Origin of the sequence: Rhodococcus sp. 077-4 (genome assembly GCF_047782425.1) — a bacterium.
Lineage (GTDB): Bacteria > Actinomycetota > Actinomycetes > Mycobacteriales > Mycobacteriaceae > Rhodococcoides.
Window position 1 is genome coordinate 1,750,948 of the sequence record NZ_JAJPWC010000001.1, and the last position, 54,497, is coordinate 1,805,444.

Sequence of the window (54,497 nt, forward strand, 5' to 3'; positions counted from 1 at the left end):
TCCGGCCGGTTGCTGAGGGTCGGACACCAGTCCCGCACCGACGATGCGGGCACCGTCGATGGTTCCGTCGTGGACGAGACCGAGGACCTCGCGCACGACGGTCGCTCCCTGGGAGTATCCGATCAGCGCGATCGGCCCTGCAGTGTCCTCGATCGCGCGGCGCAGGCGTCGGACACCGACATCTGCGCTGTGTCGGAAACACAGTCCGCCGAGCGCGACCGGACCGTAGGACGCCGGATAGCCGACCCACCGCCCGGCGAAGCGGTCGTCGAGTTCACCGACGACGCAGGCAAGTAGGCCCGTCACCCGCGTCCGATGGTCGGACGGGTGTGATTCCCCGGTACCTCCGACGGCGAGTACGGTGATCTTCTTCTCGAGCATGGTCGTCAGTCTGGTGCGAGAACCTGAGCTCGACGCCCGATAAATGCTGAGAACTGTCTGGCAGTTCGATCCGAAGTCCGATTCAAGCCAGGGCGGCACGGACTTCGGCGAGGGCGTCACGGAGGAGAGCTTCGTAGAGATCGGGATCGGGCACGGCCGCGCTGTTGGACGTGATGCTGACGGTGACGGTCTCGCCGATGCCGTGGACGCCGTGCGTCAGGCTCATGGCGGGGGACAGGGCTGGGAAGCCGGCGGTGAATCGGACGCTGCCGCCGCCGAGAGTCAAGTCTGCCGCACCGCGCGAGACACTGGATACGACGGTGTTGCCGGTGACCGTCGACGGGACGGCAGTCGGATCGAACTGCGCGACGCCCCATTCGGCCAGAAATGCCGGCACATGTGCCTCGACGTCGTCCTGCGATGCGCGGGCAGCCTCCGACAGTGGATGGTTCGCGCGGGCGCGGCGCGTTGCCAGCTCTGCCGAAACGAGCCGGCTGCGGGTGGCGATGTCCGGTTCGGCGGGGAACAATCCGACGCCGACGTTGCCGAAATTGTTGCGCGCGTCGGCCCGCGCTGTCCTTGCCAGGGTGACCTCGGCGGCCAGATCCGGTGGATTGTGGAGAAACCGTTGCAGTGCAACGGATATGGAGGTCAGGACGAAGGTGGTGATGGTGGCGCTGTCGGACTGCAGATCGGCTTTCGGGAGCACGATGGCCCGAATGGACGTTCGGCCCGTGGGTGCGACATCGAGGGCCGTGAGAGCACGCGAGTGCGCGGGCGGCGGGATCGATCCAGAGTCGGTGCCGCGTTGGAGGCTCAGGGCATCGCGTCGGGCACGGATGCCGCCGCGAACCATCTGTGCCACGCGCAACGGAAGAGTTGCGGCGGCGAGTGTTGCCGACGCGGACTCCAACAACGCAGGAGGCTTCGTGAGGACGGGCACCGACGGTAGCGGATGCGAACCGAGGAGGTCGCGGGCAGTCTGCGTCGCCAGTGCGCCGTCAGCGGCCGCGTGCGAAAGCTGCAGTACGGCAACGAGAGCCGGTCCGCTACCGCCGGGCGCGGCGGCGACGTTGGGATACAGGTGCAGGTGCCATACGGATACTCGGGGGTCGACCTGATGTCCGAACGAGGTCGCGACCGCATCGAGACATTGCTGCCAGGTGCGAGGCTCTCGGTGAACGGTGATCGCGTCGTTCTGCGAACCCGTCGCCGTCCATCGGGGATAGTCCAGGCCCAGCGGCGTTTCCGTGATGCGTCGGCGGAGTACGTCGATGCGATCGCAGCGTTGATACAGCCGTCTCACCTCGGTAGCCATGTCCGCGGACCCGCGGTCGAAGCAATACAGCAGAAACTGGTCGCTCGGAATCTTCGACGCCATCCAGTACGCGCGAGCATCGGCCGGGTGCAGGCGCGTCGATCCGAGGCGGATGCTGTCGACTCGAACGCTGGGCACCGGATGAGCCTAGGCGGTTCCAGCGGCACGGCGAAGTGCATACCGACCAGTTCTGTTCTGTGAACTATCATCACGATAGCCCGAGGACTTCTGCACTGTCCTCGACGGTTCCGGCAGTCTTCGACGCTAGCCTGGGGCAATGCATCATCGCGCTCCGAGTCCTCGAAGCCATTACGCCTCGCGGACGGCGTCGTGACCCCCAGAGTCGCCTCGGGGTATCGGGCAGGACTGCGTGTCTCGACCACCGCGGCCGCATCGGCCGACTTCGTCACCGACATCTCCTACACCGAGTACGGCTCCGCGGCCTGCACCCTCGGGGTCGCGGCCGACAACACCGTGTTCGTCGCGCCCGCCTTCACCGTCGACGGTATCGGTGTGCTGCGCTCCTCCGACTTCGGAAAGTCATGGCGCGCATCGGTTCCGGAGGGAGTTCAGCAGAGCCGGACTCGGCCGTACCTGTACTTCGACGACGTCGCCGAGCGACTGTATCTGCACGCCGGTCGATTCGACGCGGTACCGCCCCGGCCACTGCGAACCGGCTTCACGCTCGGTGTGAGCGACGACCGCGGCGAAACCTGGCGCACCCGAAAAGTGGCATCGAAAGCCCGGATGGACGCCAAAGTATTTGCCGGAACAAGCAATTCACGTGATGGGAGGGTTACGTACCTCTCGGCACCGACGCCGTTCGCGGTGCGAGTGCGGCCGCTGATCAACGCCACCCGTCAGGTGATCTGGCGGTCGTACGACGGCGGTGTGAAGTGGGAGGTGGCCGGCGGTTTCGACATCGACCCGAAGAACATCCCTGGTCTGCCGAGTCGGGAGTACGTCGCGTTCGGCAAGGGTGTCGTCGGTCCGGACGGCACGGTCTACATCGGTGGTCGCTACGGTCGACGGTTCGCCATTGCAGTCAGTCACGACGAGGGCATGACCTGGGACGTTCGGATGCTCCCCGGGTCGGCGCTTGCGAAGTACCACAACCCGCTGCATTTTCTGCTGCTCGGTTCGCGGTACCTGCTGCCGGAGTCGATGGCCGTCGACGACGACGGAAACGTGTACGCGGTGTGGCCCGATCGCGACGGGTTGCTGCACGCAGCCTGGTCCTCCGACGGTGCCGTGAGCTGGTCGAGACCGGTTGTTGTGTCTGCACCCGGAGTTCGCGATGCCCGTTTCGGTGCGATCACTGCCACCGGGGCGGGGCGGGTGGGTATCTCATACTACGGACGCGAGAAGGGCCGTGCTTTCCACGGCTTCATCGCGCAGTGCCGTGACTTCCGTACTTGCGGCCCGGTGTTCGTCGGCGGCAAGTACAACGAACCCGATGCGCCGTTGTTTCCGTACGGATTCTGCAGTGGCTTCCCGGGTTTCGCGTTGGGGCGCTCTCTGAACGAGATAGTTCGCGTGCATTTCGCCCCCAACGGTGATCTTCTGACGGGGGCCGCGATGCAGATGCGGGGCAGGAACAAGCAGCGCCCCTGGGCGGCACGCTCGGAACGCACTGCAATGCAGGCGGTACTCGGACGGCTGGGTCGCGTCGGTCGAGCATAGAATGCGAAAGGCCCTGCAGCATTGCGCTGCAGGGCCTTTCGCAGTTCTGGTCTTCAGGCGACGTTGATCATGCCGACGGTGGGGAAGAAGAAGCAGCTCTTGTCCGAGCCGTCGAGTGCCTTGTGATTCACGGTACCGAACACCGCGGCGAGAACGGTTCCCGATCCGGTTTGGACGGGCACGGCGCGGGCACCGGCAGCGGGCAGCGAATCGATCGCTCCGATGACGAACGGCCGAACGATGTCTTTTGCAGCATCCGGAACGCCGGAGTTGGTGAGGATCGAGTCTGCGAGAGTGGTTGCCAGACCGCCGAAGTCCGCAAATCCACCCTTGAGGGTGTTCACGTTGAACCAGGCCACCTGCATCCCGGACTTGTCGGCCGAGTCGTTGACGATACCGGCGGGGACGAACGCGAACATCGTCTCGCCCTTGTCGACGGCATTGAGCTCAGGAATCTGTATGGACGGCAGTCCCGGGAAGGTGGGGATAGACGGCACGGACAGTCGAGGCCACGGGCCTGCTGCTCCGCCTGCGACTCCCGGGACGATGCCGAGCGGCGAGCCCGCCGTGGCCGCGCAGTTGATCGCTGCCGTCGGGTAGAAGAACGGGGTGATGCCGAAGTCGGTCAAAGCCTTGTTGGCGGCGTTCAGCGCGGCGAACGGGTCCGTGTTCGCGTTCTCGGCCACCGGGGTGCGCGAGTCGGCAATGGCGGTCGCGGCGTCGAGTGAGGCACCGCCTTGGCCCTGCAGTGCGGCGATGGCTCGCGCCAACGGATCGGCGGGTGCCGGATCCGCTGCCGCAGTGGCGGGAACAGCGAGCAATGCCGCGCAGGACAGCGCGAGCGCGCCCGCCAGACGGCTGAGGCGACGAGACATGTGTGACTCCTGTGACTGATGTGGCTTATGTTGCGTGTGGGCTGATACCACCACACATCATCTCGGTGCCACAAGTTCTGCCGCAGACCGTTGTCCAATCGAGACGAGCCTGGAGAACTGGTGTCGATCGGAAGAAATCACCCGACCTGGATACCGAAGTCCCGAACGATTCCCTCCAGCCCCGAGGCGTAGCCCTGACCGATGGCGCGGAATTTCCATTCGGTGCCGCGGCGGTACAGCTCGCCGAACACCATGGCGGTTTCGGTCGAGGCGTCCTCGCTGAGGTCGAAGCGAGCGAGTTCGCGTCCATCCGACTTGTCCACCACGCGAATGAAGGCGTTGACGACCTGTCCGAAGTTCTGGCCAAGGGCGTCGGCGTTGTGAATGGACACAGGGAAGACGATGGAGTCGACGTCCGGGGACAGGGCGACCAGGTCGATGTCGATGCTCTCGTCGTCGCCCTCGCCCTCGCCGGTCCGATTGTCACCGGTGTGCTCGATGGCACCGTCGGGGGAGCGGAGGTTGTTGTAGAAGACGAAATAGAGGTCGCTCAGTGACTTCTTGGTGGTTCCGAGGCCGATGGCGCTGGCGTCGAGATCGAAGTCACCGCCGGTGGTGGCGCGGACGTCCCAGCCGAGTCCCACGGTGACCGCGGTCAGATTCGGTGCTTCCTTCGTCAGCGAGACATTCCCACCCTTGGCAAGCGTTACGCCCATGTCCAACCACTCCTTCGCGCGTTCGTCCGTGCATCGTCCTGTCCACCATATTCATCCACGTGATCTCGGTGCCCGAGTTGCCGATGTGAACGCGGAGGGAAACGTGGTGCGTGTGAACAGTGGGGCTGGCGGTACCGATGTGTTTGTGGTGGGATACGACGAAACGATGGAAGCTAGCAGTGGTTGTGCATTTTTACCAGTAGGCGCGCCGCGGCGATCGAACGACAATGGAGATTTCTGTGCAGGTTTCGCGACGTGAACTGTTCAAGTACGCCGCCGCAGGGTCCGCGGCCGCCGTCGGATTGGTGGCGTTGGGTACAGCGACCGCGCACGCCGACGCGGGACTCGGAACACTCGTCGACTATGCCGGTGGGGTGCCCTCGGCAGCGGCGATCAAGAGTGCCGGTCACGTCGGGGCCGTCCGGTACGTCTCCGACCGCAGACCCGATGCGGAGTGGATGGTCGGCAAGCCGATGCGCAAGTCCGAAGCCGACTCGCTCACTTCCGCAGGCCTGGAAGTGGTCTCGAACTATCAGTTCGGCAAGGGGGCGACTTCCGACTGGCGCGGCGGTTACGCGGCGGGCGTGAAGCATGCACAGCGGGGCCTCGAGCTCCACCTGGCGGCCGGAGGTCCCGAGGATCGCCCCATCTATGCCTCGATCGACGACAACCCGACCGCGGTGGAGTTCGCAACGATGATCGCGCCGTACATCCTCGGCTGGCAATCGGTGATCGGAGCCGAGAACACAGGCATATACGCCAACTCTCCGACCATCGAATTGGCCTCGGTGGCCGGACTCGGCCAGTGGTATTGGCAGCACAATTGGGGAACGCCGAAGGGCTTCGTTCATCCCGCGGCGCACATTCATCAGATTCGAATCGACAAAGACTTCGTGGGTGGCGTCAAAGTCGACATCAACAACATTTTGAAAGCCGATTACGGGCAGTGGTCGAAATCGGCCGCCGACATTATCTGAAATACCATCGATGTAATTCATTCCGTGCGCGATGAACGAATTGCGGCAGCGACTGCGCACTTCCCCTGATGTCGCCTGAACAAACAGTTCGCCCCCGGCCTTCGATGAAAGCCGGGGGCGAACTGTGTTCTGTTGTGACGCTACGGGACGTAGACCGTACCGATGGTGGGCAGGAAGGAGCAGCTGCGCGGAGCTGCCGCCGGGTCTTGCTTCGACTGCGTGGTGATCGAACCGGAGACGACCGACAACACGCGTCCGGGGCCGGTGTCGGCGATGGCGGACAGCGTTGCCGGACCGTCGGTGTTGATCATTGCGGCGCCGGTCAGATCCTGCGTTCCCGAGCGACGGTTGTCGATGTTGAGCCAGGTCACCGTGAGTGGAGCCGCCTGCTGAGCGGCAATCGGCGCGGTGCCGAGGGCAGTGAAGACGAATCCGGCCTGGCCGGCACCCGGTCCGGGAGGAGGCAGGATGGCGGGGCCGGGTACGGCCAGTGCAGTTCCGACGGAATCTGCGGTGTCGGAGATGCAACCCTTGCCAAGCGTCGGGTAGAGGAACTGAGCGATGACGGGTCCGTCGGCAGGCAGTTCCGGTCCGCCTCCGCCGGAGCCGTCCAGGAAGGTGATGACCCGCTCGAGCAGTGCCTTGACCTGCGCGGGCAGCTGCGCCGTCTCGAGCAGTGCGCGAGCCTGGCTCAGCAGGTCGGCGGCCGGAGCGGCACCGACATCGGCGGGTCCGGCTGCGGCACCGACAATGGCCGGGGCGAACGAGGCGAGTGCCTCGACCTCGGACAAGTTGGGCATCGGCTCACCGGGGGCAGGGAGGAACTGAGCGATCAGAGCAGCGGGATCGGCCGGTGCCGCGGGCAGATCTGCCGGAGCCATCGGCACCAGTGGCTGTGCGGATGCGCCGGTCGGCACGACTAGTGCGGCGGCTGCAGCTACGGCCAAAGCTGTAACTGCACGACGCGTTCCGCGGGTACGAAGCACGGTGATATTCCCCATTCTGATCATGACGCGGGCCCTCGGCGACAGCCGGTGCTCGAGGGGCCACTCTATGTAGCGCAATCCCCGATGTACAGCTGTAGTCGAGCGAGCCCTCCCCCGTCGCATCGATACCAGGGCAGTCTCTTGGTCACACGCTGCGAATTGTCCGCAGACGCTCACGATAACCTGTTACTGAAGTTATCAGTGTGAAAGGTGATGCAAATGTTACTCGCTCGCGTCTGCGGTTAGGGCGGGTGTACAGCGCCCTATAAGCTCGACGATCGATACACGGCATCGATACCGAACGGAACCGCACGCACAGTGAACCGACTTGTTCGGCTGGCCCCCGTTCTGCTCGCGGTCTCGGTGATCAGCCGATTCGTCTGGGCCTTCGCGACGCCCAACGGAATGAACCTCGTCGATCTGCACGTCTACGTCGACGGATCCGCGGCCCTGCTCGGCGGCAACCTGTACGACTACACGTACTCGGTGCAGACCCCGGACTTCCCGCTCCCGTTCACCTACCCGCCGTTTGCTGCGCTCGTGTTCTTCCCCTTGCACTTCCTGCCGTTCACGCTCGTCGGCGTCCTCTGGCAGGCGGCGACGATGATCGCGTTGTTCGCCGTGGTGCGGCTGACGCTGTCGATGGTTCTCGGCGACGTTCGCGCAGCCGAACCGCGGTGGGTGCGCACCGCGATGCTGTGGACCGCGCTGGGGCTGTGGTCCGAACCCGTTCGCACCACACTCGATTACGGCCAGGTCAACGTCTTCCTGGTGCTGCTGGCAATCCTGGCGGTGCGGAGCTCGCGGTGGTGGGTTGCGGGTGGAATCGTCGGATTCGCCGCGGGAATCAAGCTGACCCCGGCCATCACGGGTCTGTACTTCCTGGCGACGCGCCGGTGGAAAGCGGCAGTGTTCTCGGCGGTGGCCTTCGCGCTGACCGTCGTCGTCAGCTACGCGGCGTTGGGGCATCAGGCGGCCACGTACTTCACGACGCTTCTCGGCGACGCCGACCGTATCGGCCCCGTCGGCTCGGTCTGGAATCAATCCCTGCGCGGGGCGCTGAGCCGGATCGTCGGCCAGGACGTCGGTCAGGGACCGCTGTGGATCGCGGCAGCCGTCGTGGCGACAGCCCTGGCGGTGGCTGCATGGCGCACCCTCGATCGCGACGACTATCTGGGCACCCTCGTCATCGTCCAACTCCTCGGACTGCTGATCTCGCCCATCTCGTGGTCGCACCACTGGATCTGGGTGATTCCGATGGTGATCTGGCTGGTGCACGGCCCACTACGCGACGTCGTCGGAGCGAAGATCGTCGCCGGCTACTGGTTGGTGACCGTCACGGTGGGAGTGCCGTGGCTGCTGAGCTTCTTCCAGGAATCGATCTGGACCATTCCTCGACCCGGGTTCGAGGCCTGGGCAGGTGCAGTCGACGTGATCGGGTCTGCTCTGTTCCTCGGCTGGGTTGTTTACGCCGGACGCATCAGTTCGCGATCAGCTCGTCGATCCGACGCGCCACATCCACATCCTTCCGAGTGAGCCCACCGGCTGAATGTGTGGAGAGCGTGAACGTCAGCGTCCGCCACCTGATGTCGATGTCCGGATGATGGTCCGCCTCTTCCGCGGCATCGGCCACGCGGTTCACCACCTCGATCGCCGCTCGGAACGAGGCCAGTTCGACGGTTCGCGTCAGGGATTTCTCCACCACCGTCCAGTCGGCGAGTTGGGCGTCCTCGATGTCGCGGTCGGTCAGCAGTTCGGTCATAGAATGATGGTGGCATGTCCGGTACCCCTACGGCTGTGGTTGTCGCAGCGGCGTTGATCGAGGACGGCCGTCTTCTGTTGGCGCAACGAACCCGTCCGCCCGAGCTGGCAGGCCGCTGGGAACTGCCCGGCGGCAAGGTCGAGCCGGGGGAGTCGGAGGACGAGGCCCTGGCACGCGAGCTACGTGAGGAGCTGGGTGTCGAGTGCTCGATCGGAGCGGCGCTGCGCGGCGACGTGGACCTCCCCGGTGGTCTGGTGCTACGCGCCTACCGCGCCGCCCTTGTCTCGGGAGTGCCTGCAGCACTGGAACATTCGGCTCTGCGGTGGGTGGATGCGGCGACGCTGCCGACGATGGATCTGGTCGACGCGGACCGACTCTGGTTGCCCGAACTTCAGGAGATGCTGCTCACTTCGCCCTGGCGGTCTTGAGGCCCTTCTTCAGGTCCTTCTTGGTCGCGCCTGCCGATTCGAGCTTCTTCATTCGCATGATGACCACCGGGCATTTGATGCACCGAACGCTTTTGCGACAGCATTTTTTCTTGGGCTTCATCCCCGAGACATCTGCAGCCTTTATCTTGCCCATGAGCACCAAGACTAATGGGTGGCGCAGGTCACAGACCTGAGGGTGGCGCGGCGCACCGCCGGACTACGGGTAAACTCGATCAGTCGCGAGAACCTCGCGGTGTAGCGCGCTTCTCTAGCGACATAAGCCCGCTAGCGAACAAGAGCCCGCATTCGACTCCAGGAGTATTTTTCGCGTGAGCGCCCCAAGCAGTGCAGACAACATCGACAGCACCACCACTTTTCGCAACGTCGCCATCGTTGCACACGTCGACCATGGCAAGACCACCCTGGTCGACGCCATGCTTCGGCAGTCAGGCGCGTTCGAGGAACGTGCCGAAGCGATCGACCGCGTCATGGACTCGGGTGACCTCGAGAAAGAAAAAGGCATCACGATCCTGGCCAAGAACACGGCCGTTCACAAGCGCAATGCCGACGGCACCATCACCGTCATCAATGTGATCGACACCCCCGGCCACGCCGACTTCGGCGGAGAGGTCGAGCGCGGCCTGTCCATGGTCGACGGCGTCGTCCTCCTCGTGGACGCATCCGAGGGCCCGCTTCCGCAGACCCGCTTCGTGCTGCGCAAGGCGCTCGCCGCCTCGCTGCCGGTGATCCTGGTCGTGAACAAGACCGACCGTCCCGACGCGCGTATCGAAGAGGTCGTCTCGGAGAGCCACGACCTGCTTCTCGATCTCGCGTCCGACCTCGACGACGAAGCGTCCGAGGCAGCCGAGCTCGCACTCGATCTCCCCGTTCTCTACGCCTCCGGCCGTGAGGGCAAGGCGTCGCGCAAGCAGCCCGAAAACGGCAATGCGCCCGACGCCGAGAACCTCGACGAGCTGTTCGAGGTGCTGCTCAGCTACGTCCCCGCGCCCAAGGGCAACGTCGACGCACCGCTGCAGGCCCACGTCACCAACCTCGACGCGTCGGCCTTCCTCGGCCGGCTCGCTCTGGTTCGTATCCACAACGGTCAGCTCTCCAAGGGCCAGACCGTGAGCTGGATGCGTGAGGTCGACGGCGAGCCCGTCGTCCAGAAGGCCAAGATCACCGAGCTGCTCAACACCATCGGTGTGGAGCGCGTTCCCGGCGAGAAGGGTGTCGCAGGAGACATCGTCGCCGTCGCCGGCTTCCCCGACATCATGATCGGTGACACGCTCGCAGATCTGGAGAACCCGGTCGCTCTGCCGCGCATCACCGTCGACCAGCCTGCGATCTCGGTCACGATCGGCACCAACACGAGCCCGCTCGTCGGACGCGTCAGCGGCCACAAGCTCACCTCGCGCATGGTCAAGAGCCGTCTGGACCAAGAGCTCATCGGTAACGTCTCGCTCAAGGTCCTCGACATCGGTCGCCCCGATGCCTGGGAAGTACAGGGTCGTGGCGAGCTGGCGCTGGCCATCCTCGTCGAGCAGATGCGTCGCGAAGGCTTCGAGCTCACCGTCGGCAAGCCCCAGGTGGTCACCCAGCAGATCGACGGCAAGCTGCACGAGCCCTTCGAAGAGCTCATGGTCGACACACCGGAGGAATACCTCGGTGCCGTCACTCAGTTGCTCGCTGCACGCAAGGGCAAGATGGTCCAGATGACGAACCACGGCGCAGGCTGGGTTCGCATGGAATTCATCGTTCCCTCGCGTGGGCTGATCGGTTTCCGCACAGAGTTCCTCACGGACACCCGCGGTACGGGTATCGCCAACGCCGTCTTCCACGGCTACGCGCCGTGGGCAGGCGAGATCCGCGCTCGCCACACCGGCTCGCTCGTTTCGGACCGTAACGGCACCGTCACCCCGTTCGCGATGATTCAGCTGGCCGACCGCGGCACGTTCTTCGTCGAGCCGGGCGCAGACACCTACGAGGGCATGGTCGTGGGCATCAACCCGCGTCAGGAAGACCTCGACATCAACGTCACCCGCGAGAAGAAGCTGACCAATATGCGTCAGTCCTCCGCAGACGTCATGGAAACCCTGGCCAAGCCCAAGAAGCTGGACCTGGAAATGGCCATGGAGTTCTGTGCAGGCGACGAGTGTGTCGAGGTGACCCCCGAGGTCGTTCGCGTCCGCAAGGTGCACCTCGATTCCAACGAGCGCGCCCGCGAGCGTTCGCGTAGCAAGACTCGCGACAAGGCTGCTCTGTAAGACTCACCTCGTGCGAGAGAAGCGACGTGTCACCTTCGTGGGGCGCGTCGCTTCTTCTCGCACAAGGTAGCCGACCACGAAGGAGATCCTCGTTGCGCAAGGTGCTGACGCCGGCGGTGCTGTTTTCTGCCATTGCTCTGGTACTCACCGCGTGCACCGCGGATCCGCCGCCACCGATCGAGAGTGTCGAGACTCCGGTCAGCACGACGATGGTTCCGGCCAAGACCGGCGATCCGGTCGTCGTTGCGATCGACGACGTCGGTATCGGCTTCAACCCGCACCTTCTGGCAGACCAATCGCCCGCGACTGCTGCGGTGAGTTCACTGGTGCTGCCCAGCCCGTTCCGCCCCGTTCGCAACCCAGACCCCGGCAAGACCACCTGGGAACCGGATCTGTCGCTGCTGATCTCGGCCGAGGTGACGTCGCAGTCGCCGTTCACCATTCGCTATCAGCTGCGCAACGAGGCCCAGTGGTCCGACAGTGCGCCGATCGCGGCCGAGGACTTCCGTTACCTGTGGCAGCAGATGATCACCCAGCCTGGCGTCGTCGATCCCGCGGGGTACGCCCTGATCAGCAACGTCGCATCCTCGGGCGGCGGCAAGACGGTCGACGTGACGCTCGCATCGCCGTATCCGGCCTGGCAGCGGTTGTTCGCCGACCTGGTGCCCTCGCACCTGCTCAAGGACTCGCCCGGCGGCTTTCAAGGCGGTCTGACGGACAACGTGCCGGTCTCCGGTTCCCGGTTCAACATCAAGACCGTCGACAAGGGGCGGGACGAGATTCTGCTCGAGCGCAACGACCGATTCTGGGATCAGCCCGCTTCACCCGATCAGATCCTCATCCGCCGGGGCGGTACGCCCGCTCAGCTGGCAGATTCGCTGCGGTCGAGTGACGCGCAGATCGCCCAGGTTCGTGGGGGCTCGGCCCTGCGGGCTCAGCTCTCGGCGATACCCGGAGTGCGGACCGACACCATCAGGCAGTCACGCGTGCTTTCGATGACGGTCAACGGGCGCGCCCGGAACATGTCCAATTCCCTTGTGAGACAGGGGATTTTCGGTCTGCTCGATCCCGGCCTCCTGGCCACGGTCGGCGCGGGTGGTGGTGCGACGGACCGCAGAGCGGCCGCGCAACTGTCCGCGCCGTCGGACCCCGGCTACTCCTCGACCGAGCCTGCCCCCATCGGCACGCAGGCGGCTCTGAGTCTGCTGGAGCGGGCCGGCTTCGTGCCGACGCCCGATGCAGTGGTGACCTCGACACCGAACCCGAGCACACCCACTACCGCGGCTCCGACGACCACGAGCGTTCCCGAGCCGGGAGTGGCTCGCCTCGCGGACGCGAGCGGTACCGCGCTGCGATTCGTCATCGGTGCCGTCGAGAACGACGAGATCGCGCTCGCGGTCGCCGGAACTGCCGCCGACGAACTCGTCGGCGCGGGCATCGATGCGACCGTCACCCCACTGCCTGCCGACGAGCTGTACTCGACTGCGTTGACCGACGGAACGGTCGACGCGATCGTCGGGTGGTCGAGCGCAGGAGTCGACCCTGCGACGGCCCTCGCCTCCCGATTCGGCTGCGTCACCGAACCTGCCGAAGGCGGCGGCGACCGCGTGGATGCCCCGCGCAACCTGTCCGGTCTGTGCGTTCCAGAGCTGCAGCCGACGATCGACAGGGCGCTGGTGAGCGGTCTCGATCCCGAGGTGACCACGAACGACGTCGAGCCCAAGCTGTGGTCGCTCGCGTCGACGCTGCCGATCATGCAGGACTCGTCCGTGGTCGCGGCGGTACCCGGCATCACCGGCGTCTCGCTGACCGGCCCGGTGGAGGTAGGCATATTCGCCGACGCCGCGCAGTGGATGCGGACGCTCCGGTGACCGAGGTCCTCGGCACGAACAGCAACGACAGAACGAGCGGCGGAGCAATGACCGAGAAGTCGACGACAGTGCAGGCGATGACGGAGCCGCAGAGATTGCTTCTGGTGCACGCGCACCCGGACGACGAAACCATCACCACCGGCGGCACCATTGCCCACTACGTCCGCGCCGGAGCCGATGTGACGGTGTTGACCTGCTCGCTCGGCGAGGAGGGAGAAGTGATCGGCGAAACGTGGGCGGATCTGGTCGTCGACCGCGCAGATCAGCTCGGCGGCTACCGAATTCTGGAACTGCATCGCGCTCTCGCCGCACTGGGCGCCAACCCGCCCCGGTTCCTCGGTGGGGCCGGTCGCTGGCGGGATTCGGGCATGGCCGGGACGTCGGCATCGGAAAAGCCGAGGGCGTTCGTCAATGCCGATCGCGACGAGGCCCTCGGGGCACTGGTGGCGGTCATTCGCGAGCTGCGACCTCAGGTCGTCGTCGGCTACGACCCCGAGGGCGGATACGGCCACCCCGATCACCAGCAGGTGCATTCGTTGGTGACCGAGGCCGTGGAGGTCTGCGGGACGGACTCGTACCCCGAGGCCGGGTCTGGATGGGCGGTGTCGAAGTACTACTGGACCGTCACCGGCCACGATCAATTGCAGTCGGGGCTCGCGGCCATCGACGACATTCCGGCGCACTGGCGGATGCCGGAGAACGGTGAGCTACCGAGCGTCCCCGAGAACACGATCACCACGAGCATCGACATCCGTGGGGTGCTCGATGCCAAGAGGGATGCGCTCCGCGCACACGCGACTCAGGTGACCGTCGCGCCGTCGGGTAGCGAGTACGCACTGTCCAACGACATTGCCCAGCCGATACTGCTCGACGAGCAGTACGTACTCGTCCGGGGCGAACTCGGTGCCGATGAGACGGGCAGAGAGAACGATCTGTTCGCCGGCGTACTAGACTGTGGTTCGCATCACTAATACCATCACAGCAGGGGCGGAACACACATGTACAACTGGGTAGTGCAGGACGCAATCGTCGCGTTCGTCGATTCTCTCAAGCCGCAGTTCGGCGCACAGGCAGATCTGTACCAGTACGTACTGGGACAGATCGCCATGGGTGCGAGCAACTTGCTCACCTCGCTGGGCTATCCGCCGGTTTCCTGAGTGCCGGTGCCCGGTTTCTCGAATGCGATGCACTGAAACATCCCGGGTCAAGGCAGTATTGGACGCATGATCTCGAAGGCCGCATCCAATACTGTCGCCCTGGTGTCGTGGGCAACCGTTGCAGTACTGGTGTTCGACGGCTTCCTGTCCGGGATTCTGTCGGTCTTCTTTCTTCCGACCTATCTCGGGTCGGTGCAGTTCCCCATCAGCGCAGTGCTGGGCGGGATCGCGAACGTCGCCTTGATTCTGGCCGCACGCAAGGTCTCGGATCGGCCGGTCTGGGTGGCGTCACCCCTGGTCGGATGGTTTGTCGCTGTGTTGGCGTGCATGCTCGGCGGACCGGGCGGCGACGTACTGCTGCTCGCCGATTGGCGCACGATGCTGCTCATCATCGCCGGTGCAGGCCCGGCCGGAGTGCTGCTGTTCATGTTCCGAATGAAGGCGATCACAGCACACGTGCATGCCGACCCGCATCCCGCAGCACGTCCTCGATCATCGTCGGAGTCAACAGTCCGGTGAAGGTGTTGCGCTGGCTGACGTGGTAGCTGGCGAACAGGGTGACCGAGCCGAGGTCCAACCGAACTCCGTGGCCGAATTTCGGTGCAGGCCTGGGTATTTCCCATCCGTTGGCGGCCAGTATCGGCAACAGGGACTGCCAGCCGAATGCCCCGAGCACGAGGATGGACTTCAGGGTGGGCCGCAGTAGCCGCAGTTCGTCGTCCAGCCATGGCCTGCATGTGTCGCGCTCGGCGGGAGTGGGCTTGTTCTGCGGTGGAGCGCAATGGACCGGCGCGGTGATGCGAACTCCGTTGAGCGTCAACCCGTCTCCGATATGTGTGGCGGTGGGCTGGCTGGCCAGTCCGACGGCATGCATCGCGCGGTACAGAACGTCGCCGCTTCTGTCGCCGGTGAACATCCGACCGGTGCGGTTTCCGCCGTGCGCCGCCGGAGCCAGCCCGACGATCAACATCGCCGCGTCGGCCGGGCCGAACCCGGGAACGGCTTTGCCCCAATATTTCTGGTCTGCAAACGAGGCCCTTTTCTCGGTGGCGACTTGCTCGCGCCACTGCACCAGGCGCGGGCAGGCACGGCACTCGGACACTGCTGCGTCGAGTTCGGCGATGGTCTGCGGGCGCACCACCATCTCAGTGTCGCTGCAGCCAGACGTCCCCGGCGCCCGGAGTGACGGCGTCGATCATCGCCCACGCGTTCTCGATGGGGATGTCGATCACCTCGTAGTGTCCGACGCCGGCAGGCGTCGCAGCGACAATGGTGGCCACCCCGGCGCGGCGTTGAAAGAAGGTCTGCCGCACGGTCCAACCGATGATGCCCGCAGCCTCGAGGCTGTGCCGAGTCCTGTCGAGCGAACCGTGCTGGGTGACGAGCCAACCCGGCAGGACTGCGTGGCCGAGTCCGCGAAAGCGATCGTGAGCGAGCCCGACTGCCGCAACGAACAACACCGCGATTGCGATCCACGCGAGGATCGGGACCGGTGCGCCGAGATATTCGGCGATGCCCAGTCCTGCTCCGAGAACCAGCACGGGCACAGCGGCACGCGTGTAGCGGCGACGACGTGCGGCAGGGCCGTGGCGCAGCAGTGGCAGGTCGGAACCACCGTGCAGACCGGCGTCGCCGAGCACGGTGGTCATCATCCGCAGTGCCTCGGCACGTGGAGCCTGGGGGAGTAGCAGGGACGATTCCTTCTTCTCGGCGCTGACACCGGTCATGATGGCGTCGAGCCTGGCACCGCCGACCGCACGCAGCAGCAACGGTTCCGAGAGCGACGTGCCGCGCAGTCGCTTGCGATCGAGAGTCGACTGCCGCGTGCGCAGCAAGCCGTGACTGACGTGCATGGTGCGACCCTGATCGGTCACCGTCAGATTGGCGTAGTTGAGCAGATAGCGGACACACGCGAAGACGCTCGATACGACGAGCAGCGCCATCAGTGCCACCGCTACGAAGACCGCGATACCGAGTTGCTCTGCCGAGTCGATGCTGTTGGACACCAGCGACGACTCGGCCAGAGCCTGCCCGAGCCCGTACTGGAACAACACGCCGACGGCCGCGGCGATGGTGACGATGCCGGTGATGGAGAACGGCGCGAACCGCACCCAGGATAACTGCCAGTGCGCGATCTCCACGCCGGAATCGACTGCTGCGCTTGGCGTTCCGTCGGTCGCCTGGGTCGGCCCCGACACCCTCTGCAGCAGATCGCCGCGCAGCGTGGGGACCAGTGAGGTGTCGAGCGCGTTGAGTTCGAAGGCCTCGCCCTTGCCTGCCTGTTGCCCGGTGCCGATGCGCAGGATGGACAGGCCGAGCATGCGGTGCAGAACGTTCGCTTCCACGTCCACCGACCGAATCCTCGTGCGCGGAATCGACAGCACCTTCTTCTGCAACACCCCACTGCGCAGTTGCACGTGCACCGGACCAATCCGGTAGCTCGTGGTGAACCATCGCAGAATCGCGAACACCACGACCACCGCGAGAAGGCCGAGACTCCAGAAGTGATTACCGCTCTGACTGCCGACGAAGAACGAGATCAGCAATACCGGCAGGATCTTGATGCCCTCGTTCACCGGATGCACCAACAACATTCGCTTGTCCAGGCGCAGCCACGGCTGCTCCTCCTCGACGGCGAGAAGCTGTTCCTGATCGGTCATGTCGCATCTCCGACGGTGCGGCCGGCGATATCGGTGAGCCGAGCAACCGTCTTGTCTGCAACATCCTGATCCAGCGCTGTGATCTTCACCGCGCCCGCCGACGAGGCCGTCGTTACGGTGACGGTGGCCAATCCGAGCAGCCGATCGAGGGGGCCGCGCTCGGTGTCGACGGTCTGTACCCGCGAAATCGGTGCGATGCGTCGCTCCTGGCTCAGCCAGCCGGTGCGGGTGTAGACCGCGGTGTCGCTGATCTCCCAGCGATGTACGCGGTACCGCCACTGGGGCACGATCGCGATGTGCAGGGCCGCGAACAGGATCGAGGCGACAAGCACGGCGACATGCGGCCATGTCGTCGCGTCGGAGTCGACGACCGCCCAGACGATCTGGGCGACGAAGATCGGTAGCCACAGCAGGCCGGCGCTCAGAGCCCAGAGCAGACGTGCACGCGGGGACGGTTGCCACTGTGGATCGCTCATCGTTGTCACGGGTACAAACCTAGCCCCGACCCCTCGTGCGCGTTTTGCGTCCTTCCAGCTACGCAAAACGCGCACGAGGGTGACAGCACTACCCGCGGGTGGCACGTGCGTACCAGGAAGCGCATGATCGACTGGTGACTTCGACGCCTGACACCGTTCCAGCTGCTTCTGCAATGCGCCGCGTTCTGCGTCGTGCCCGGGACGGCGTCTCGTTGAATGTGGACGAGGCGACGGTTCTGCTGCATGCGCGCGGGGACGATCTGGTGGATCTGATGGCGTCGGCTGCGCGGGTCCGCGACGCCGGGCTCGAATCTGCAGGCCGGCCGAAGACGGTGTCGTACTCCCGCAAGGTGTTCGTACCCATCACGCGGTTGTGCCGCGACAAGTGCCACTACTGCACATTCGTCACGGTGCCGGGCAAGCTCAACGCCGCTGGGCACGGGATGTTCATGGATCCCGACGAGATTCTCGACGTCGCCCGCAAGGGTGCAGCGCTGGGCTGCAAGGAAGCGCTGTTCACCCTCGGTGACCGGCCGGAGGAGCGGTGGCCCGAGGCCAAGGCGTGGCTCGACTCCCGTGGCTACGACTCGACTCTGGACTACGTGCGCGCCATGTCGATCCGGGTGCTCGAGGAGACCGGATTGCTCCCGCACCTCAATCCCGGAGTGATGTCGTGGCAGGAGCTTTCGCGCCTCAAGCCGGTGGCCCCGTCGATGGGGATGATGCTCGAGACCACCTCGCGCCGGTTGTTCGAGGAAAAGGGGCAGGCGCACTACGGCAGCCCCGACAAGGACCCCGAGGTTCGACTGCGGACCTTGACCGATGCGGGTCGCCTCAACATTCCGTTCACGACGGGCATTCTGGTCGGCATCGGCGAGACGCTGCGTGACCGCGCCGAGTCGATCATGGCAATTCGCAAGGTGCACAAGTCTTTCGGCCATGTGCAAGAAATCATCGTGCAGAATTTTCTGGCCAAGTCCGATACCGCGATGCGGTCCGTACCCGATGCCGGTCTCGAAGAATTCCTCGCAACGATCGCGGTGACGCGCATGGTGGTCGGACCGTCCATGCGGATTCAGGCTCCGCCGAACCTGGTCGCGCCGGAGGAGACTGCGGCGCTGCTCGGCGCGGGCGTCGACGATTGGGGCGGGGTCTCGCCGCTGACCCCCGACCACGTCAACCCCGAGCGGCCGTGGCCGAACCTCGACACCCTCGCGGAGCTGTCCGACAAGGCGGGATATCGATTGGTGGAACGTGTTGCCGCGCAGCCGCAGTACGTGCTGGCCGGTGCTCCGTGGATCGATCCGCGGATCTCGGCACACGTGCGTGCGCTCGCCGATCCCCAGACGGGGATGGCCCGCGAGGACGTGATCCCGACGGGTCTGCCGTGGCAGGAGCCGGACGAGGAGTGGGAGTCCTCGGGTCGCGTGGATCTGAACACCGAGATCGACACCCAGGGCCGCAATACCGAGACCCGCTCGGATCTGGCGAATGCATTCGGCGACTGGGATTCGATCCGCGAGCAGGTGCGCGATCTCGCCGGCCTCGAACGGGTGGACCGGGACCTGGTGTCTGCATTGACGGCGGCGGAAAAGGATCCGGCCGGGCTGTCGGACGAGCAGTACCTGGCGCTCGCGACGGCAGAGGGTCCGGGCATGGACGCCGTCGCCGCCCTCGCGAACGATCTGCGCAAGCAGGTCAACGGTGACACCGTCACCTACGTGGTGAACCGGAACATCAACTTCACCAACATCTGCTACACCGGGTGCCGATTCTGTGCGTTCGCGCAGCGCAAAGGCGACGCCGATGCGTTCACGCTGTCCACCACCGAGGTTGCCGATCGGGCGTGGGAAGCACACGTCGTCGGTGCCACCGAGGTGTGCATGCAGGGCGGAATCGACCCCGAACTCCCCGTGACGGGGTACGCCGATCTGGTGCGGGCAGTCAAGGCCCGGGTGCCGTCGATGCACGTGCACGCGTTCTCGCCGATGGAGATCGTCAACGGGGCATCGCGCGGCGGTCAGTCGATCCGCGAGTGGCTCACCGAACTGCGGGCGGCCGGGCTGGATTCGATCCCGGGTACCGCCGCGGAAATCCTCGACGACGAGGTCCGCTGGGTGCTTACCAAGGGCAAGCTGCCCGCCGCCGAGTGGATCGAGGTGATCACCACCGCGCATCAGGTGGGACTGCGGTCGAGCTCGACGATGATGTACGGGCACGTCGACAATCCGTCGCACTGGGTCGGTCACCTGAACGTTCTCAAGAAGATCCAGGACGAGACCGGTGGATTCACCGAGTTCGTGCCGTTGCCGTTCGTGCACCAGTCCTCGCCGCTGTATCTGGCCGGGGCCTCGCGACCCGGTCCGACCAACCGGGACAACCGCGCGGTGCATGCCCTGGCCCGCATCATGCTGCACGGCCGGATCGACAACATTCAGACATCGTGGGTGAAATTGGGAATCGTGGGTACACAGGCGATGCTGAACGGGGGCGCGAACGATCTGGGCGGGACCCTGATGGAGGAGACGATCTCGCGAATGGCGGGTTCGCAGAACGGTTCGGAGAAGACCGTCGCGGAACTGCACGAGATCGCCGACGGCATCGGACGACCGGTTCGTCAGCGCACCACCACCTACGATCCGGCCCCGGCAGTCTCGGTGGCCGGCCTGATCTGATCCACAGATCCTCACCCGAATTGGAGCTTGTCTGACATGGACGACCGTCGAGTCGCCGCGGTTCTGAGCAGTGCCGTCGCCATCATTCACCCCGTGCTCGACATCCTTGCGACACGGGATCCGATAGGGCTCAAGGGGCGAACGTTCCGCAAGTCCTCGGCGGACGATACGACGCTCGACAACGTTCTCGACTTCGTCGCGAAGGCGTTCGACACCACCGACTTCCCGGGGACGGCAGGCTGGGAAGAACTCGACGCCGACGCCCGGTCCCAGTGGTGGGTCAACCGCATCGGAGCTCTCAACACCGTTGCCGTGGCATTCCCCGGTGTGTTCGGTCTGCTCATCAACCGTTTGCCGATCCAGGATCTGCTCGGGTTCGCCAACCAGGCGATGGTGCTGGTCGCCGTGGCCCGCGAAACCGGAGTGACCGACCGCGAGACGCATGTGGCGCTGCTCGGATCGGTGCTGTGCAAGCGCGATCTGACATCGCTGGCCGACAGTGCCCCGGTGAAGAAGGAAGAGTCGCCCAAGTCGGGTCCGTTCGCGCTGCTCCGCGGAATGTGGCAGATCGCGAACGTGCTGCGCGACGTGGTCGGTGAACTGGACAAGCGCCCGCACCCCCGCGGCATCTACCGTGTGCTCGGTGCCATCCCGGTAGTCGGCGGAGTCGCCGGATATCTCGGTGAGCGTGGCGCTCTTTCGCGTGCCGCCAAGCAGGGACGCAAGTGGCTTGCCGCCCACCGCACGGCCCCTGTCGTCGGCTCGGGCACGCCGGCGAAGCAGCTGCGCAAGTAGGTCGGGGAGCCAGGTGAGGCCACCCTGGTCGGTTTGCCCCAGGTTCGGACGGCGATACTAGGATGCTCAGGGCGCGCGAGCGCCCACGATCGATACAGGAGGGGAGAGCAGCAGTGACCTACTCGATTGCAGAACCGTGCGTAGATGTACTGGACAAAGCGTGCATCGAAGAGTGCCCGGTGGATTGCATCTACGAGGGTAACCGAATGCTGTACATCCACCCCGACGAATGCGTCGACTGCGGAGCCTGCGAGCCCGTCTGCCCCGTCGAGGCCATTTTCTACGAGGACGACGTGCCCGAGCAGTGGAGCGCCTACGTCGGTGCCAACGTCGACTTCTTCGACGACCTAGGATCTCCCGGTGGCGCAGCGAAGCTCGGCAAGACCGACTACGACCCGCCGTTCATCAAGGCTCTGCCTCCCATGGGCGAGAACTGACTCCCTTGGTACGTACAGCGGTGGCAGCGGGGCTGCCCGACTTTCCGTGGGACTCGCTGACCGCCGCCAAGGAGAAGGCGTCGGCTCATCCGGACGGCATCGTCAACCTGTCGGTCGGCACGCCGGTGGACCCGGTCGCCGAGGTCATCCGCACTGCGCTGAATTCGGTTGCGGATCAGCCCGGTTACCCGACTACCGTCGGAACACCAGCGCTGCGTGAGGCGGCGGTCGCTGCGCTGGAGCGCCGCTACTCGATCACCGGTCTCTCGCTCGACGCCGTGCTGCCCGCCATCGGCACCAAGGAAATGATCGCGTGGCTGCCGAAACTTCTCGGCCTGGGAGCCGACGACCTGGTCGTCATCCCCGAATTGGCATATCCCACATACGAAGTGGGCGCACTGCTCGCCGGTTCTCGTACGCTGCGGGCCGACGGTCTGAATCGACTCGGACCCGAGCGGGCGTCGCTGATCTTCGTCAATTCGCCGTCCAACCCGACCGGCAAGGTGCTCGGTGTCGAACACCTGCGCAAGGTGGTCGAGTGGGCGCGTGAACGCGACGCCATCGTCGTCTCCGACGAGTGTTACCTGGGGCTGACCTGGGACGCCGACGCAGTGTCCGTGCTCGATCCGCGGGTGTGCGACGGCGATCACACCAATCTTCTTGCCGTGCATTCTCTTTCGAAGACCTCGAACTTGGCCAGCTATCGCGCCGGCTTCGTGACCGGTGATGCGTCCCTCGTCGCCGAGTTGCTCGAGGTGCGCAAGCACGCCGGCATGATGGTGCCGCTGCCGATCCAGGCCGCCATGACTGCGGCGCTGGCCGACGACGAACACGAGAACATCCAACGCGAGCGATACCGCGCCCGGCGTACGGTGCTCAAAGCGGCCGTCGAGGCAGCGGGATTCACCGTCGACCACTCCGAGGCCGGGCTCTACCTGTGGGCCACCCGCGACGAACCATGCCGCGACACCGTCGACTGGCTCGCCGAACGCGGCATCCTCGCCGCGCCAGGGGAGTTCTACGGACCCAACGGTGGTCGACACGTGCGCATTGCATTGACGGCCACGGACGAACGCATCGACGCTGCGGCTACTCGCCTGCGCGGGTAGTGCGCTGACTGTCCACTATTTCCCACGGCGAACGGGATCCCGCCTGCCGATGTGAATTGTGGACAGCGAAGTCGGTTGGCTCCGGCTCCACCTGGGTGTTCTCATATACCCATGACTCTCAGCCTGCTGCTCAGTTTCGCCGGTGTGTGTTTTCTGCTGGCGATTCTGCCCGGGCCCGATTCGTTTCTGGTGCTGCGCTACAGCATCGGCGGCCTCAAGCCCGGCATCGCGGCGGCGATGGGGGTCGCGATCGGCGGACTGTTCTGGGCCGCATTGGTGGCCGTCGGGCTGGCGGCGATCGTCGAACAATCGGCGACGGCGTATCGCGTCGTCAAAGTTCTGGGCGGGCTCTATTTGCTGTACCTGGGGGTCAAGGCGTTCCGAGCGCGACGCAAGAACAAGGTGGCCGGTGAGCCGATGGTGACGGTCGCTGCGTCCGCGTGGTCGGCGTTCGGTGCCGGAGTTCTCTCGTGCGCGCTCAATCCCAAGGTCGGACTGTTCTACCTCGCGGTGGTTCCGCAGTTTCTCACCGTGGTCACCTTCGCCGGTGCCATGACGCTCGGTCTGGTGGAAGTGGTCGTGGCCGCGCTGGTGATGGGAGCCTTCTCCGTTCTCGCCTCACGAGCGGTGGCGTTGCTGCGCAGGCCCGCGGTGACCGACTGGCTGGACCGCATCAGCGCCGGAATCCTGGTGGCGCTCGGCGTCGGAACGGTTGCGTCCTCGGCGTAGCGTCGCAGGCTACGGCTCGAGGTCCGGCTCGCCCACATCCCAGCCACCGCGTCGGATACGCAGTATGTAGACCAGTTCGTTGCTGCCGAACGCCTCGACGGTGGTGAAGCGCTTCGGCTCCGTGTTGACCTCGGGATTACGGGCGTGAGCTTCCTCGTAGAGCTGAGTGGCCCGCAGATCGGCCAATTCCACCCGGGTCCAGAAATCGTCGGACTGCACCGAGTAGACCAGCCGCGGCGCGCCGTCGGTGACGTGGGCGATGTCGATCTCGTCGTCGTCGGAATCTGAGTCTTCGAGGTCCAGGTCGAGTTCGTCCTCGGAATCGACGTCCTGCTCGGCGTCGGTTCCGATCAAATAGACACCCGCCTGCAGGTCACCGGCAGCGACCGTCATGTACTCGGCGTAGTCGCCGGTGTCGATTCCGTCCACGTCCATGTATGTACGGTAGCCATGTGCTGCTTCGTTCACTGAACCCACTCGCCGTTGCGCGAGGAGACGATATTCCCGACGCCGTCACGATCGACGGAGTCTCGCTCTCCCGTGCCGACATTCTGGGCGCGGCGACGTCCGTTGCCGAACGGATCGCGCGCGCCGACCGGCTGGCGGTCTATGCGACACCGTCGGTCAAGACGGTGCTCGCTGTCGTGGGCGCACTCATCGCAGGCGTCACCGTGGTGCCGGTTCCACCGGACGCGGGTGTCGCCGAACGTGAGCACATCCTCCGCGACTCGGGCGCGCAGGCGTGGCTCGGTGAAGCGCCGCCGGACACCTCCGGGCTGGAGGTTCTGCCGGTGCGTCAACATGCGCGGTCGTGGCACAGCTACCCCGAACCGCAGCCGTCCTCGGTTGCATTCGTGCTCTACACCTCCGGTACTACCGGACCGCCGAAAGGCGTCCTGATCTCGCGTAGCGCCATCGCTGCCGGCCTGGACGCGCTGGCGCAGGCCTGGGCATGGACGTCGAAAGATACTGTGGTGCACGGGCTTCCGCTGTTCCATGTACACGGTCTGATCCTCGGCGTACTCGGCCCGCTACGGGTGGGCAGCCCACTGATTCACACCGGCAAGCCGACGCCGGAGCTCTACGCCGCCGCACGCGGATCCCTCTACTTCGGTGTACCGACGGTGTGGTCGCGAGTCGCCGCCGACGAGACGTCCGCGCGCGCCTTGGCCGGTGCCCGGCTGTTGGTCTCGGGCAGTGCGCCGCTGCCGGTCCCGGTGTTCGAGAAGCTGCGTGAACTCACCGGCCAGGCCCCGATCGAGCGTTACGGCATGAGCGAAACCCTCATCACCATCAGCACCCGCGCGGACGGGGAGCGTCGAGCAGGCTCGGTGGGACTACCGGTTGCGGGAGTCGAAACACGTCTGCGCGGCGAGAAGGGCGAAATCCTTCCGCACGACGGCGAATCCATCGGCGCGCTGCAGATTCGCTGCCCCATGTTGTTCGACGGCTATCTGAACAACCCGGAGGCGACGGCCAAGACCTACACCGAGGACGGATGGTTCGACACCGGAGACGTCGCCCTCATCGAGCCCGACGGATTCCACCGAATCGTGGGACGAGCCTCGACCGACCTGATCAAATCCGGCGGCTATCGCGTCGGCGCGGGGGAGATCGAGACGGTATTGCTGGGGCACCCGAGTGTCGACGAGGTCGCCGTGGTCGGCGTGCCCGACGACGACCTGGGTCAGCGCATCGTGGCGTTCGTCGTCGGCACCGATGTCGAGGATCGAGTGCTGATCGATCTGGTGGCCACCGAACTGTCGATTCACAAGCGGCCCCGCGAGATTCGGGTGGTCGACTCCCTCCCGCGCAACGCGATGGGGAAGGTACAGAAGAAGCTGTTGACCTAGTCGTCAGCAAGGCTTCGGGGTAGCCGTTAAATTCGAGGGATGACCACTCTCGATGGTGCTCGCATTCTCGTCCTCGGTGCCGGCGGCGGGCTCGGCGGCCCGATCGTCGAGCAACTTGCGCAGGCCGGTGCCCGGCTGACCGTCAGCGGCCGAAGTATCGAGTCGGATCATCACACGGTGCATGCCGATCTGACGCTGCCGGATTCGGCGAAGACGGTCGTGGCGGCGGCCGTCGAACATCACGGCGGATTGGACGGGATCGTCATCGCGGCCGGTGTCGTGGCGTTCGGACCGGTGACCGAGGTGGACGACGACACCGTGGACGAATTGCTGCTGCTCAACTACTTGGCACCGCTCCGTGTGCTTCGAGAAGCCTTGACGACCCTGGATCAGGGCGGGTTCGTGCTCAACATCAGTGCAGTCGTTGCCGACAAGCCGATGCCGAACATGGGTGCCTACTCGGCGAGCAAGGCCGCGGTGAGCGCGTTGCTGAAAAGTGTTCGTACGGAAGCGCGTAAGTCGAAGATCAGGATCGTGGACGTGCGTCCGCCGCACACCGAGACAGGCCTCGCGACGCGGCCCATCGCCGGGCAGGCACCGAAACTGCCGGAGGGTCTGACGCCGGAGACGGTGGCAGCTCGTATCGTCGCGGCGATCACCGACGACGAGACGGACGTCGGCGCCGATCAGTTCTCGTAAGCTATTGTCGGCACCGTGACCGAGACACACGTGACCGACGCAGCCAGAAGGCTCGTGCGTCGTCGCACCATCGATTTCGGTCTCGTCTGCACTTCCTCCTGTTCGTAATTGTCGATCGAACCCATCCCCGACGAGCATTTCGCGCTCCTCGGGTAGTTCCGGCAACCCTCGACTCGAACAGGAATTCACCATGACCACATCTGTGTCCCATCTCGGCGGCGTCATCGCTGCCACCGACGACGCCGTGCAGGCCGACGCCAAGAATGCCCACGCGGTCTTCCGCGCTTCCGCCACCGCGCACGACGCCGTCGCCAGCACCGTCACCCTCGGCAAGTACAGCGTCGAGGTCGACGAGCCGCCCGCCCTGGGCGGTGAGAACAAGGCCGCCAACCCGGTCGAGTACTACCTGGCGTCGCTGCTGTCCTGCCAGGTGGTCACCTACCGCGTGTGGGCCGAGAAGCTCGGCATCACCGTCGAGGACATCAAGGCCAAGGCCGAGGGTGACCTCGACGTGCGCGGATTCTTCGGCTTCGACGACGACGTTCGTCCCGGCTTCGGCGAGGTGCGCGTCGTCGTGACCGTCACCGGCCCCGAGACCCGGGAGCGGTACGAGGAGTTGCAGAAGGCCGTCGACGATCACTGCCCCGTGCTGGATCTGACGCGCAATCCCACCCCGATCCACACCGTTCTCGAAACGGCCTGATGTCATGAGCGAACGGACATTCGGCCTGCGTACCAGGGCAATTCACGCCGGGGCGAGGCCAGATCCTTCCACCGGTTCGCGAGCTGTGCCGATTTATCAGACGGCGAGCTACGTGTTCGAGAATTCCGCGGACGCGGGCGATCTGTTCGCTCTGCAGAAGTACGGCAACGTCTACAGCCGCATCGGTAACCCCACCGTCGCCGCCTTCGAGGAGCGCATTGCGAGTCTCGAAGGCGGCATCGGGGCGGTTGCGTTCGCCAGTGGGTTGGCGGCCGAGTTCGCAGTGTTCGCCGCGCTGGCCGGCACCGGCGACCACATCGTTGCCGCGGCCGGGCTCTACGGCGGCACCGTGACGCAACTGGACGTGACGCTGCGTCGGTTCGGTGTCGAGACCACGTTCGTGCCGGGCACCGATCCGGCGGATTATGCAGCTGCGGTGACGGATTCGACCAAGCTCATCTACGCCGAGATCATCGGCAACCCGTCGGGCGAGATCGCGGACCTCGAAGGCCTCGCTTCCGTCGCGCACGAGCACGGGATTCCGTTGGTGATCGACGCGACGATGGCAACGCCGTGGCTGAGCAGGCCGATCGAGTTCGGTGCCGACATCGTGATCCATTCGGCCACCAAGTTTCTCGGCGGTCACGGCTCGACGCTCGGGGGAGTGGTGGTCGAATCCGGGCGATTCGACTGGGGCTCGGGCAAATTTCCGCAGATGACCGCGCCGGTGGCCTCGTACGGTGGGCTGTCGTGGTGGGGGAACTTCGGTGAGTACGGCTTTCTGACCAAGCTGCGCAGCGAGCAACTGCGCGACATCGGCGGCGCGCTGGCACCGCAATCGGCATTCACGCTGATCCAGGGTGTCGAAACGCTGCCCCAGCGTATGGACGCGCACGTGGCCAACGCCCGCGTTGTAGCCGAATGGCTCGAGCAGGATCCGCGTACCGACTACGTGAGATGGGCTGGGCTGCAGGGCCATCCGCATCACGACCGGGCGGCGAAGTATCTCCCTGCCGGCCCTGGTGCGGTGTTCGCCTTCGGAATCGACGGTGGCCGCGAGGCCGGCCAGACGTTTGTCGAGAGCGTTCAGGTCGCCAGCCACGTCGCCAACATCGGTGATGTACGCACTCTCGTGATTCACCCGGCCAGCACCACGCATCGACAGCTGACCGACGAGCAGCTCCGCGGCGCAGGTGTGGAACCCGAGTTGATTCGCATCAGCGTCGGGCTCGAAGACGCCGAGGACATTCTGTGGGACCTGGATCAAGCTCTCACATTGGCAACAGGAAAGGCGCGGTCATGAGCGAGCGCACCTGGCAGGGCCCGTCGGCGCAACAGCGTCAACGCATCCTGCGCGAAACCAAGACCGTCGCAATCGTCGGCGCGTCCAAGAACCCCTCGCGGGCAAGCTACTTCGTCAACCGATACCTGTCGTCGACGAGCAACTACGAGATATTCCTCGTCAACCCCACGATCACCGACATCGAAGGGACGACGGTCTATCCGACACTCGCCGATCTGCCGAAGCCACCGGATCTGGTCGATGTGTTCCGCAAGTACGACGACCTTCCCGCCGTTCTAAAGGAAACCATTGCAGCGCAGGCGAAGACGATCTGGCTGCAGCTCGGGTTGTGGCACGAGCAGGTCGCGCACGACGCGGAGGCAGCGGGACTCAACGTCGTCATGGATCGATGCCTGAAGATCGAGCACGCCCGATTCCACGGAGGACTGCATCTGGCCGGATTCGATACGGGAGTGATCGATTCGCGTCGAGCACGCGGATAGGGGCCTACGCCTTCAGGAGGCGACCGCTGATCACTGTGGCGAGTGCTCGCGGGGCGAAACGCACACTGCCGGCGCTGATCTTGTTGGACAAACCGGAGACGACGCTGGCGGGGGTGCGGCGAGAATCCAACGCGCGCATGGCCGTCGAGACCACCTGTTCCGAGGTCTGGTACTTACCCACCGCGGCGTCCTCGGAGCCGACGACGTCGAAGAACTCGGTGCGCGTCGGGCCGGGGGAGAGGGCAAGAATCTTCAGCGGCGAGTCGCGGTGCTCGAAGGCCAGCGCCTCGGTGAAGTTGAGGACGAAGGCCTTCGTTGCACCGTAGACGGCCATGTTGGGTGTGGGTTGGTAGGCAGCGGTACTCGCGATGTTGATCAGCGCGCCGGTCAGGTTCGGCAGAAATGCGTGCGTCAGGTCGACCAGGGCGCTCGTTCAGCGCGATCTCAGCGGCGACGCGTTCGGGATCCTCGTCGGCAAATGTGCCGTGGGTTCCGAACCCTGCGTTGTTGACGAGGGTCGTCGGGGTGATCCCTTTGTCTGCCAATGTGCTTCGCAGTGTCACGCCGACGCCGGGGACGCCCAGATCCATCGCGACGACGGTGGCGGTGACGCCGTGCTCGGCTTCGATCCGGTGCGCCAGGGTGTCCAGTCGATCGGCGCGTCGTGCCACGAGGACGACGTTCTCGCCACGTGCGGCGAAGCGGATGGCGAATTCTTCGCCGAGGCCCGAACTTGCTCCGGTGATGAGTGCTGTGGAAGTCATGTTCGCCAATGTAGGCAGTGTCAGCATTGTTGTCAACGCCAACATCGCCTAGGGTGAACCCATGGCAACGCAGCGCTACCACCACGGTGACCTGCGCGCGGTACTGCTCGACGAAGCCGAACGAAGCATCGCGCACGGCGGGGTCGACGCATTGTCGCTTCGGCAGCTGGCCAGGGATGTCGGTGTCAGTCACGCCGCCCCGGCGCGTCACTTCCGAGACAAGCAAGCGCTCTTGGATGCGCTGGCGCTGCACGGTTTCGAGGAATTGAATCGTCGAATGGCCGCAGCGGCAACGGGTCCCGGTGAGTTGATGGCCCGGTTCCGCGGCGTCGCCCGCGCCTACCTCGGATTCGCCGTCGAACACCCGGAGCTGCTGGACGTCATGTACAGCACCAAGCATCATCCCGACGCCAGTGAGAAGCTGAAAAGCGTTGCGCACGAGAGTATGACGGCAACCGAAGATTTGTTGGGGGAAGCCATCGCGGCAGGTGTGATCACCGAGGCGCCACCTGCGATCCTCGCGCGCGTTGCCTTCGCGAGCGTGCACGGCCTCGCGATGCTGGCCACCGGTGACCTGCTCGACGGCGTTCCGACCGAGGACTTGCTCGACGCGACCGTCGATACTCTGCTGCGCGGGTTCACCTAATCGGGTCATTCCGCAGGCTCCACTCCTTGGCTAAGTTGAACGGCATGACCGAATACGACCTGCAACGCTTCGTCGACGCTCAAGACCCCGTCTGGACTGCGGTGACGAAGGAGCTGAAGGCGGGACGCAAGCAGACGCACTGGATGTGGTTCGTGTTCCCGCAGTTGGCAGGGTTGGGGCGTAGCGCGACCGCCCAACACTTCGGTATTGCCGATCTGACCGAGGCCGAGCTGTACCTGTCCCACGAGGTACTGGGCCCTCGCCTGAAGAAGGCAGCAAAGCTCGTGGTTGCTGTCGAGGGACGCACGGTCGACGAGATCTTCGGCTACCCCGACAACCTGAAGCTGCATTCGTCCATGACGCTTTTCGCCGAAGCTACCAAGGGCCAGTCGGTGTTCGGCGAAGTGTTGCAGAAGTATTTCTCCGGTGAATTCGATAGCCCGACACTCGACTTGCTCGACGAGCGATACCGCTAGCATCGCATCCATGACCACTCCACTCGCCGGTTCCATTGCCTTCGTCCACGCCAGCTGGCACCTGGACATCGTCGATCGCGCGCGAGTGGGATTCGCCGCCGAGCTCGAGCGCCTCGGGCAGGCCGAGACGCCCATCGACGTGTTCGAGGTGCCTGGGGCCTTCGAGATCCCGCTGCACGCACAACGGCTCGCCAAGACGGGAAAGTACGCAGCAATCGTTGCCGCAGCATTGGTGGTCGACGGCGGAATCTACCGACACGACTTCGTCGAAACGGCCGTCATCGACGGGTTGATGCGAGTGCAGCTGGACACCGAGGTCCCGGTGTTCTCGGTGGTGCTGACGCCGCATCACTTCCACGAGCACGCCGACCACAACGCCTTCTTCACCGCGCATCTGGAAACCAAGGGCGCTGAGGCGGCGCGCGCCGTGGTGAAAACCCTGGCTTCATTGGGAACCATCGGCTGACACTCGGCGGGCAATCCTGTGTTCGACGAATACGCGGTGCTCGACGAGCTCGAACGACGGGAACCGATCTTCCACCGTCGCGAGTTCGGCATCACGCGTGACGACTTCGATCGACTCACGGATGGCGACTTCTGGGAGGTCGGTGCATCGGGCCGGCGGTACGACCGCGAGCAGGTCTGGGCCGTTCTCGCGGGGCGATACGAATCGGACCCCACCGGGCGACACGACGCCGACTGGACGGCTAGTGAATTCGAGCTTCGCGAAATTGGAGCAGACACGTATTTGCTGACCTACATTCTCGAGCAGGGCAACCGGCTGACCCGCAGGATGACGTTGTGGCAGCGACGCGAGGGTGATTGGAAGATCCTTTATCACCAGGGAACGCCGATAGCAGGTTCCGTCTCCGTTACCACGCCCCACCGACAGGTTCTGAATAGCGAATAGTCAATCAGCACAACAGTTTTCGATTCAACCATGGTTGCCAGTCGAACACTTGTTCGATACAGTTGGTCCCATGACCGCAGCGATCTGGCAACTGAGCGAAAGCGAACTCCTCGCCGGCGCCGCCGCGGTCTCCCACCAGATCCAACTCCTCGAAGCCCGACGGATAGCCCTCGTCGCCGAGATCGACACCCGCGTCAGCCGAGAGAAGCTCGGCTTCCCCGGACCAGCAGGCTGGCTGACCTCCACCACCCTGCTCAGCCCCAGCAAAGCCACCAAGATCGTCGCCCTCGGCCGCGGACTGAAAGACTTCCCCGACATCGCCGACGCCATAAACACCGGCGTCATGTCCGTCGACCACGCCGCCCTGATCCTCACCTTCGCCGAAACCCCACCCAAGAACCTCCCCCAAGCAGGACAAGACATCGCCCGCAAGGCCATGATCGACGCCGCTACCGGACCCGAAGCACGCACCAGCAGACTCCGCGCAGCGATCACCCGCCTGCACGACACCTACGGCAGCAAGAAGCCACCCGCCGAAGACACCGACCGCAACGAACTGTTCGCCTCGAAAACCCTGAACGGGCGACTGGTCATGAAAGGTGGCTTCGATGCGGTCACCGGAGAAAAACTCTTCACCGCCCTCTCACCACTGACCGAACCCCGACCCGCCGCCGACGGCACCCCCGACGAACGATCCCCCGCCAAACGCCGCGCCGACGCCCTCGGACACATTCTCGATCAGTACCTCGCCTCGAGTGATCGACCCATCGAAGGCGGCGAGAGACCGCATGTGAACCTGCACATCACCCTGCGGGACCTCACCGACCTCCGCGACAGCGCGGACAGCGCCGATGACATCGCGGACGACGAGAACTTGCGCACTGCAACAGAATCCGACGATGACGCCGACACACACGATCCGGTCGACATCAACACCGGTGAACCGATCCACCCCGACGGGGTCGACGAGGCGGATGGACTTTCCGTCTCCGACAGCTCGAGAACCCCTGCCGAATCGGATGCTTGGGAGCCGGGCGCCGACAATGACGGTGACGGTGGCAATGGCGGTGGCGGTGGCGGTGGCGGTGGCGGTGGCGGTGGAGCGGATCGTGGCGCGTACGGGGATCTGTTCGGTGACGGAACCACCGTCGGCTGGCTGCCCTGGATGGGACCACTCTCCCGCAACACATCCCGCCAACTCGCCTGCGACTGCGTCCTGACCGCCATCGTCATGGACGAGAACGGCTCACCGATCAACCTCGCCCGCACCGTCACCGCCAAACAACGCAAAGCCCTCATCGCGAGAGATCACACCTGCGCCTTCCCCGGCTGCGGAAAACCCGCATCCTGGACCGAAGCACACCACATCCGGCACTGGGCCGACGGAGGCCCCACCGACATGAACAACCTCGTCCTACTCTGCGGATTTCATCACCGACTCCTCCACCACAGTGACTGGGAAGTATTCATCGGTGCCGACAACCACCCGTGGTTCGTGCCCCCGGCAACAGTGGATCCCTATCGACAACCCCGACAATCGCACGCCCGAGCAGGTCCCCACATCGCCTGAGCCCCAGAAATAACTCCAGCCCCGCACCGAAACGACGGTGCGGGGCTGGAAGGGGTTGTTCGACAAGCTGATTCGAGTGAAATGGACTCTCAGTCGTTGGCGTGCAATGCCGCGTTCAGTTCGACGCCGGTGCCCTTCCACGGCACAACCTCGACCGCACCCGAAAGCGAGTTTCGGCGGAACAGCAGGTTGGACTTGCCCGACAGGGTCGCTGCCTTCACCGCAGTGCCATCCGGACCGCTGACCTTGGTGCCTGCGGTGATGTAGAGCCCGGCCTCGACGACGCAATCGTCGCCGAGGGAAATCCCGAGACCCGAGTTGGCTCCGAGCAGGCAGCTCTTGCCGACCGAGATGACGCTCTTGCCGCCACCGGAGAGCGTGCCCATGATCGACGCGCCACCGCCCACATCGGAACCGTCACCCACCACGACGCCCGCCGAGATGCGCCCTTCGACCATCGAGTTGCCGAGCGTCCCGGCGTTGAAGTTGACGAAGCCCTCGTGCATGACCGTCGTTCCGCTGGCCAGGTGCGCGCCGAGACGCACGCGATCGGCGTCGGCGATACGAACTCCGGTGGGAACGACGTAATCGACCAGGCGCGGGAACTTGTCGACGCCGTACACGGTTACCGGACCGCGAGCACGCAGTTTCGCGCGCACCGTCTCGAAACCGTCGACCGCTGCCGGGCCGAAGTTGGTCCACACGACATTGGTCAGCAGACCGAACACGCCGTCGAGGTTCTGACCGTGCGGCTGAACCAAGCGGTGAGAGAGCAGATGTAGTCGCAGGTACGCGTCGTGTGCGTCGATCGGGGCGTCGTCGAGCGAGGCGATGCTGGTGCGAACCGCAACTACCTCGACGCCGCGCGCCTCGTCCGGGCCGAGAAGAGCGGCGAATTCTGCGGGAATGTCGGCTCCCTCGAGGCGAGTGGTACCGGTCTCGAAGCCCGACCCCAGCTCTGGGCTCGGGAACCAGGTGTCGAGAACTACGCCCGACGTCGTGATGTTGGCAATACCTACTGCTGATGCTCCATGTGCGCTCACGGGACGAAGAATACGCGGTGGGCAGAATGCGGTGGGCCGGGCAACGGTGCCCCGGCGGAGGACTGTTCTGCCGGCCGACTCGGGCACGCGGAATGTCGAAGCGCCGCGGTTCGGGCGAAGCGTCGGTTCGTTACCTGTTCGAGCGTCGAGCGTGACCGCATCGGGACACAGCCGGATGGGAAGCAGGCAAGCCACCTGACAGAGTTTCACCGATGACCACTCGTACCGCCTCCCGCAGCAGCGGAGTGGCCTCGGTGATGGCGGACAGCGTGTCGTTCACCGGATTGGTGACGACCTTTGCGTCGACGATCGTGCTCGGAGTTGCGTTGGGATTGGTCGTCGCAGGGGCCTGGTAGACGTCGCGCCGTTCGGCCTTTCCGACGAGTGCTTGTCGAGCGGAAAACTGTTCGGTGCGGGCTCCGACGGCGTGGTCTGCGAGATTCTTCGGATCCGCGGCCTAGAGTTTTCTCCCGTGACGCTCGAACTGAATGCCGACCCGATCGACCTCACCGCAGCACTGGTGGACATTCCCAGTGTCAGTGAGGACGAGTCGCGCATTGCGGACGAAGTGGAGCAGGCGCTCCGCGAGCAGACCACGGGCTTCGAGATCATCCGCAGCGGCAACGCCGTGCTGGCGCGAACCAACCGCGGACTGGGATCGAGGGTGATGCTCGCCGGTCATCTCGACACGGTTCCCATCGCGGACAACGTGCCGTCGAGGCGCGAACACGACAGCGCCGAGGGCGACATTCTGCACGGGTGCGGAACCGTCGACATGAAGTCGGGAGACGCAGTGTTCCTGCATCTCGCCGCGACGATCGACAATCCTGCCCACGATCTGACTCTGGTGTTCTACGACTGCGAAGAAATCGCGGCCGCCCGCAACGGACTGGGCCGCATCGAACGCGAACTTCCCGAGTGGCTCGCTGCCGACGTCGCGATCCTCGGTGAACCGTCCGGCGGCTTCATCGAAGCCGGTTGCCAAGGGACGCTGCGGGTTCGGCTGACGGCGTCGGGAACGCGGGCCCACAGCGCACGTTCGTGGCTGGGAGACAACGCAATCCACAAGTTCGGCGCAGTGCTCAACCGGCTCGCTGCCTACCGCGCCCGCACAGTCGACATCGACGGCTGCGTGTATCGGGAAGGGCTGCAGGCGGTTCGGATCTCCGGTGGGGTGGCGGGCAACGTCGTTCCCGACGCGGCCGAACTCGACGTCAACTTCCGGTTCGCGCCGGATCGCAGTGTCACCGAGGCCGTCGAGCACGTTCGTGAGGTGGTCGAGGGACTCGATCTCGGCTTCGAGGTCACCGACTCCTCGCCCGGAGCGCTTCCCGGTTTGAACCAACCCGCCGCGGCCGCTCTCATCGAGGCTGCGGGCGGACAGTTCCGAGCCAAGTACGGCTGGACCGACGTCTCCCGGTTCTCGGCGCTCGGGATCCCGGCCGTCAATTACGGACCCGGCGACCCCAACCTCGCGCACAAGCGCGACGAACGCGTGCCCGTCGAGCAGATCACCCACGTCACACAGGTGCTCCGGAGCTACCTCTCTGCCCGATAGCCTGGACGGCATGAACAGCGACGAGCGAGCTGGTAGCGAGAAACCGGCCAAGCACAAGGGATCCGTCGTACTCCGGCGCAGCCGGAACACCGAGACGTCCACCTCGGATCAACGCCTGCTCGACGAGCGGGGGTCAGGAAACTGGATCCACTCCGACACATGGCGAGTACTGCGCATCCAGAGCGAATTCGTCGAGGGTTTCGGCGCGCTCGCCGAGGTACCGAAGGCAGTTACGGTGTTCGGTTCGGCGCGCACTCCCGTCGACCATCCCGAGTATGCCCGAGCCCGGCAACTCGGAGCAGCTCTCGCGAAGGAGGGCTACGCCGTCATCACCGGCGGCGGACCCGGCGTGATGGAAGGGGCGAACCGCGGGGCGAGCGAGGCCGACGGCTATTCGATCGGGCTCGGTATCGAGCTCCCGTTCGAGCAGGGCCTCAACGAATGGGTCGATCTGGGTGTCAACTTTCGCTACTTCTTCGTGCGCAAGACCATGTTCGTGAAGTACTCCCAGGCATTCGTGTGCTTACCCGGTGGTTTCGGTACTCTCGACGAACTCTTCGAGGCGCTGACCCTGGTGCAGACGGCCAAGGTCACCAGGTTCCCGATCGTGTTGCTGGGCAAGGACTTCTGGTCGGGACTGCTCGAGTGGCTCGAGACGACTCTCGTGAAAGAAGGCAAGGTGTCCGAGAAGGACCTCGATCTGATCCACTGCACCGACAGCGTCGACGAGGCTGTCCGCATCGTCCGCGAGGCCCAGCAGTGAACGATCGTGCATCGACCTCACACCCGGTCAGCGTCTGCGTCTACTGCGCGTCGGGTCCGGTCGACGCCTCGTTCATCGAGCTCGCTCGTGAGGTCGGCACCGAGATCGGTCGACGCGGTTGGCAGCTCGTCTCGGGCGGGGGCAACGTCTCGATGATGGGTGCGGTTGCCGCGGCGGCGCGGGCAGCAGGCGGGAACACCGTCGGCGTGATCCCGAAGGCGTTGGTGCATCGCGAGGTAGCCGACGTCGATGCCGACGAGCTGATCGTGACCGACACGATGCGCGAGCGGAAGAAGATCATGGAGGACCGCGCCGACGCATTCATCACCCTGCCGGGTGGGATCGGGACGCTGGAGGAGCTGTTCGAGACGTGGACCGCGGGCTACCTGGGCATGCACAGCAAGCCGATGGTGATGCTCGACCCATTCGGACATTTCGACGGCCTGATGCAGTGGATCGACGGCCTGCAGCCCGCCGGGTTCGTGCAGCAACGGGCCCTGGACGCCCTGGTCAGAACAACGACCGTCGACGCAGCTCTGGACGCCTGCACGACGTTGTGACAGGTCACCAACCGAGCGCGGGCAGTGAGATGCTCAAAGTTGTTACTCTCTAGTAGGGTTAGTTATCTCACATCGTCTTCAAAGGGGAGTTCATGGCTGTCGATGCCCGTCAGAAAATCGGAGTGACCGACCTCGCGGTCGCGTTGCCGAAAATGGTGACGGAGGTGCCGAGTCTGCTCAAAGGGCTGGCGGGGTTCACTCGCAAGCCCGACCACAAGGTGTCGATAGGCCTGATCTTCCAGGACGCCGCAGCCAAGCACACCAACCGTCCGTTCGTGCGTTTCGAGGGGGAGTCGACCTCGTACAAGGACGCGAACGAGCTGGTCAATCAGTACGCCGCGGTCTTCGCCGACCACGGTGTCCAGCGCGGAGACGTCGTCGGCGTCCTCAGCAAGAACCGCCCCGAGGCATTGTTCGCGGCGCTCGCTGCCGTCAAGCTGGGTGCCACCGCGGGAATGCTGAACTACAACCAGCGCGGTGATGTGCTCGAGCACAGTCTCGGCATTCTCGAGGCACGGGTTCTGGTGCTGGACGAGAACGCGCAGGAAGCTCTCGATTCGCTCGACGGGGAACCGAAGGTCGGGTCGGTGCTACCGCTGAAGAAGCTGGCCGAGCTCGCGACACAGGCCCCGAAGGCGAACCCGAAGGTGACCGCGGAGATCCAGGCCAAGGAGAAGGCGTTCTACATCTTCACCTCGGGCACCACCGGCATGCCGAAGGCCAGCCTGATGAGCCACTTCCGCTGGCTCAAATCGATGTCCGGTCTGGGCAACATGGGCGTGCGGCTACGCAGCAACGACGTCATCTACTGCTGCCTGCCCCTTTATCACAACAATGCTCTGACGGTGACGCTGTCTTCCGTGCTCGCAGGCGGCGCGACGATGGCCATCGGCAAGCAGTTCTCGGTGAGCAACTTCTGGGACGACATCCGCGTCAACAAGGCAACCGCGTTCACCTACATCGGTGAGCTGTGCCGTTACCTGCTGACGCAGCCGAAGAAGAGTTCCGACCGCGACAACTCGGTCAAGCTCATCGTCGGCAACGGACTGCGTCCGGAGATCTGGGAAGAGTTCACCGAACGATTCGGTATCTCCCGCGTAGCCGAGTTCTACGGTGCCAGCGAGTGCAACATCGCGTTCATCAACGCACTGAACATGAAGAAGACCGCAGGCATCTGCCCGCTTCCGTATGCCGTCGTCCAGTACGACGAGGAATCCGGCAAGGCCAAGCGTGGCCAGGACGGCAAGCTGCGCAAGGTCGGCAACGGTGAGATCGGACTGCTGCTGTCCAAGATCACCGATCGGGCACCGTTCGACGGGTACTCCGACGACAAGGCCACCGAGAAAAAGATGGTGCGCGACGGGTTCAAGGACGGCGACGCGTGGTTCGACACCGGCGACCTGGTCCGCAAACAGGGCTGGATGCACGTCGCGTTCGTCGACCGCCTCGGTGACACCTTCCGCTGGAAGGGCGAGAACGTCGCCACCACGCAGGTCGAGGGAGCCCTCGGTGGGCACTCGTCGATCGACGGTGCCGTCGTCTACGGCGTCGACATCGAAGGAACCGACGGCAAAGCAGGCATGGCTGCGGTGACGCTGCGCGAGGGCGAGACCTTCGACGGCAAAGCGATGGCCGAGCACCTCTACGACAAACTCCCTACATACGCGGTACCGCTCTTCGTCCGCGTCGTCGACAGCCTCGAGCAGACCTCGACGTTCAAGAGCCAGAAGGTGGCCTTGCGCAAGCTCGGCTACGAGGAAGACAGCGCCAGCGACCTGTACGTGCTGCGCGGCAAGTCCGGTGGCTACGAGAAGGCGTACGACGGTTACGTCGCCGAGGTCGCCGCAGGCAAGGCCCCTAAGGGGTAACGAGCAAACTCGCGGTCAGTGTGATCTCGAGCCACTGTGCGTAGCGGTCGGTCGTCCAGCCCGACCGCTCGCACAGCATTCGATGCATTTCCGGGCTGGTCAGTGCCCAGATCGTCGTTCCTGCCGTTTCGATGTCGACCGCCAGTTCTCCGCGCGCTCGAATCCACTCGGCGATCTGCATCATCGCCGCCCGACGTTGGCGATCTTGAATGTCCTGTCGCAGCGCCGCGATGTCTTCGTCGACGGCAGCTGCTCCGACGAGGATGTCGTCGAGCGCCCTGACCCGCGCGACCTGGCGGGCCATTCCCGACGCGAACATGCGCAGCTGAGTCCGTTGATCGCGTTCGTCGCGCACTGCGAGGGCAGGGGCGCGCTGCATGATCGGCGTCGGATCGCTGTCGCCGCCGATGTCCAGATCGATCAGCTCCCGCAGCAGCGTCCGCTTGTTCTTGAAGACGTGGAACACGGTGTCCGGCGAGACCTCGGCGGCGGCCGCTATGGACGGAACTGCTGTCTTCGCATAGCCGTGCTCGAGAAAGAGCGTGCGCGCCGCCTCGATGATGCGTAACCGGGTGGCTTCGGCATGCTCCCGTCGAACCGTGGAGTCGTACTTCCTCTTGACGTTCTCGGCCATCGGACGGAGTATATCCATATTCATCCGAGTGTCACATGAACGAATTGGGGCGTCATGGATATTCAGCAGGCCAAGATCCGAGTTGGACGTGTTTTCGAGGACGGATTCGGACGAGGTGACCTCTCGGCCGTCGACGCGGCTCTCGCGCCGACCGCGGTCGATCGGCATGCGTTCGGCCCCGACGAACCGGACATAGCGACACACCTGAAAGGGGCCATCGCGATGTTCCGGTCGGCGATGCCGGATCTCGACGTCACGATCGGAGACCTGTTCGGGGAAGGCGATCGCGTCGCCGCGCGGGTGGAGATGCGCGGTACGCACACGGGTTCGCCGCTGTTCGGCATCCCCGCATCCGGCCTACCCGTGTTCATCGAGCAGTTCCACGTCATCGAACTCGACGACGAGGGGCGAGGTGCTCGGCATCGGGCCAATGTGGGTGCCGACACCATCGCGCTCGAGCACGCCCGCCGAAATGCCACTATGGATGAATGAGCACTCTCTGCGGCAAGTCGGTGCCCGACGATCGCGCACTCGTCATGGCGATCGTCAACCGCACTCCCGACTCGTTCTACGACAAGGGAGCCAACTTCACCGATGACGCGGCGATGGCGTCGGTGCACCGGGCCGTGGCAGAGGGTGCCGACATGATCGACATCGGAGGTGTGAAGGCCGGCCCCGGTGACGCCGTCGATGCCGAGGAAGAGATCCGCCGCGTCGTTCCGTTCGTGGAGGCCATCCGGGACGCCTATCCGGAGATGCTGATCAGTGTCGACACCTGGCGCAGCGAGGTCGCTCGACTGGCCTGCGGCGTCGGCGCGGATCTGATCAACGACACGTGGGCCGGGGCCGACCCCGAGTTGGTACGCGTCGCTGCCGCCGAGGGCGTCGGCATCGTCTGCTCCCACACCGGCGGCGCCGTGCCACGGACCCGCCCGCATCGGGTTCGGTACGCCGATGTGGTGGCCGACGTCATCGCCGAAGTCACCGCCGCCGCGGAGAACGCTGTCGCGGAGGGGGTGCGAAAGGATTCGATTCTGATCGATCCGACGCACGATTTCGGGAAAAACACCTATCACGGGCTCGAGTTGTTGCGTCGCGTGGACGATCTTGTAAACACCGGGTGGCCTGTGCTCATGGCGCTGAGCAACAAGGACTTCGTAGGCGAGACTCTAGGCGTAGAGCTCGCCGACCGGTTGGAGGGAACATTGGCAGCGACAGCATTGGCCGCAGCAGGCGGGGCCCGAATGTTCCGGGTTCACGAAGTTGCGTCGACCAGAAGAGTCGTCGACATGGTGGCAGCGATCCAGGGTCTGAGAGCCCCGGCGCGAACGGTCAGGGGTCTGGCATGACACTCGCAGATCGAACGGACGTGACCCGGGCGTGGTCGGAGACCAACAGCTGGGACACCCCGCAATGGTCCATCGCCGAGCTCGAGGCCGCCAAGGCGGGCCGAACGGTGTCGGTGGTACTCCCGGCACTCAACGAGGAACAGACGGTCGCCGCCGTCGTCGACACGATCCACCCGTTGCTCGGTGGCCTCGTGGACGAACTGATCGTGTTGGACTCCGGCTCGACGGACGACACCGCTGTGCGCGCTACGGCGGCCGGCGCGCGTGTCATCAGCCGCGAGGAAGCGGTGCCGGGCATCGATCCGGTGCCGGGCAAGGGCGAGGTGCTGTGGCGATCGGTCGCCGCGTCGACCGGTGATCTCATCGCGTTCGTCGATTCCGACCTGATCAACCCCGATCCGGCCTTCGTGCCCAAGCTGCTGGGCCCACTGCTGATGGGCGACGGCATCCATCTGGTCAAGGGCTATTACCGGCGTCCACTGCGGACAAGCGGAACCGAGGATGCCAACGGTGGTGGCCGCGTCACCGAGCTGGTTGCCAGGCCGCTGCTCGCTGCCTTGCGTCCGGAGTTGACCGGTGTCATTCAGCCCCTCGGCGGGGAGTACGCGGGTACCCGCGAGCTTTTGTCCGCGGTGCCGTTCGCGCCCGGTTACGGAGTGGAGATCGGGCTGCTGCTCGATACCTACGACAGGCTCGGCCTGCGGGCCATCGGCCAGGTGAATCTGGGTGTGCGCAAGCACCGCAATCGCCCGCTGGTCGAACTCGGAGCGATGAGCAGGCAGATCGTCGGAACGATGCTCAATCGGTGCGGCATGGTCGATTCCGGTGCCGGTCTGATGCAGTTCCGTGTCGAGGGCGATTCGTTCGAGCCGTTCTCCACCGAGGTGTCCTTGTTGGACCGACCGGCGATGAACTCGCTGAAATAGCGTGTCGGTCGGGCGTGACAAGATCGTGGCATGTTGACGCTGCTGATCTACATCGTCGTCATTGCCGTGGTCGCTGCCGCATTGTTCTTCGTGGCTTCGGCGGTGTTCGGTCGCGGTGAGGAACTGGGCCCGCTGCCCGAGGGAGCCACCGCGACCGTCCTCCCTGCGGAGGGCATCACGGGAGCCGACGTGCACGCGCTGAAGTTTCAGCAGACCCTGCGGGGATACAAGCCGAGCGAGGTCGACTGGGCACTCGAACGACTCGGCGGCGAAATCGACATGCTCCGGTCGAGATTGTCCGCAGCCGAGGCCGGCGAGCAGCTGTGGTCGCAGGCAACGGTGTCGTCCGAGTCCCGGACGTCCGCGGGCGAGGATTCGGTTGCCTCCGAGCCCGACGAGCGATGAGTGCGGTTGCAGGGCCGGACGGCAGGCTGCGCTGTCCCTGGGGAGCCACCGACAACGAGGTGTACCGGGACTACCACGACACAGAGTGGGGACAGCCGCTCCACGGCCGCAACGAGCTCTACGAGCGCCTGTGTCTCGAAGCGTTCCAGTCGGGACTGGCGTGGATCACGATCCTGCGCAAGCGCGACAGTTTCCGCAGTGCGTTCGCCGGCTTCGATCCCGAGCAGGTGGCCCGCTTCGGCGACGCCGACATCGAACGGTTGATGAACGACGCGTCGATCGTGCGTAATCGGCTCAAGATCGAAGCAGCAGTGAGCAACGCGCGGGCCATCGTGGAACTCGACGACACCGACCTCGATACTCTGCTGTGGTCCTTCGCTCCCGAGCCCAGGTCGGCGCGCCTGACTGAGTTCTCGGACGTGCCCGCCTCGACTGCGGAATCGACGGCTCTGGCCAAGGAACTCAAGCGTAGGGGGCTGCGATTCGTCGGTCCGACAACCGCATACGCCTTGATGCAGGCCACCGGAATGGTCGACGATCACCTGTCGGGTTGCTGGGTGCAGGTCGCGAATACCGACTCCGGTTCCCGGTATCGACGGCGATAGGGAAGAATGGCAGACAACACCCGTCGCCCCGCGACGAATTTATCTTTTAGGCCGAGGCGCCGAGCTGATGGGCGCAGATCTGGAGGGAGCAGAGGATGGCGGCGATGAAGCCCCGGACTGGGGACGGTCCCCTCGAAGCAACCAAAGAGGGACGAGGAATCGTCATGCGTGTCCCGCTCGAGGGGGGCGGCCGTTTGGTCGTCGAGTTGACCCCCGACGAGGCCGCGGCACTCGGTGACGAACTGAAGGGCGTCACCGGCTGATCGCCGGGTCGATCGATTTTGTCGCTCAGCCCCGCTCGCCGTACCGGCAAGCGGGGCTTTGTGTTGTATTCACGTCCGTTGTGCCCGCCGAAGCTGCGATGGAGGGAGGCGTCCGATGCTGACCGACGTCGTCGATGTGCTGTTGTGTCCGCAGTGCCGGGCACACGAGGTGGACTCGGGGCTCGGTGTGGGCGACACCGATCGAACGCTGTGGTGCGATCGAGGGCATTCGTTCGACGTCGCCCGGCAGGGTTACGTCAGTTTGCTGACCGGTGACGGCGGCAAATTCACCGGAGACTCGGCCGCGATGATCGCGGCGCGCGATGTGTTCCTGGGGGAGGGGCACTTCGACGCGATCGCCGCAGCGGTCTCGGCGGCCGTCCCGACGGACGGTGAGGTGGTGCTCGATGTCGGGGTCGGCACCGGCCACTATCTCGCGGCTGTGCTCGACGCCCGCCCCGGAGCCTTGGGGGTCGGTGTCGACGTGTCGAAGTTCGCGGCCCGGCGCGCCGCACGGGCGCATCCTCGGCTGGGGTCCGTGGTCGCGGACATCTGGAGCGGACTTCCGGTCCGTTCAGGGGTTCTGTCCGCGGTGACGTGCGTGTTCGCTCCGCGCAACGCCGGGGAACTGCATCGGGTTCTCGTCGACGACGGCGTGTTGGTCGTCGTCACCCCGACGTCGCGTCATCAGCGTGAGCTGCGGGGGCCACTGGGCCTGATCGGTGTCGAGGAGGACAAGACCCGCCGCCTGAGCGAATCGTTGTCCGGCCTGTTCGAGCCGGCGGCCGAATCCCCGGTCGAGTACTCGATGATGCTCTCGCACAACGATATCGAGGCGCTGATCGGCATGGGCCCGTCCGCGCGGCACGGTGATCCCCACGCGCGGTCCGCGGCGCTGGCGCAGTTGCCGGAGATCGTAGAGGTCACCGCGTCGGTGACGGTGTCGAGCTACCGACGGCGCGCCAAGGCGTCGTTGTAGACGGCGAGTGTCTGCTTCGCGATCGACGCCCACGAGAACTCGGCGACTGCTCGCTCGCGTCCGGCCTTGCCCATGGCCGTCGCCAGCGTCGGATCGAGGGCGACCTCGTTGACGGTGTCGGCCAGGTTCCGCTCGAAGGACTCGGGCTCGTAGGAGTTGTAGTGCACCAGGCGTCCGGTGCGGCCCTCGTCGACGACCTCCGGGATACCGCCGACATCCGATGCCACGACGGCGGTCTCGCAGGCCATGGCCTCGAGGTTGACGATGCCGAGTGGCTCGTACACCGACGGGCAAACGAAAACCGCTGCTGCAGAGAGTATTTCGCGGATCTTGTCGGTGGGGAGCATGTCCTTGACCCAGAACACGCCGCTGCGCTGTTCGGCGAGCAAAGCCACTGCCCGCTCGGTTTCTGCGGCGATCTCCGGGGTATCGGGTGCACCTGCGCACAGGACGAGCTGGATCGACGGATCGAAGTGGTGGGCCGCGGCGATCAGGTGGCCCACGCCCTTCTGCCGGGTGATGCGGCCGACGAACGCGACGATCGGCTTGCTTCGGTCGACGCCGATCTCGTCCAGAGTCGCGGTGCCGTGGTCTGCGAACCAACGCTCGGTGTCGATTCCGTTGCGCACCACATGCACTCGGCTGGGATCGAGCCGCGGGTAGGCGTCGAGCACATCCTTGGCCATGCCCTCGCTGACCGCGATGACGGCGTCGGCGTACTCGACGGCGTTCTTCTCGGACCAGGACGAGATGCGGTACCCGCCGCCGAGTTGCTCGGCCTTCCACGGCCGTCGCGGTTCGAGTGAGTGTGCAGTGAGGATGTGCGGAACGTCGTACAACTCGGCGGCGAGGTGGCCCGCGAAGCCGGTGTACCAGGTGTGTGAATGCACCACGTCGGCTCCTGCCGCGGCGTTCGCCATCCGCAGCTCCGCCGACAGCGTCGTCAACGCGGCGTTGGCTCCGGCCAGTGCGGGATCCGGATCGTGCACCTGCGCGGTCTCTCGCGGCGCGCCCATGCAGTGGATGTCGACCTCGCACAGCGATTTCAGCTGCGCGGACAACTCCGTGACATGAACTCCTGCGCCACCGTAGATCTCCGGGGGATATTCCTTGGTCATCATTGCTACGCGCACGTGAACGAACCTACATTCCCCGGCAGTTGTGCGTGTACTGCTAGCAAGGTTCTCTCGGTGCGGATAGGTTGAGTGGGTGAGGACACAACCGCACGTACTAGGGATTGTGCTTGCCGGCGGAGAGGGTAAGCGCCTTTACCCGATGACCGCGGACCGAGCCAAGCCAGCCGTTCCCTTCGGGGGCGCCTACCGACTCATCGACTTCGTACTGAGCAATCTCGTCAACGCCGGTTACCTCCGGCTCTGCGTGCTCACTCAGTACAAGTCCCATTCACTGGACCGCCACATCTCGCAGACGTGGCGGCTGTCCGGGTTCGCCGGGGAGTACATCACTCCGGTTCCGGCGCAGCAGCGTCTCGGACCCCGGTGGTACACCGGCAGTGCCGACGCCATCTTCCAGTCACTGAACCTGGTCTACGACGAGGACCCCGAATACATCATGGTGTTCGGTGCCGACCACATCTATCGGATGGACCCGGAGCAGATGGTGCAGCAGCACATCGACTCCGGTGCAGGCGTCACCGTCGCCGGCATCCGAGTTCCGCGCAGCGAGGCATTCGCCTTCGGGTGCATCGACTCCGACGAGAACGGCAAGATCACTCAGTTTCTCGAGAAGCCGGCTCAACCGCCCGGCACCCCCGACGACCCCGACGTCACCTACGCCTCCATGGGCAACTACGTCTTCACCACCAAGGTGCTCGTCGACGCCATCAAGGCGGACTCCGAGAACGTCGACTCCGATCACGACATGGGCGGCGACATCATCCCGGCGCTCGTCGAAGCGGGCGTCGCTTCTGTGTACGACTTCAACGACAACGTCGTACCCGGTGCCACCGAACGTGACCGCGGCTACTGGCGAGACGTGGGCACCATCGACGCCTTCTACGACGCCCACATGGACCTGGTGTCGGTGCACCCCATCTTCAACCTCTACAACCGTCGCTGGCCCATCCGCGGTTCGGCCGAGAACCTCCCGCCTGCAAAATTCGTTCAGGGCGGCCTGGCTCAGGAATCGGTCGTCGGTGCCGGCTGCATCCTCTCTGCTGCCACCGTCCGCAACTCGGTGCTCAGCTCCAACGTCATGATCGACAGCGGTGCGACCGTCGAGGGCAGCGTCCTGATGCCCGGCGTCAAGATCGGTAAGGGTGCCGTCGTACGGCACGCGATTCTGGACAAGAACGTCGTCGTCGGCGACGGCGAGATCATCGGCGTCGACCACGAACGCGACCGCGAACGATTCAACGTCAGCGCCGGGGGAGTCGTTTCCGTCGGCAAGGGCGTCTGGATCTAGAGCCTGCGGCATGTGAGCGGTGGAGCCCTCGGATCGTTTCGCGGGCTCCACTCCTGCCTCGTAGCCGGCTTCGAAATACCGCTCACATGCGGCGCAGCCGCTCAGGCCCGCGACGCGCAGATCAAACCGTCACCGAGGGGCAGTAGCACCGTCGTCAGGCGCTCGTCCTCGGCGATTGCCCGGGCGGCGGATCGGACGGCAACTGCGGTCGCGTCACGCTGGGCCGGATCGGCCACTCGCCCGCCGAGTAACGCGTTGTGCAGCACCAGAACTCCGCCGGGGCGGAGCAGTCGGACGCTCTCGGCGACGAAATGCGGGTGGTCTGCCGGACTGGCGTCGATGAACACCAGATCGTAGGTGTCGTCGGCCAGCCGGGGGAGCACGTCCAGAGCCCAGCCGTTGATCAACCGGGTGCGCGAGGGCGCAATTCCACCCGCGCGGAACGCTTCTCGGGCCGCGCGTTGGTGTTCCGGTTCGGTGTCGATGGTGGTGAGAACGCCGTCCGCGCGCATCCCGTCGAGCAACCACAGACCGCTCACTCCCGCGCCCGTTCCGATTTCGACGACCGTCTTCGCGCCGAGCATCTGAGTGAAGATGGACAGAATCGCTCCAACCGAGGGTGGGACCGGTGCGGCACCGAGGTCGACGGCTCGCTCTCTGGCTGCGATCAGAACCTCGTCCTCCTGGGCGGAGTCTTCGGCGTAGGCGAGCATCTTCTCGGCGTTGGTCGGCACGACCCGAGGTTATCGTGCCCCGGCACATTCTCACGCACACATTCTCAGGTGCGCCTCAGCTGATTCATACCGGACCCACACCCGGGTCCGTCAGGCTGTGGAGGAATCGAAGGTCCGTCTCGATTGCGAAGTGTGAGCTGGAACATCCGAGGGTAGTCGTCGGTTGAATCAGAAGGACGTACGCAGTCCTGAGCAGGAGGATCCAACTATTTACAAGATCAACGGCGATCGCGACACCGCGCGTCTACCCGAGTCAGTACCCACGCCCGACGATCTCAGCGGCACCGCAGTGTTCGATGCGACCGGCGAGGACTCCTCCATGCCGTCCTGGGACGAGTTGGTTCGCGAACACGGCGATCGCGTCTACCGATTGGCATACCGCCTCTCCGGCAACGCTCAGGATGCCGAGGACCTGACGCAGGACACCTTCATTCGGGTGTTCCGCTCCCTGTCCAACTACCAGCCGGGCACCTTCGAGGGCTGGCTGCACCGCATCACCACCAATCTGTTCCTGGACATGGTTCGTCGCCGCAGCCGCATCCGCATGGAAGCCCTCCCCGAGGACTACGACCGCGTCCCCTCCGACCGGCCCAACCCCGAGCAGATCTACCACGATGCGCGCCTCGACCCGGATCTGCAGTCCGCGCTCGACTCGTTGGCACCGGAGTTTCGCGCCGCAATCGTGCTGTGCGACATCGAAGGGCTGTCGTACGAGGAGATCGGTGCGACACTGGGCGTCAAGCTCGGAACTGTTCGCAGTCGCATTCACCGTGGACGCCAAGCTCTACGCGAGTACCTTCGAGTGCACGGGAAGGTCGACTCGGGTCACGCAAGTGTCCACTAGCTACGAGGAGGGTTGGATGACGCAGGCGCGCAAGCGAAGGCAATTCAGCTCCACCGAACATCTGGCCAGTGAGGCCGTCGCTGCGTACGTCGACGGCGAGTTGCGAATGCCCGCCTACCTCCGCGCGGCCGATCACCTGTCCGAGTGCCCGGAGTGCGCCGCCGAGGTGGAAGCCCAGCAGCAGGCGCGCAAGGCGCTTCGCGGGGCCGGCGAGATGTCGATGCCGCACTCGCTGCTCGGTCTGCTCAGTCAGATACCGTCCTGCGCGGGCGAGGACCGGCCGGCCCACACCAAGCGAACCTTTCTTTCCGCTGTCGCCGACGTCCGTCGTCGCCGACGCTGACTGCATCCACATACGCGCGACGACTTCTCACCTGCATCGAAGTTCTCACCTGCATCGAGCCGAGCCGACCGCTCGAGTGATACTGAACTCTCACACCGACGTATGCGAGGGGTAACCGGACGCGTGACATCGAATTCGACCAGCACCGAGACCGCAGGCACCGACCCGGCGGAGATCGAGCCCGACGGCTTCGGTTCGGCCGGACCGGAAGGTCCGCGGTTGCCACCTCGTCCGGTGTATCGACCCTCCGTCGACCCGGTTTCGGCCTCGGTGTTCGGACGCCCCGATGATGTCGACGGTTCGTTCTCTCCGCGCAGGCCCGGTGAACAACTGCCCGCGCGTGTATCGGTGCGGCCACCCGATCCCATCCTCGCCGAGGCTTTCGGACGCCCGGACGACGCGCGAGAATCACTTCAGCGCGACCCGAACGCCGAGAACGAGAGCGACACCCCTCCAGCTGCACCCGAGGATCCCTGGCGTGACCCCAACGCGCGAGTGTCGTTGGGCGGCGCGGCCGTCGACACCCCACCCCCTCCCGTTCTCCCAGCGGGCACCAAGCTCGGTGTGCGCGACGTGTTGTTCGGTCGCTCGGTCTCGATCAGGGCCCTCGTCGTCCTCGGTGTCGTCGCTCTCGTCATCGGGTTGGTCGGTGGACTCTTCGGTCGTCTGACCGCCGAGGTGGCCGGCGCACTGACCAGTCAGAAAGTAACGCTGACCCAGTCCAGCGGCGACGACATCCCGCGCGGCCAGATCAGCAAAGTCGCCGACGCCGTTCTGCCGTCGGTGGTATCGATCCAGGTGACACTCGGCGAGACCGGGGGCACCGGCTCGGGCGTCGTGATCGACGCCGACGAGGGCTACATCGTCACGAACAACCACGTGATCTCCCTCGCGGCATCCGACACGGAAAATTCGACGCTCGAAGTGACGTTCTCCGACGGCACCAAAGTGCCCGGACGCATCGTCGGCCGCGATACCAAGACCGACCTCGCCGTGCTCAAGACCGACGTCGGCAACCTCACCGAGGCCCAACTCGGTAACTCGGCCGACGTTCGCGTCGGGCAGGACGTCATCGCCGTCGGGTCGCCGCTCGGACTGAACAAGACCGTCACCTCGGGCATCGTCAGCGCGCTCGACCGTCCCGTCTCGCTGTCGGGGGAGGGCACCGACACCAACGCCGTCATCGACGCGGTGCAGACCGACGCTGCCATCAATCCCGGTAACTCCGGTGGCCCGCTCATCGACTTCGAGGGCCGCGTAATCGGCATCAACTCGGCCATCCGAAGCGAGAGCGGCGGTTCGGTGGGCCTCGGCTTCGCCATTCCCGTCGACGAGGTCACCGAGGTCGCGAACGCGTTGATCAAGGACGGGGTCATGCGGCACCCGGACATCGGGGTCAACGCACGCTCGGTCATCAACGAGACCTCGGCGGGAGCCGAAGTTGCCAACGTCCGCTCGGGAGGTCCCGCGCAGCAAGCCGGAATCGTCGAAGGGGACGTCATCACCAAGGTCGGAGATCGCGCCGTCGGCGACGCGGACGAACTCGTCGTCGCGGTGCAGGCGACCACGATCGGTCAGCCGGTTCCGGTGCAACTCGTCCGGTCGGGGCGGTTGGTCGACCTCTCCGTCACGCCGGTTTCGGACTGACGACGTAGGCTGGCAGGCGTGTTCGGCAACATCGGTTGGGGAGAGCTCGTCATCCTCCTCGTAGCAGCTCTCGTCATCCTCGGCCCCGATCGCCTCCCCGGCGCTATCAGCTGGGTGTCCAAGTCGATCCGTCAGGTCAAGGACTACGCCAACGGCGCGAGCCAGCAACTCAAGGACGAGCTGGGCACCGACTTCGAGGACCTCCGCAAGCCCCTGGCGGATCTCAATCAGCTTCGGGGCATGACCCCGCGGGCCGTGATCACCAAACACCTGCTCGACGGTGACGACTCGATCTTCAAGAACCCTGTGGAAGACACATTCAAGGGCAAGCCCTTCGACGCCAAACCGAAAAGCTCGGGTGGACCGACGCCTCAGGCCGGTGCGGTGTCGATGAGCAAAGACGCGCCGAAACTCGCGGCGGGCGATACGCCGCCGATCGACGCCGACGCCACGTAAGCCCCAATCCTTCCCCGTTCGGTCCCACCCGTCCGCGTCAATGGACCCTTGCATACGTCTGAGCGCGGAAATGGTCCATTGACGCCGACCCCGCTGCTGCGTGAATGGACCCTTGCATACGTCTGAGCGCTGCAGTGGTCCATTCACGCCAACCGGGGGAGCGGGAGCGGGCGGGCTGGGGGAGTAGGCGGGGTTGGCGGGCTAGAGCACCTTGTTCAGGAAGTCCTGAGTTCGGGGGTTCTGTGGGTTTCCGAACAACTCGTCGGGTGTGCCTTCTTCTACGATGACGCCCTCGGCCATGAAGATCACTCGATCCGATACTTCGCGCGCGAAGCCCATTTCGTGGGTGACGACGACCATCGTCATACCGCCCTGGGCGAGGTCGCGCAGCACCTGCAGTACTTCGCCCACCATCTCGGGGTCCAGGGCGCTGGTGGCCTCGTCGAACAGCATGATCGACGGGCTCATGGCCAAGGCTCGTGCGATGGCGACGCGCTGCTTCTGCCCGCCGGAGAGGTTGGCGGGCTTGTACTCCGCGCGATCGGACAGACCCACTTGCTCGAGCAGCTTCAACGCCGCTTCCTTGGCCTGTGACTTCGACATCTTCTTCGTCTCGACGGGCGCCAGCATGACGTTCTGCAGGGCGGTCATGTGCGGGAAGAGGTTGAAGTGCTGAAACACCATGCCGATGTTCTGGCGCACCTTGTCCAGGTCGACGTTCTTCGCCGTCAGGTCGGTACCGTCGACGACGACCGATCCGGCGGTGATGTCTTCGAGCTTGTTGAGGCAGCGCAGGAACGTGCTCTTGCCGGAGCCCGACGGTCCGATGACGCACACCACTTCACCGTTGGCGATCTCGGCGTCGATGCCTTTGAGGACCTTGTTGTCGCCGAATGCCTTCTCGAGGGCCTTGATCGAGATCTTCGTTCCCGGCCCCTTGTCGACCGGCAGGTCCTTGGTCAGTTCGGTGCTCATTTGTTGATCCTCTTCTCGAGCCGGTTCGACAGCTTGGTGAGAGCCATGATGATGATGAAGTACAGGACGCCGACGATGAGCCACATGTTGAACGACTCGAAGTTGCGGGCAATGATCAAGCGACCGGTCTGGGTGAGTTCGGCGAGGCCGATGACCGAGAGCAGTGACGTGTCCTTGAGCGTGATGACGAACTGATTGATGTACGACGGGATCATCGTGCGAATTGCCTGTGGCATCACCACTTTTCGCATGGACTTGAGGTAGCTGATGCCGAGGCTGCGTGAGGCTTCCATCTGGCCCTTGTCGACGGCGAGGATGCCGCCGCGGACGATCTCGGCCATGTAGGCACCGGCGTTGAGCGAGAGCGTGATGATGCCCGCGGTGAAGGCCGACATCTGGAAGTTCAGGGCCGCAGGCACACCGAAGTAGATGAAGAACGCCTGCACCAGAAGTGGTGTGCCACGGAAGATGTCGACGTAGGTGGTGCCGATGCCGCGGAGCACGATGTTGGTCGAGACTCGGAAGAGGCCGAAGATCCCACCGAGAACCAGTGCGATGGCGATGGAGATGACGGTCAGGACGATGGTCAGCCACAGGCCTTTGAGCAGCAACTGCCAGCTGCTGGCGATCAGGCCGGGAATGGAGGTGTCGGCGGTGGAGGCCTCGGCGTTGAGGTACGTGTCGAGGATCTGGTCGTATTGACCGTTGGCGCGCAGGTTCTCGAGGCCGGTGTTGAACTGCTCGAGCAGTTGCGCGTTGGTGCCCTTGGCGACGGCGAATCCGTAACTGGCACCGGCTTCTTTCTCGGTGACGGTCTTGAATCCGTTGCCTTGCGTGATGCCGTACGCGAGCACCGGGTAGTCCTCGAATGCCGCTGCCGAGTTGCCGGTGCGAACTTCCTCGAACATGGTCGCCGAGTCGTCGAAGCTGCGGATGGTGAAGCCGTACTGATCGGCGATCGATCCCGCGAACGTTGCGCCCTCGGTGCCGTTCTTGACCGCGACGGATTTGCCGCGCAGGTCCTCGTAGCCCTTGATTTCGTCGTTGGACTCCAGAATGGCCATCTGGACACCGGAATCGAAGTACGGCTCGGAGAAGTCGAACGTGGCCTTGCGCTCGTCGGTGATCGACATTCCGGCGATCATGCCGTTGAACTGGCCGCTGGTGACGCCCTGCAGGGCCGTGTCGAAGCCGACCTGCTCGACGGTGTATTCGAAGCCCTGATCCACCGCGATGGCGGCGAGCAGGTCCATGTCGATTCCGACGAGTTTGCCGCTCTCGTCCTGGAATTCGAAGGGCGCGAAGGTGGTGTCGGTCGCGATCGAGTAGTTCTGCGCGGGAGGGACGGGTTGCGCCGACGCGAGGCCGGGGCCGAGCAACGATCCCAGCAGGGTTATCAGCAGTGCGATCAGGACCGGAACGACGACCGGCCTGATCCGATGCGGCTTCTTCATGAAGGCCACTCTCTATCGACAGTAGGATTGAAGGCAAATCATAAGGTTTCAACCCTGTTTCCGACGCCGATTGTCGGGTATAGCCGTCGTTTCTAGAGCTTGCGTGCCGAATCGATACCGAGCGACATTCCGACCAGTCCGCGCTCACGCACAGCCAGCTTCGCGGCTACGGCTTCGAGTGCTTGTGCCGCAGGCGATTCCGGGTTGCTCAGCACGATGGGTGTGCCGGCGTCGCCGCCCTCGCGGACTGCGGTGTCGAGTGGAATCTGACCAAGCAGGGGAACGCTGGCACCCACGGCTTTGGTCAATCTGTCCGATACGTCCTGTCCGCCACCGGATCCGAAGATGTCCATGCGCGTGCCGTCGGGCAGCTCGAGCCATGACATGTTCTCCACCACACCGGCGACGCGCTGACGAGTCTGCAGCGCGATTGCGCCCGCGCGCTCGGCCACCTCGGCCGCGGCCTGCTGCGGAGTGGTGACCACGAGGATCTCGGCACTCGGAATGAGTTGTGCGACAGAGATTGCCACGTCTCCGGTACCGGGGGGAAGATCGAGCAGCAGGACGTCCAGATCGCCCCAGAAGACGTCGGCCAAGAATTGCTGCAGTGCGCGGTGCAGCATCGGACCGCGCCAGACGACCGGGGTGTTGCCCTGCGTGAATTGGGCGATCGAGATGAACTTCACGCCGTGCGCCTGCGGCGGCATGATCATCTTCTCGACCTGTGTCGGCCGTGCGTCGTTGCCGAGCATGCGGGGCACGGAGTGCCCGTAGATGTCGGCGTCGAGCACACCGACCGACAGTCCACGAGCGGTGAGGGAGGCTGCCAGATTGACCGTCACACTGGACTTGCCGACGCCGCCCTTGCCCGACGCCACCGCGTACACGCGCGTCAGGGATCCGGGTTGCGCGAAGGGAATGATCGGCTCTGCGGAATCGCCGCGCAGGGACTTGCGTAGTTCGGTGCGCTGCTCGTCGTTCATCACGTCGAGTTCGACCGTTACTGTGCCGACGCCTGCGACGTCGGCGACTGCGTTCTTGACGCGGTCGCTGATCTCGGTCTTCATCGGGCAACCGGACGTGGTGAGGTAGATGCCGACGCCGACGGCTCCGTCGTCGGAGATGTCGATGCTCTTGACCATCCCGAGGTCGGTGATGGGTTTGCGGATCTCCGGGTCGATCACCTTGGAAAGCGCGGTCCGAACGTCGGATTCGGTCAATACAGCCATTGGCTCATGCTATGCGGTGGGCTGTGCGCCGATGAACAGCAGGGCAGGCCAGGACATGTGATCAGTGAATACGCGGCAGCTGGTCCGAGGACGGGACGATGCCGGTGGCATATCCGGCCGACCAGGCGAGCACATTGGCCACGTAGGCCATCGAGTTGTTGTAGCGCAGGATCGCTCGGGTCGTCGACCCGAGGTCGCGCATGTTGGTGCCGTCGTCGCAGAGGTACATCCCGGTGGCCAGCGCTGCGTCGTAGAGGTTCTGCGGGTCGGAGACTCCGTCGCCGTTGCCGTCTGCGTGATAGAGGTTCCACGTCGAAGGCAGGAACTGCATGGGTCCGACCGCGCGGTCGTATTCGGCGTCGCCGTCGAGCGCGCCGCCGTCGGTGTCACGGATGACCTGGTTGCCGGCGAGGGTGCCGTTGAGGCGCGGTCCGAGGATGGGCTCGTGCAGTTCGCCCGAGTCGTCGACCTTGCCGTTGTTCGCGTGCGTCGATTCGACGCGGCCGATGCCGGCGATGACGGTCCAGCTGATGCCGCAACCGGGCTGCTGTTGAGCCAGGATCCGCTCGGCGTTCTTGTACGCGGAGACGTTGACGACCGGTATCGCGATGGGACTGACGGCGAGGTTGGTGGGCAGTTCGGGTGTGGGCGGGATCTCAGGGACCGGAGCGGGTGCCGGGACCGGAGCGGGCACCGGCTGCTCTGCCGCGGCCACGGGCTGCGCCTGCTG

Annotated in this window: 60 protein-coding genes and 1 pseudogene (2 of these 61 only partly in view); 41 read left to right on the forward strand and 20 right to left on the reverse strand. The window is 64.9% G+C overall.

Features of this window, described 5'->3' with window-relative positions; translation table 11 throughout:
• On the reverse strand, positions 1–381 hold the start of the coding sequence (locus ACNEOT_RS08625; protein ID WP_415973460.1) for a PE-PPE domain-containing protein. The gene continues 501 nt to the left of window position 1, outside the view; only the first 381 of its 882 coding nucleotides appear in the window; the start codon lies at positions 379–381; the stop codon falls past the left edge of the window.
• A gap of 82 nt (positions 382–463) precedes the next feature.
• The gene (locus tag ACNEOT_RS08630) at positions 464–1,837 is read right to left on the reverse strand and encodes a hypothetical protein (protein ID WP_415973461.1); all 1,374 of its coding nucleotides are present in this window, start codon (positions 1,835–1,837) and stop codon (positions 464–466) included.
• 192 nt (positions 1,838–2,029) lie between these two features.
• Between ACNEOT_RS08630 and ACNEOT_RS08635 the strand changes: the two genes are divergently transcribed.
• Positions 2,030–3,382, forward strand: a complete 1,353-nt coding sequence (locus tag ACNEOT_RS08635; protein WP_415973462.1) for a sialidase family protein — start codon at positions 2,030–2,032, stop codon at positions 3,380–3,382.
• A 53-nt stretch (positions 3,383–3,435) separates the two neighbouring features.
• On the opposite strand, the gene ACNEOT_RS08640 is transcribed toward ACNEOT_RS08635, so the two are convergent.
• Both ACNEOT_RS08640 and ACNEOT_RS08645 read right to left on the reverse strand, forming a co-directional pair.
• Positions 3,436–4,257, reverse strand: coding sequence for a hypothetical protein (locus ACNEOT_RS08640; protein WP_415973463.1), 822 nt, complete (start codon positions 4,255–4,257; stop codon positions 3,436–3,438).
• Between the two features lie 137 nt (positions 4,258–4,394).
• Positions 4,395–4,973 (reverse strand): TerD family protein, encoded by a 579-nt coding sequence (locus ACNEOT_RS08645; RefSeq protein ID WP_415973464.1) that lies wholly within the window; start codon positions 4,971–4,973, stop codon positions 4,395–4,397.
• 227 nt (positions 4,974–5,200) lie between these two features.
• Here ACNEOT_RS08645 and ACNEOT_RS08650 point away from each other — a divergent pair, with 227 nt between their 5' ends.
• Complete coding sequence (locus tag ACNEOT_RS08650) at positions 5,201–5,950, forward strand: DUF1906 domain-containing protein (RefSeq protein WP_415973465.1); 750 nt, start codon at positions 5,201–5,203, stop codon at positions 5,948–5,950.
• A gap of 140 nt (positions 5,951–6,090) precedes the next feature.
• Here the strand turns inward: ACNEOT_RS08650 and ACNEOT_RS08655 are convergent, their stop codons facing one another.
• On the reverse strand, positions 6,091–6,951 hold the full coding sequence (locus ACNEOT_RS08655; RefSeq protein ID WP_415973707.1) for a hypothetical protein: 861 nt from the start codon (positions 6,949–6,951) through the stop codon (positions 6,091–6,093).
• Positions 6,952–7,254: 303 nt separating this feature from the next.
• Between ACNEOT_RS08655 and ACNEOT_RS08660 the strand changes: the two genes are divergently transcribed.
• A complete protein-coding gene (locus ACNEOT_RS08660; RefSeq protein WP_415973466.1) occupies positions 7,255–8,472 on the forward strand; it encodes a mannosyltransferase in 1,218 nt (405 codons plus the stop codon).
• On the opposite strand, the gene ACNEOT_RS08665 is transcribed toward ACNEOT_RS08660, so the two are convergent.
• Positions 8,417–8,698 (reverse strand): 4a-hydroxytetrahydrobiopterin dehydratase, encoded by a 282-nt coding sequence (locus ACNEOT_RS08665; RefSeq protein ID WP_415973467.1) that lies wholly within the window; start codon positions 8,696–8,698, stop codon positions 8,417–8,419. The two genes, ACNEOT_RS08660 and ACNEOT_RS08665, sit on opposite strands and share 56 nt — an antisense overlap.
• Before the next feature lie 14 nt (positions 8,699–8,712).
• Between ACNEOT_RS08665 and ACNEOT_RS08670 the strand changes: the two genes are divergently transcribed.
• Positions 8,713–9,126, forward strand: a complete 414-nt coding sequence (locus ACNEOT_RS08670; protein ID WP_415973468.1) for a (deoxy)nucleoside triphosphate pyrophosphohydrolase — start codon at positions 8,713–8,715, stop codon at positions 9,124–9,126.
• Here the strand turns inward: ACNEOT_RS08670 and ACNEOT_RS08675 are convergent.
• The gene (locus ACNEOT_RS08675; RefSeq protein ID WP_415973469.1) at positions 9,104–9,280 is read right to left on the reverse strand and encodes a hypothetical protein; all 177 of its coding nucleotides are present in this window, start codon (positions 9,278–9,280) and stop codon (positions 9,104–9,106) included. The two genes, ACNEOT_RS08670 and ACNEOT_RS08675, sit on opposite strands and share 23 nt — an antisense overlap.
• A gap of 175 nt (positions 9,281–9,455) precedes the next feature.
• Here ACNEOT_RS08675 and typA point away from each other — a divergent pair, with 175 nt between their 5' ends.
• The 5 genes from typA to ACNEOT_RS08700 all read left to right on the forward strand — a co-directional run bounded on the left by typA (position 9,456) and on the right by ACNEOT_RS08700 (position 14,940).
• A complete protein-coding gene (typA, locus tag ACNEOT_RS08680; protein WP_415973470.1) occupies positions 9,456–11,393 on the forward strand; it encodes a translational GTPase TypA in 1,938 nt (645 codons plus the stop codon).
• 92 nt (positions 11,394–11,485) lie between these two features.
• Positions 11,486–13,264, forward strand: a complete 1,779-nt coding sequence (locus ACNEOT_RS08685) for an ABC transporter family substrate-binding protein (protein ID WP_415973471.1) — start codon at positions 11,486–11,488, stop codon at positions 13,262–13,264.
• Between the two features lie 47 nt (positions 13,265–13,311).
• Positions 13,312–14,235, forward strand: a complete 924-nt coding sequence (mshB, locus tag ACNEOT_RS08690; RefSeq protein WP_415973708.1) for an N-acetyl-1-D-myo-inositol-2-amino-2-deoxy-alpha-D-glucopyranoside deacetylase — start codon at positions 13,312–13,314, stop codon at positions 14,233–14,235.
• Between the two features lie 27 nt (positions 14,236–14,262).
• A complete protein-coding gene (locus tag ACNEOT_RS08695) occupies positions 14,263–14,421 on the forward strand; it encodes a hypothetical protein (RefSeq protein ID WP_008714214.1) in 159 nt (52 codons plus the stop codon).
• 66 nt (positions 14,422–14,487) lie between these two features.
• A complete protein-coding gene (locus ACNEOT_RS08700) occupies positions 14,488–14,940 on the forward strand; it encodes a hypothetical protein (protein WP_415973472.1) in 453 nt (150 codons plus the stop codon).
• Here ACNEOT_RS08700 and ACNEOT_RS08705 read toward each other — a convergent pair.
• The 3 genes from ACNEOT_RS08705 to ACNEOT_RS08715 are packed head-to-tail and all read right to left on the reverse strand — an operon-like array spanning position 14,867 to position 17,557.
• Positions 14,867–15,562 (reverse strand): uracil-DNA glycosylase, encoded by a 696-nt coding sequence (locus ACNEOT_RS08705; protein WP_415973473.1) that lies wholly within the window; start codon positions 15,560–15,562, stop codon positions 14,867–14,869. The two genes, ACNEOT_RS08700 and ACNEOT_RS08705, sit on opposite strands and share 74 nt — an antisense overlap.
• A gap of 4 nt (positions 15,563–15,566) precedes the next feature.
• Positions 15,567–17,081: a PH domain-containing protein gene (locus ACNEOT_RS08710; RefSeq protein ID WP_415973474.1), complete on the reverse strand. Its 1,515-nt coding sequence runs from the start codon at positions 17,079–17,081 to the stop codon at positions 15,567–15,569.
• Positions 17,078–17,557, reverse strand: a complete 480-nt coding sequence (locus ACNEOT_RS08715; RefSeq protein WP_415973475.1) for a PH domain-containing protein — start codon at positions 17,555–17,557, stop codon at positions 17,078–17,080. Before ACNEOT_RS08715 ends, ACNEOT_RS08710 begins: the two co-directional genes overlap by 4 nt.
• Before the next feature lie 134 nt (positions 17,558–17,691).
• Here ACNEOT_RS08715 and ACNEOT_RS08720 point away from each other — a divergent pair, with 134 nt between their 5' ends.
• From ACNEOT_RS08720 to ACNEOT_RS08740, 5 genes are all read left to right on the forward strand, one after another.
• Positions 17,692–20,232 (forward strand): bifunctional FO biosynthesis protein CofGH, encoded by a 2,541-nt coding sequence (locus ACNEOT_RS08720; RefSeq protein ID WP_415973476.1) that lies wholly within the window; start codon positions 17,692–17,694, stop codon positions 20,230–20,232.
• Between the two features lie 36 nt (positions 20,233–20,268).
• Positions 20,269–21,027: a hypothetical protein gene (locus tag ACNEOT_RS08725; RefSeq protein ID WP_415973477.1), complete on the forward strand. Its 759-nt coding sequence runs from the start codon at positions 20,269–20,271 to the stop codon at positions 21,025–21,027.
• Positions 21,028–21,140: 113 nt separating this feature from the next.
• A complete protein-coding gene (gene fdxA, locus ACNEOT_RS08730) occupies positions 21,141–21,464 on the forward strand; it encodes a ferredoxin (RefSeq protein ID WP_008714223.1) in 324 nt (107 codons plus the stop codon).
• A gap of 5 nt (positions 21,465–21,469) precedes the next feature.
• Positions 21,470–22,573 (forward strand): succinyldiaminopimelate transaminase, encoded by a 1,104-nt coding sequence (dapC, locus tag ACNEOT_RS08735; protein WP_415973478.1) that lies wholly within the window; start codon positions 21,470–21,472, stop codon positions 22,571–22,573.
• A gap of 111 nt (positions 22,574–22,684) precedes the next feature.
• Complete coding sequence (locus ACNEOT_RS08740) at positions 22,685–23,302, forward strand: LysE family translocator (RefSeq protein WP_415973479.1); 618 nt, start codon at positions 22,685–22,687, stop codon at positions 23,300–23,302.
• Between the two features lie 9 nt (positions 23,303–23,311).
• On the opposite strand, the gene ACNEOT_RS08745 is transcribed toward ACNEOT_RS08740, so the two are convergent.
• Entirely contained in the window at positions 23,312–23,737 is a 426-nt protein-coding gene (locus ACNEOT_RS08745) for a hypothetical protein (RefSeq protein WP_415973480.1), read from the reverse strand.
• 2 nt (positions 23,738–23,739) lie between these two features.
• Between ACNEOT_RS08745 and ACNEOT_RS08750 the strand changes: the two genes are divergently transcribed.
• From ACNEOT_RS08750 to ACNEOT_RS08770, 5 genes are all read left to right on the forward strand, one after another.
• The gene (locus ACNEOT_RS08750) at positions 23,740–25,155 is read left to right on the forward strand and encodes an acyl-CoA synthetase (RefSeq protein WP_415973481.1); all 1,416 of its coding nucleotides are present in this window, start codon (positions 23,740–23,742) and stop codon (positions 25,153–25,155) included.
• A 39-nt stretch (positions 25,156–25,194) separates the two neighbouring features.
• On the forward strand, positions 25,195–25,854 hold the full coding sequence (locus ACNEOT_RS08755; RefSeq protein WP_415973482.1) for an SDR family NAD(P)-dependent oxidoreductase: 660 nt from the start codon (positions 25,195–25,197) through the stop codon (positions 25,852–25,854).
• Between the two features lie 190 nt (positions 25,855–26,044).
• Positions 26,045–26,557, forward strand: coding sequence for an OsmC family protein (locus tag ACNEOT_RS08760; protein ID WP_415973483.1), 513 nt, complete (start codon positions 26,045–26,047; stop codon positions 26,555–26,557).
• Positions 26,558–26,561: 4 nt separating this feature from the next.
• On the forward strand, positions 26,562–27,860 hold the full coding sequence (locus ACNEOT_RS08765) for an O-acetylhomoserine aminocarboxypropyltransferase/cysteine synthase family protein (RefSeq protein WP_415973484.1): 1,299 nt from the start codon (positions 26,562–26,564) through the stop codon (positions 27,858–27,860).
• On the forward strand, positions 27,857–28,342 hold the full coding sequence (locus tag ACNEOT_RS08770; protein ID WP_415973485.1) for a CoA-binding protein: 486 nt from the start codon (positions 27,857–27,859) through the stop codon (positions 28,340–28,342). The genes ACNEOT_RS08765 and ACNEOT_RS08770 overlap by 4 nt, the downstream gene beginning before the upstream one ends.
• 4 nt (positions 28,343–28,346) lie before the next feature.
• Here ACNEOT_RS08770 and ACNEOT_RS08775 read toward each other — a convergent pair.
• Positions 28,347–29,151 (reverse strand): annotated as a pseudogene (locus tag ACNEOT_RS08775) (SDR family NAD(P)-dependent oxidoreductase).
• Between the two features lie 16 nt (positions 29,152–29,167).
• On the opposite strand from ACNEOT_RS08775, the gene ACNEOT_RS08780 reads away from it, so the two are divergent.
• The 5 genes from ACNEOT_RS08780 to ACNEOT_RS08800 all read left to right on the forward strand — a co-directional run bounded on the left by ACNEOT_RS08780 (position 29,168) and on the right by ACNEOT_RS08800 (position 32,708).
• Positions 29,168–29,752, forward strand: coding sequence for a TetR/AcrR family transcriptional regulator (locus tag ACNEOT_RS08780; RefSeq protein ID WP_415973486.1), 585 nt, complete (start codon positions 29,168–29,170; stop codon positions 29,750–29,752).
• Between the two features lie 44 nt (positions 29,753–29,796).
• The gene (locus ACNEOT_RS08785) at positions 29,797–30,228 is read left to right on the forward strand and encodes a DUF1810 domain-containing protein (RefSeq protein ID WP_415973487.1); all 432 of its coding nucleotides are present in this window, start codon (positions 29,797–29,799) and stop codon (positions 30,226–30,228) included.
• Between the two features lie 10 nt (positions 30,229–30,238).
• Positions 30,239–30,694, forward strand: coding sequence for a 6,7-dimethyl-8-ribityllumazine synthase (locus tag ACNEOT_RS08790; protein ID WP_415973488.1), 456 nt, complete (start codon positions 30,239–30,241; stop codon positions 30,692–30,694).
• Between the two features lie 18 nt (positions 30,695–30,712).
• The gene (locus ACNEOT_RS08795; RefSeq protein ID WP_415973489.1) at positions 30,713–31,138 is read left to right on the forward strand and encodes a DUF4440 domain-containing protein; all 426 of its coding nucleotides are present in this window, start codon (positions 30,713–30,715) and stop codon (positions 31,136–31,138) included.
• Between the two features lie 70 nt (positions 31,139–31,208).
• Entirely contained in the window at positions 31,209–32,708 is a 1,500-nt protein-coding gene (locus ACNEOT_RS08800; protein WP_415973490.1) for a DUF222 domain-containing protein, read from the forward strand.
• Between the two features lie 89 nt (positions 32,709–32,797).
• Here ACNEOT_RS08800 and dapD read toward each other — a convergent pair whose 3' ends face one another.
• Positions 32,798–33,751, reverse strand: coding sequence for a 2,3,4,5-tetrahydropyridine-2,6-dicarboxylate N-succinyltransferase (dapD, locus tag ACNEOT_RS08805; protein WP_415973491.1), 954 nt, complete (start codon positions 33,749–33,751; stop codon positions 32,798–32,800).
• Positions 33,752–33,963: 212 nt separating this feature from the next.
• Here dapD and ACNEOT_RS08810 point away from each other — a divergent pair, with 212 nt between their 5' ends.
• The 5 genes from ACNEOT_RS08810 (at position 33,964) to ACNEOT_RS08830 (ending at position 38,500) form a co-directional block, all read left to right on the forward strand.
• The gene (locus ACNEOT_RS08810; RefSeq protein ID WP_415973492.1) at positions 33,964–34,107 is read left to right on the forward strand and encodes a hypothetical protein; all 144 of its coding nucleotides are present in this window, start codon (positions 33,964–33,966) and stop codon (positions 34,105–34,107) included.
• A 116-nt stretch (positions 34,108–34,223) separates the two neighbouring features.
• Complete coding sequence (gene dapE, locus ACNEOT_RS08815; RefSeq protein WP_415973493.1) at positions 34,224–35,309, forward strand: succinyl-diaminopimelate desuccinylase; 1,086 nt, start codon at positions 34,224–34,226, stop codon at positions 35,307–35,309.
• Between the two features lie 10 nt (positions 35,310–35,319).
• Complete coding sequence (locus ACNEOT_RS08820) at positions 35,320–36,072, forward strand: TIGR00730 family Rossman fold protein (RefSeq protein WP_415973494.1); 753 nt, start codon at positions 35,320–35,322, stop codon at positions 36,070–36,072.
• Positions 36,069–36,632, forward strand: a complete 564-nt coding sequence (locus ACNEOT_RS08825) for a TIGR00730 family Rossman fold protein (RefSeq protein WP_415973495.1) — start codon at positions 36,069–36,071, stop codon at positions 36,630–36,632. The genes ACNEOT_RS08820 and ACNEOT_RS08825 overlap by 4 nt, the downstream gene beginning before the upstream one ends.
• Before the next feature lie 92 nt (positions 36,633–36,724).
• Entirely contained in the window at positions 36,725–38,500 is a 1,776-nt protein-coding gene (locus ACNEOT_RS08830; protein WP_415973496.1) for a long-chain-acyl-CoA synthetase, read from the forward strand.
• On the opposite strand, the gene ACNEOT_RS08835 is transcribed toward ACNEOT_RS08830, so the two are convergent.
• Positions 38,490–39,134, reverse strand: a complete 645-nt coding sequence (locus ACNEOT_RS08835; protein WP_415973497.1) for a TetR/AcrR family transcriptional regulator — start codon at positions 39,132–39,134, stop codon at positions 38,490–38,492. The two genes, ACNEOT_RS08830 and ACNEOT_RS08835, sit on opposite strands and share 11 nt — an antisense overlap.
• A 54-nt stretch (positions 39,135–39,188) precedes the next feature.
• Here ACNEOT_RS08835 and ACNEOT_RS08840 point away from each other — a divergent pair, with 54 nt between their 5' ends.
• The 7 genes from ACNEOT_RS08840 (at position 39,189) to ACNEOT_RS08870 (ending at position 43,661) form a co-directional block, all read left to right on the forward strand.
• Positions 39,189–39,626, forward strand: coding sequence for an ester cyclase (locus ACNEOT_RS08840; protein WP_415973498.1), 438 nt, complete (start codon positions 39,189–39,191; stop codon positions 39,624–39,626).
• A complete protein-coding gene (gene folP, locus ACNEOT_RS08845) occupies positions 39,623–40,483 on the forward strand; it encodes a dihydropteroate synthase (protein ID WP_415973499.1) in 861 nt (286 codons plus the stop codon). Before ACNEOT_RS08840 ends, folP begins: the two co-directional genes overlap by 4 nt.
• Positions 40,480–41,409 (forward strand): glucosyl-3-phosphoglycerate synthase, encoded by a 930-nt coding sequence (locus ACNEOT_RS08850; RefSeq protein WP_415973500.1) that lies wholly within the window; start codon positions 40,480–40,482, stop codon positions 41,407–41,409. Before folP ends, ACNEOT_RS08850 begins: the two co-directional genes overlap by 4 nt.
• Positions 41,410–41,439: 30 nt before the next feature.
• The gene (locus ACNEOT_RS08855; RefSeq protein WP_415973501.1) at positions 41,440–41,814 is read left to right on the forward strand and encodes a DivIVA domain-containing protein; all 375 of its coding nucleotides are present in this window, start codon (positions 41,440–41,442) and stop codon (positions 41,812–41,814) included.
• The gene (locus tag ACNEOT_RS08860) at positions 41,811–42,419 is read left to right on the forward strand and encodes a DNA-3-methyladenine glycosylase I (RefSeq protein WP_415973502.1); all 609 of its coding nucleotides are present in this window, start codon (positions 41,811–41,813) and stop codon (positions 42,417–42,419) included. The genes ACNEOT_RS08855 and ACNEOT_RS08860 overlap by 4 nt, the downstream gene beginning before the upstream one ends.
• A 95-nt stretch (positions 42,420–42,514) precedes the next feature.
• On the forward strand, positions 42,515–42,682 hold the full coding sequence (locus ACNEOT_RS08865) for a DUF3117 domain-containing protein (protein ID WP_008714277.1): 168 nt from the start codon (positions 42,515–42,517) through the stop codon (positions 42,680–42,682).
• 115 nt (positions 42,683–42,797) lie between these two features.
• A complete protein-coding gene (locus ACNEOT_RS08870; RefSeq protein WP_415973503.1) occupies positions 42,798–43,661 on the forward strand; it encodes a putative RNA methyltransferase in 864 nt (287 codons plus the stop codon).
• Here ACNEOT_RS08870 and glgA read toward each other — a convergent pair.
• Positions 43,631–44,794 carry a glycogen synthase gene (glgA, locus tag ACNEOT_RS08875; RefSeq protein ID WP_415973504.1) on the reverse strand — a complete coding sequence of 388 codons (1,164 nt, stop codon included), beginning with the start codon at positions 44,792–44,794 and terminating at the stop codon, positions 43,631–43,633. The genes ACNEOT_RS08870 and glgA overlap by 31 nt on opposite strands.
• A 76-nt stretch (positions 44,795–44,870) precedes the next feature.
• On the opposite strand from glgA, the gene glgC reads away from it, so the two are divergent.
• The gene (glgC, locus tag ACNEOT_RS08880) at positions 44,871–46,085 is read left to right on the forward strand and encodes a glucose-1-phosphate adenylyltransferase (protein ID WP_037191552.1); all 1,215 of its coding nucleotides are present in this window, start codon (positions 44,871–44,873) and stop codon (positions 46,083–46,085) included.
• A gap of 101 nt (positions 46,086–46,186) precedes the next feature.
• On the opposite strand, the gene ACNEOT_RS08885 is transcribed toward glgC, so the two are convergent.
• On the reverse strand, positions 46,187–46,798 hold the full coding sequence (locus tag ACNEOT_RS08885; protein WP_415973709.1) for an O-methyltransferase: 612 nt from the start codon (positions 46,796–46,798) through the stop codon (positions 46,187–46,189).
• Between the two features lie 238 nt (positions 46,799–47,036).
• Here ACNEOT_RS08885 and sigE point away from each other — a divergent pair, with 238 nt between their 5' ends.
• From sigE to tatB, 4 genes are all read left to right on the forward strand, one after another.
• A complete protein-coding gene (gene sigE, locus ACNEOT_RS08890; protein ID WP_415973710.1) occupies positions 47,037–47,663 on the forward strand; it encodes an RNA polymerase sigma factor SigE in 627 nt (208 codons plus the stop codon).
• 16 nt (positions 47,664–47,679) lie between these two features.
• Complete coding sequence (locus ACNEOT_RS08895) at positions 47,680–48,006, forward strand: anti-sigma factor family protein (protein WP_415973505.1); 327 nt, start codon at positions 47,680–47,682, stop codon at positions 48,004–48,006.
• Positions 48,007–48,108: 102 nt separating this feature from the next.
• Positions 48,109–49,653 carry a trypsin-like peptidase domain-containing protein gene (locus ACNEOT_RS08900; protein WP_415973506.1) on the forward strand — a complete coding sequence of 515 codons (1,545 nt, stop codon included), beginning with the start codon at positions 48,109–48,111 and terminating at the stop codon, positions 49,651–49,653.
• 18 nt (positions 49,654–49,671) lie between these two features.
• The gene (gene tatB, locus ACNEOT_RS08905) at positions 49,672–50,109 is read left to right on the forward strand and encodes a Sec-independent protein translocase protein TatB (protein WP_415973507.1); all 438 of its coding nucleotides are present in this window, start codon (positions 49,672–49,674) and stop codon (positions 50,107–50,109) included.
• A gap of 201 nt (positions 50,110–50,310) precedes the next feature.
• Here tatB and ACNEOT_RS08910 read toward each other — a convergent pair whose 3' ends face one another.
• The 4 genes from ACNEOT_RS08910 to ACNEOT_RS08925 form a co-directional block, all read right to left on the reverse strand.
• Positions 50,311–51,084 (reverse strand): amino acid ABC transporter ATP-binding protein, encoded by a 774-nt coding sequence (locus ACNEOT_RS08910; protein ID WP_415973508.1) that lies wholly within the window; start codon positions 51,082–51,084, stop codon positions 50,311–50,313.
• Positions 51,081–52,538 carry an amino acid ABC transporter substrate-binding protein/permease gene (locus ACNEOT_RS08915; RefSeq protein WP_415973509.1) on the reverse strand — a complete coding sequence of 486 codons (1,458 nt, stop codon included), beginning with the start codon at positions 52,536–52,538 and terminating at the stop codon, positions 51,081–51,083. Before ACNEOT_RS08915 ends, ACNEOT_RS08910 begins: the two co-directional genes overlap by 4 nt.
• A gap of 92 nt (positions 52,539–52,630) precedes the next feature.
• Complete coding sequence (locus tag ACNEOT_RS08920) at positions 52,631–53,767, reverse strand: Mrp/NBP35 family ATP-binding protein (protein WP_415973510.1); 1,137 nt, start codon at positions 53,765–53,767, stop codon at positions 52,631–52,633.
• Positions 53,768–53,828: 61 nt separating this feature from the next.
• Positions 53,829–54,497 carry the 3' portion of a lytic transglycosylase domain-containing protein gene (locus ACNEOT_RS08925; protein ID WP_415973511.1) on the reverse strand. Its footprint extends 204 nt past the window's final position, so 669 of the gene's 873 nt are visible here — the last part of the coding sequence; its start codon lies beyond the right edge, outside the window; it ends in the stop codon at positions 53,829–53,831.

What these genes read in the sequence shown, in the direction of transcription:
- ACNEOT_RS08640 (WP_415973463.1), bottom strand. Translation starts at nt 4,257, where the DNA reads ATGTCTCGTCGCCTCAGCCGTCTGGCGGGCGCGCTCGCGCTGTCCTGC.
- ACNEOT_RS08645 (WP_415973464.1), bottom strand. Translation starts at nt 4,973, where the DNA reads ATGGGCGTAACGCTTGCCAAGGGTGGGAATGTCTCGCTGACGAAGGAA.
- ACNEOT_RS08650 (WP_415973465.1), top strand. Translation starts at nt 5,201, where the DNA reads ATGGAGATTTCTGTGCAGGTTTCGCGACGTGAACTGTTCAAGTACGCC.
- ACNEOT_RS08655 (WP_415973707.1), bottom strand. Translation starts at nt 6,951, where the DNA reads ATGGGGAATATCACCGTGCTTCGTACCCGCGGAACGCGTCGTGCAGTT.
- ACNEOT_RS08665 (WP_415973467.1), bottom strand. Translation starts at nt 8,698, where the DNA reads ATGACCGAACTGCTGACCGACCGCGACATCGAGGACGCCCAACTCGCC.
- ACNEOT_RS08670 (WP_415973468.1), top strand. Translation starts at nt 8,713, where the DNA reads ATGTCCGGTACCCCTACGGCTGTGGTTGTCGCAGCGGCGTTGATCGAG.
- ACNEOT_RS08675 (WP_415973469.1), bottom strand. Translation starts at nt 9,280, where the DNA reads ATGGGCAAGATAAAGGCTGCAGATGTCTCGGGGATGAAGCCCAAGAAA.
- mshB (WP_415973708.1), top strand. Translation starts at nt 13,312, where the DNA reads ATGACCGAGAAGTCGACGACAGTGCAGGCGATGACGGAGCCGCAGAGA.
- ACNEOT_RS08695 (WP_008714214.1), top strand. Translation starts at nt 14,263, where the DNA reads ATGTACAACTGGGTAGTGCAGGACGCAATCGTCGCGTTCGTCGATTCT.
- ACNEOT_RS08700 (WP_415973472.1), top strand. Translation starts at nt 14,488, where the DNA reads ATGATCTCGAAGGCCGCATCCAATACTGTCGCCCTGGTGTCGTGGGCA.
- ACNEOT_RS08710 (WP_415973474.1), bottom strand. Translation starts at nt 17,081, where the DNA reads ATGACCGATCAGGAACAGCTTCTCGCCGTCGAGGAGGAGCAGCCGTGG.
- ACNEOT_RS08715 (WP_415973475.1), bottom strand. Translation starts at nt 17,557, where the DNA reads ATGAGCGATCCACAGTGGCAACCGTCCCCGCGTGCACGTCTGCTCTGG.
- ACNEOT_RS08725 (WP_415973477.1), top strand. Translation starts at nt 20,269, where the DNA reads ATGGACGACCGTCGAGTCGCCGCGGTTCTGAGCAGTGCCGTCGCCATC.
- ACNEOT_RS08740 (WP_415973479.1), top strand. Translation starts at nt 22,685, where the DNA reads ATGACTCTCAGCCTGCTGCTCAGTTTCGCCGGTGTGTGTTTTCTGCTG.
- ACNEOT_RS08745 (WP_415973480.1), bottom strand. Translation starts at nt 23,737, where the DNA reads ATGGACGTGGACGGAATCGACACCGGCGACTACGCCGAGTACATGACG.
- ACNEOT_RS08750 (WP_415973481.1), top strand. Translation starts at nt 23,740, where the DNA reads ATGTACGGTAGCCATGTGCTGCTTCGTTCACTGAACCCACTCGCCGTT.
- ACNEOT_RS08755 (WP_415973482.1), top strand. Translation starts at nt 25,195, where the DNA reads ATGACCACTCTCGATGGTGCTCGCATTCTCGTCCTCGGTGCCGGCGGC.
- ACNEOT_RS08760 (WP_415973483.1), top strand. Translation starts at nt 26,045, where the DNA reads ATGACCACATCTGTGTCCCATCTCGGCGGCGTCATCGCTGCCACCGAC.
- ACNEOT_RS08765 (WP_415973484.1), top strand. Translation starts at nt 26,562, where the DNA reads ATGAGCGAACGGACATTCGGCCTGCGTACCAGGGCAATTCACGCCGGG.
- ACNEOT_RS08770 (WP_415973485.1), top strand. Translation starts at nt 27,857, where the DNA reads ATGAGCGAGCGCACCTGGCAGGGCCCGTCGGCGCAACAGCGTCAACGC.
- ACNEOT_RS08780 (WP_415973486.1), top strand. Translation starts at nt 29,168, where the DNA reads ATGGCAACGCAGCGCTACCACCACGGTGACCTGCGCGCGGTACTGCTC.
- ACNEOT_RS08785 (WP_415973487.1), top strand. Translation starts at nt 29,797, where the DNA reads ATGACCGAATACGACCTGCAACGCTTCGTCGACGCTCAAGACCCCGTC.
- ACNEOT_RS08790 (WP_415973488.1), top strand. Translation starts at nt 30,239, where the DNA reads ATGACCACTCCACTCGCCGGTTCCATTGCCTTCGTCCACGCCAGCTGG.
- ACNEOT_RS08800 (WP_415973490.1), top strand. Translation starts at nt 31,209, where the DNA reads ATGACCGCAGCGATCTGGCAACTGAGCGAAAGCGAACTCCTCGCCGGC.
- ACNEOT_RS08810 (WP_415973492.1), top strand. Translation starts at nt 33,964, where the DNA reads ATGACCACTCGTACCGCCTCCCGCAGCAGCGGAGTGGCCTCGGTGATG.
- ACNEOT_RS08820 (WP_415973494.1), top strand. Translation starts at nt 35,320, where the DNA reads ATGAACAGCGACGAGCGAGCTGGTAGCGAGAAACCGGCCAAGCACAAG.
- ACNEOT_RS08830 (WP_415973496.1), top strand. Translation starts at nt 36,725, where the DNA reads ATGGCTGTCGATGCCCGTCAGAAAATCGGAGTGACCGACCTCGCGGTC.
- ACNEOT_RS08835 (WP_415973497.1), bottom strand. Translation starts at nt 39,134, where the DNA reads ATGGCCGAGAACGTCAAGAGGAAGTACGACTCCACGGTTCGACGGGAG.
- ACNEOT_RS08840 (WP_415973498.1), top strand. Translation starts at nt 39,189, where the DNA reads ATGGATATTCAGCAGGCCAAGATCCGAGTTGGACGTGTTTTCGAGGAC.
- folP (WP_415973499.1), top strand. Translation starts at nt 39,623, where the DNA reads ATGAGCACTCTCTGCGGCAAGTCGGTGCCCGACGATCGCGCACTCGTC.
- ACNEOT_RS08850 (WP_415973500.1), top strand. Translation starts at nt 40,480, where the DNA reads ATGACACTCGCAGATCGAACGGACGTGACCCGGGCGTGGTCGGAGACC.
- ACNEOT_RS08855 (WP_415973501.1), top strand. Translation starts at nt 41,440, where the DNA reads ATGTTGACGCTGCTGATCTACATCGTCGTCATTGCCGTGGTCGCTGCC.
- ACNEOT_RS08860 (WP_415973502.1), top strand. Translation starts at nt 41,811, where the DNA reads ATGAGTGCGGTTGCAGGGCCGGACGGCAGGCTGCGCTGTCCCTGGGGA.
- ACNEOT_RS08865 (WP_008714277.1), top strand. Translation starts at nt 42,515, where the DNA reads ATGGCGGCGATGAAGCCCCGGACTGGGGACGGTCCCCTCGAAGCAACC.
- ACNEOT_RS08870 (WP_415973503.1), top strand. Translation starts at nt 42,798, where the DNA reads ATGCTGACCGACGTCGTCGATGTGCTGTTGTGTCCGCAGTGCCGGGCA.
- ACNEOT_RS08885 (WP_415973709.1), bottom strand. Translation starts at nt 46,798, where the DNA reads ATGCTCGCCTACGCCGAAGACTCCGCCCAGGAGGACGAGGTTCTGATC.
- ACNEOT_RS08895 (WP_415973505.1), top strand. Translation starts at nt 47,680, where the DNA reads ATGACGCAGGCGCGCAAGCGAAGGCAATTCAGCTCCACCGAACATCTG.
- ACNEOT_RS08900 (WP_415973506.1), top strand. Translation starts at nt 48,109, where the DNA reads ATGCGAGGGGTAACCGGACGCGTGACATCGAATTCGACCAGCACCGAG.
- ACNEOT_RS08910 (WP_415973508.1), bottom strand. Translation starts at nt 51,084, where the DNA reads ATGAGCACCGAACTGACCAAGGACCTGCCGGTCGACAAGGGGCCGGGA.
- ACNEOT_RS08915 (WP_415973509.1), bottom strand. Translation starts at nt 52,538, where the DNA reads ATGAAGAAGCCGCATCGGATCAGGCCGGTCGTCGTTCCGGTCCTGATC.
- ACNEOT_RS08920 (WP_415973510.1), bottom strand. Translation starts at nt 53,767, where the DNA reads ATGGCTGTATTGACCGAATCCGACGTTCGGACCGCGCTTTCCAAGGTG.